Origin of the sequence: Kitasatospora sp. NPDC094015 (assembly GCF_040304075.1) — a bacterium.
Lineage (GTDB): Bacteria > Actinomycetota > Actinomycetes > Streptomycetales > Streptomycetaceae > Kitasatospora.
In genome coordinates this window covers 1-51040 of record NZ_JBEOUL010000041.1, presented here as the reverse complement: position 1 = coordinate 51040, position 51040 = coordinate 1, and the positions used below count along the sequence as shown (strand labels likewise).

The window sequence follows — 51040 nt, the reverse complement described above, 5'->3', positions numbered from 1 at the left end:
GTCAGCCACACGGTGGCGCCGCGCTCGCAGCTGGCGGCCGAGGAGGCCGCCACTGCGGGGCCCCCGGCGGCCAGGGTGTCGGCTGTCGTCACGGTTCGATCTCCAGTACGTAGGCGGTGTGGTGGTTCGGGTTCAGAGGTGGATGCCGCACTCGGTCTTGCCCGAGCCGGCCCAGCGGCCGGCCCGGCCCTGCTCGCCCTCGCCGGGCTTGGCGGTGCAGGACAGCGGCGAGCAGCCGATCGAGGTGTAGCCCTCCCACAGCAGCGGGTTGAGCAGCACGCCGTTGGCGGCGACGTAGGCGTCCACGTCGTCCTGGGTCCAGCGGGCGATCGGGGCGATCTTCACCTTGCGGCGCTTCGGGTCCCAGGAGACCACCGGGGTGTTCGCCCGGCTCGGGGACTCGTCGCGGCGAAGTCCCGTGGCCCAGGCGTCGTACCCGCCGAGGCCGCGGTTGAGCGGCTCGACCTTGCGCAGCGAGCAGCACAGGTCCGGGTCGCGGTCGTGCAACCGCGGCCCGTACTCGGCGTCCTGCTCGGCCACGGTCAGCTTCGGGGTGAGGGTGATGACGTTGACCGGCATCACCGCCGCCACCGCGTCCCGGGTGCCGATGGTCTCGGCGAAGTGGTAGCCGGTGTCCAGGAACACCACGTCCACGCCGGGGAGGACCGAGGAGGCGAGGTGGGCGACGACCGCGTCCTCCATCGAGGAGGTGACGCAGAACCGCTTGCCGAAGTTCTCGGCGGCCCAGCGCAGCACGTCCTGGGCGGACGCCTCCTCCAGGTCGCGGCCGGCCGCGGTGGCCAGCGCCTCCAGGTCAGTCGCGGTGCTCATCCTGGTTCCCCCCGTTCGACGGTGACAGCAGGCCGAGGAACTTCAGCTGGAAGGCCCGGCGGCAGCTGTGGCACTCCCAGGCGCCGTGGCCGGCCTCGGAGGGGCGCAGGTCCTCGTCCCCGCAGTACGGGCAGAAGAACGGTGCGGCTCGCTCGCTCATGACAGTGCCTCCTCGTCGGCCCGGGCGGTCCACTGCGCGAACCGCTCGCCCTCCTTGCGCTCGGCCTGGAAGCGGGTCAGCACGCGCTCCACGTAGTCGGGCAGGCCGTCCTTGGTGACCTTCAGGCCGCGGACCTTGCGGCCGAAGCCCGCCTCCAGGCCCAGCGCGCCGCCCAGGTGCACCTGGTAGCCCTCGACCTGGTTGCCGTCCTCGTCGGTGACCAGCTGGCCCTTGAGACCGATGTCCGCCACCTGGATGCGGGCGCAGGCGTTCGGGCAGCCGTTGATGTTGATGGTCAGCGGCTCGCTGAACTCCGGCAGGCGCTGCTCCAGTTCGTCGATCAGGGTGCGGCCGCGCTCCTTGGTCTCGACGATGGCGAGCTTGCAGTACTCGATCCCGGTGCAGGCCATCGTGCCGCGCCGGAACGGGGACGGGGTGACCCGCAGGTCGAGCGCCTCCAGCCCGGCCACCAGCGAGTCGACCTGGTCCTCGGCGATGTCCAGGACCAGCATCTTCTGCTCGGCGGTGGTGCGCAGCCGGTCGCTGCCGTGGGCCGCCGCCAGGTCGGCGACCTTCCCGAGCAGGGCGCCGTCGACCCGGCCGACCCGCGGCGCGAAGCCGACGTAGAACCGGCCGTCCCGCTGCCGGTGCACGCCGACGTGGTCGCGCCAGGTGCCGCTGGGCTCCTTCGGCGCGGGGCCGTCGATCAGCTCGTACTTGAGGTACTCGTCCTGCAGCACCTGGCGGAACTTCTCCACGCCCCAGTCGGCGACCAGGAACTTCAACCGGGCCCGGTTGCGCAGCCGCCGGTAGCCGTAGTCACGGAAGATGCCGATGACGCCGCCGTAGACGTCGGCGACCTCCTCCAGCGGGACCCAGGCGCCCAGCCGCACGCCCAGCTTGGGGTTGGTGGACAGGCCGCCGCCGACCCAGAGGTCGAAGCCGGGGCCGTGCTCGGGGTGGACCACGCCCACGAAGGCCACGTCGTTGATCTCGTGCGCCACGTCCAGCAGCGGCGAGCCGGAGACCGCGGACTTGAACTTGCGCGGCAGGTTGGAGAACTCCGGGTTGCCGATGAAGCGGCGCTGGATCTCCTCGATGGCGGGGGTGCCGTCGATGATCTCGTCCTCGGCGATGCCGGCCACCGGCGAGCCGAGGATCACCCGGGGGGTGTCGCCGCACGCCTCCGTGGTGGACAGGCCGACGCCCTCCAGCTTCTGCCAGATCGCGGGCATGTCCTCGATCCGGATCCAGTGGTACTGGATGTTCTGGCGGTCGGTCAGGTCGGCGGTGCCGCGGCCGTAGGTCTCGGAGACCTCGGCGATCGCCTTGAGCTGGGCCACCGTCAGGCGCCCGCCGTCGATCCGCACCCGCAGCATGAAGAACTCGGCGTCCAGCTCGTGCGGGTCCAGGATCGCGGTCTTGCCGCCGTCGATGCCCTCCTTGCGCTGGGTGTACAGGCCCCACCAGCGCATCCGGCCGCGCAGGTCGGCCGGGTCGATCGAGTCGAAGCCGCGGTGCGCGTAGATCGTCTCAATGCGCGTCCGCACGTTGAGACCGTCGTCGTCCTTCTTGAACTGCTCGTTGGCGTTCAGCGGGGTGAAGTGCCCCATGCCCCACTGGCCCTCGCCGCGGTGGCGGGTCACCTTGCGGGCGGCGGCGGGACGGCGCGCGGGGGCGCCGTCGACCTGGGGCTCGACCGGTTCGGGAGTGGGGGCCATGGTGTCGTCCTCAATCGGGCTGGCGTGGTTCGGGGGCCTCGGCGACCCGGGCACGTCCTGCTCCGACCTGCGGTTTCGCCGTGGGTGTCGGACGGTGATCCGCGGGATCGTGAGGAGCAGTGACCTGTGCCCGAGGGCGCTCGCGCAGCCGCCGGGGGCGGTGCGGGCGGTGTGGCGCCGGGTGCGGTGGTGGCAGCGGGGTTGGGCTCAGGTCACCGGACAGATGGCGCTGGACACGCGAAGGAGATCGACGTGCAGTCGACCTACTAGGGTGGCTCCGGCGCTAGGCATGGCAAGAGATTCGCACGGCGCACGACCCCCGGTCCACCAACGTCCGCATTATGGACGCAAAGGTTTCGGAGTGTGAGATGCCGATCGGATCGCCGGCACCCGCCCCGTCCCGGCCCCGATCCCGCCCCCGGACCCGCCCCGACCCGGTGGGGCCGCGTTCCCGAGCTGTTCACCGACCGTCCCCGGCCCCCGCGCGTGCGTGCGCGCGGATCGGGTGGCGCGGGCCGATACCGTAGGGACGTGCAAGCAGCAGGCAGTACCTCGCAGGACACCCAGGGCCCGGCCGCCGAGCGCCCCGCGCGCCGCCGCGGCGGGCGCCGCCGCGCGGCCAAGCAGAACACCTGGCGCCGCACGATCTGGGGCCTGCTGAAGGACACCACCAACACCTGCGTCGAGTACCGGGTGACCGGACTGGCCGCCGAGGCCGCGTTCTTCACCCTGCTGTCCATCCCGCCGCTGCTGCTCTGCCTCGCCGGCACCCTCGGCTACCTGGACGACATCCTCGGGGCCGGCACCATCGACCGGCTGAAGCGAGACATCGTCTCGGCATCCGGGACGGTGCTCTCGCCGAGCTCGGTCGACCAGATCGTCCAGCCGCTGCTCAAGAGCGTCTTCGACACCGGCCGGCCGGACCTCATCTCGATCGGCTTCCTGCTCTCGCTCTGGTCCGGCTCGCGGGCGCTCTACATCTTCATCGACACCATCACCGTGATGTACGGCCTCGACGGCAAGCGCGGCATCGTCAAGACCCGGCTGGTGTCGCTCGGCCTCTACCTCGGGGCCCTGGCGATCGGCTCCCTGGTGCTGCCGCTGCTGGTGGCCGGCCCCGGCCTGGTGGTGCACGCCCTGCCGGACTCGGCCGGGGTGGTCAGCGCACTGTACTGGCCGAGCGCGATCCTGCTGCTGGTGGTCTTCCTGACCACGCTCTACCACGTCGCCGTGCCGGTCAGCACGCCCTGGCGCGAGGACATCCCGGGCGCCCTGGTCGCCCTGGTGGTGCTCGTGTTCTGCAGCGTGCTGCTGCGGCTCTACCTGATCAGCTCGGTGGAGGGCCACTCCGTCTACGGCTCGCTCGCCGCCCCGGTCGCCGTCCTGCTGTGGATCGGCGTGGTCGCGCTCGCCGTGCTCATCGGCGCCGCGATGAACGCCGCCATAGACCGGCGCTGGCCCACCGTGGAGACCGCCGACGCCCGCGCCGAGAACGAGCGCGCCAGCGAGGAGCGGGCCGCCAGCCTGGTCCGCGAGGTCGCCGCCCGCCGGGCCACCGAGCGGGCCGTACGGGCCCGCGAACTCGGCCTCGGCGACGGCATCGACGAGGACCTCGACGACGACGAGGACGACGGCCTGCCCCCGGCCGAGTACCCCGAGCGCTGGGCCGAGATGCTCCCGCCGCACAACGTCCGCGGCCGGATCGGCGCCGGCGGCACCCAGCGGCGGCGCCGCGAACCCCCGCCGCCGCCCGACACCGACCGCCCGGACTGGCCGCAGGAACCCCCCACCTACCCGGCCCCCGGCTCCTGGGACGGCCACTGACGCCGCCGGGCGACAAAATCGGTGGCGGGCCGCCGGCCGGCCCCGCTACCGTCTCCTGGTCCGGACCGGCCCACCGTGGCCGGGCCCGCCAGCTGCGGAACACATCAGGAAACAGGAGGTGAGGACCGTGATGACGATCGTCGCGGTGAGCGCCGTGCGCGCTCAGAAGCCCACCGTTCCCACCTCCGTGGTCTCCGGCTGACCTCTACCGCTGTTCCACCGCGCACCCGTCGGGGTGCGTGCCGCGCCGTGCGCGGACACAGCCGGGGCCGCACCCTCGAAAGGGTTCCCCGAGTTGAATCCCCCCTCCGCCGCCCACCTGCTCGCCGGCCTCGGCTGGACCGACGACCGGGCCGCCGAGTTCGCCCCCCTCGCCGAGGCGGGCCTCACCCCCGCGCGGATCGCCCGGGTCGACCGCGGACGCTGCGACGTCCTGCTCGCCGACCCCGACACCGGGGAGCTGCGCACCGTGCGCACCGACTCCCGGCCGGTCACCGGCCCCGACCCGGTGGACGGCCCGTGCACCGGCGACTGGGCCGCCGTCGACCTCGCGGCCGCCCCGCTGCCCACCGTCGACGCCCTGCTGCACCGCACCACCGCCGTCGTCCGCAAGGCGTCCGGCGGCCGCTCGGACGGACAGGTGCTCGCCGCCAACGTCGACACCGTGCTGATCGCCGTCTCGCTCGCGCTCGACCCCGACCTCGGCCGGATCGAACGCTTCCTGGCCCTGGCCTGGGAGTCCGGCGCCGAACCGGTGGTCGTCCTCACCAAGGCCGACCTGGTGGACGACGCCGACCACATCCGCTCCGACGTCGAACGGATCGCCCCCGGCGTCCCCGTGCTCGTGGTCAGCGCCACCACCGGCCAGGACATCGACGTGCTGCGGGCCTGCCTGCCCGGCTCCAGTGCGCTGATCGGCCAGTCCGGCGCCGGCAAGTCCACCCTCACCAACGCGCTCGCCGGCCGGGACGCGATGACCGTCCGGCAGACCCGCGACAGCGACGGCAAGGGCCGGCACACCACCACCACCCGCGAGCTGATCACGCTGCCCGGCGGCGGACTGGTCATCGACACCCCCGGCCTGCGCGAGGTCGGCCTCTACGGCGGCGACGGCCTCGGCCGGGCCTTCGCCGAGATCGAGGAACTCGCCGAGCGGTGCCGCTTCGACGACTGCGGCCACCACACCGAGCCGGGCTGCGCCGTGCAGGCCGCGCTGGCGGACGGCACGCTGCCGCACCGCCGGATGGAGAGCTACCTCAAGCTCCAGAAGGAGAGCGCCTGGATCGCCCGGCGCTCCGACGCGCGGCTGCGCAAGGAGCAGCTGCAGAAGTGGAAGACGCTCAGCAGGTCCATGCGCGGGCCGAACAGCCCCACCCGGTACCGCTGACCGGCCCGGGCCCGGCCGGGCGTACCCGGTCGGGCCCGGGCCTCACCCCGGCAGGTCGCCGGCCCGGATCACCCGGGCGTACCAGCGGGCGCTGTCCTTGGGGGTGCGGCGCTGGCTCGCGAAGTCGACGTGCACGATGCCGAAGCGCTTGCTGTAGCCGTACGCCCACTCGAAGTTGTCCAGCAGCGACCACAGGAAGTAGCCCCGCACCGGGGCCCCGTCGGTCACCGCCCGGCGCACCGCCGCCAGGTGCCCGTGCAGGTAGGCGACCCGCTCAGGGTCGTGCACCGCGCCGCTGGGGTCGGTGTAGTCCTCGTACGCCGCGCCGTTCTCGGTGACCAGCAGCGGCACGCCGGGCAGGTCGTCGCGCAGCCGGGTGAGCAGCTCGTACAGCCCGTCCGCGTCGACCGGCCAGCCCATCGCGGTGCGGCTGCCCTCGGCCGGCAGGAACCGCACGCCCCGGTCGGCGGGCCAGGGCGAGAGCGCGCCGGCGTGGCCGTCCTGCCGGGGCGCCGGGGCGGCCGGGTCGTCGGCCCCCACCACCGTCGGGGTGTAGTAGTTGATGCCCAGCGAGTCGATCGGACGGGAGATCTCGGCCAGGTCGCCGTCGCGCACGAAGGACCAGTCGGTCAGCTCCCGGGTGTCCGCCAGCACGTCGGCCGGGTAGCGGCCGTGGAAGACCGGGTCCAGGAAGATCCGGTTGGCCAGCCCGTCGATCCGGCGGGCCGCGTCCAGGTCGGCCGGGGCGTCGGACAGCGGGCGCACGGCGGCCAGGTTGAGGGTGAGCGAGACCTCCGCGCCGGCCGGCAGCGCCGAGCGCAGCGCCGCGGTGCCCAGCCCGTGCGCCAGCAGCAGGTGGTGGTGGGCGGTGAGCGCCGCCACCGGGTCGGTGCGGCCCGGGGCGTGCACCCCGCTGCCGTACCCGAGGAAGGCGCTGCACCAGGGCTCGTTCAGGGTGGTCCAGGTGCCGATCCGGTCGCCGAGCGCCTCGGCGGCGATCGCCGCGTACTCGGCGAACCGGTGGGCGGTGTCCCGGTCGGTCCAGCCGCCGCGGTCCTCCAGCTCCTGCGGCAGGTCCCAGTGGTAGAGGGTGGCGACCGGGGCGATGCCGTGCGCCAGCAGCTCGTCCACCAGCCGGTCGTAGAAGTCCAGGCCGGCCCGGTTGGCGGGCCCCCGGCCGCCGGGCCGCACCCGCGGCCAGGACAGCGAGAACCGGTAGGCGCCGAGGCCGAGTTCGGCCATCAGCGCGACGTCCTCGCGGTAGCGGTGGTATTGGTCGGCGGCGATGTCCCCGGTGTCGCCGTTGCGGACCGCGCCCGGGGTGCGGCTGAAGGTGTCCCAGATGGACGCGGTCCGCCCGTCCAGGGCCGCCGCACCCTCGATCTGGTACGCCGCGGTGGCCGCGCCCCAGACGAAGTCGGCGGGGAATCCGGCGCGGACGGGGGTGGGCAGCGCTTCGACGGTCATCTCGCCTTCCAGGGTGGTGGGTCGGTCGGTCATCCCTTGACGGCTCCCTGCATGATGCCGCCGACGATCTGGCGGCCGAGCAGCGCGAACACCACCAGCACCGGCAGGGTGCCCAGCAGGGTGCCGGCCATGACGACGGACTGGTCGGGCACGTAGCCCTGGCCGAGGGACTTCAGGGCCACCTGCACGGTGGGGTTCTGCGAGCTCAGCGCCACGATCGGCCAGAAGAAGTCGTTCCAGGTGGCCATGAAGGTCAGCATGCCGAGCACGGCCATGCCGGGCCGGGCGACCGGCAGCACGATCGACCGGAAGATCCGCAGCGCCGAGGCGCCGTCCATCCGGCCGGCCTCGATCAGCTCGTCCGGCAGGGCCTGGAGCAGGAACTGCCGCATGAAGAACACCCCGAAGGCGGAGACCAGCGAGGGCAGGATCACGGCCGGCAGCTTGTTCTGCAGGTCGAGCCGGACGATCACCATGAACAGCGGGATCACCCCGAGCTGCGGCGGGATCATCATGGTGCCGACGGTGAGGGCGAGCAGCAGCCCGCGCCCGCGGAAGCGCAGCTTGGCGAAGGCGAAGCCGGCCAGCGTCGAGGAGAGCACCACCCCGGCCGTCACCACGGAGGAGACCAGCAGCGAGTTGAGCAGCGCGCTGCCGATGGCCGCCTGCTGGAGCGCCTCGCCGATGTTGTGGAACAGGTTGGGGCCGGGGGTCAGCGCCGGGGTCGCGGCGCTGAGCTCGGCGTTGGACCGGCTGGCGGCGACCAGGGTCCAGTAGAACGGGAAGACGGCCAGCAGCGTGGCGAGGGCCAGCACCGCGTAGGCCAGCGGCCCGCCCTGGAGCGGGGAACGCCTGGCGAGCTTCATCACGATCACCGGTCCGTACGGTTGCGCCGGGCGGCGACGGCCGCGTTGACCAGGGCCAGCACCACGATCAGCAGGAACATCACCCAGGCCACGGCCGCGGCCCGGCCCAGGTGGAAGAAGGACCAGCCCTGCTCGTACATGTACAGGCCGAGGGTCTGGTACTGGTGGGAGATGCCGCCGCCCGAGTTGCCCTCGTACAGCAGCGGCTCGCCGAACAGCTGGGTGGCGCCGATGGTGGAGACCACCACGGTGAACACGATGGTCGGCCGCAGGCCGGGCACCGTGACGTGGCGGAACTGCTGCCAGCGGGAGGCGCCGTCCACCGCCGCGGACTCGTAGAGCTCGCCGGGGATGGCCTGCATGCCGGCCAGGTAGATCAGTGCGTTGTAGCCGGTCCAGCGCCAGGTGACGATCGCCGAGACGCCGAACTGCGAGGCCCAGGTGCTCGCCTGCCAGTCCACCGGGCTCAGCCCGACGGTGCCCAGCACCCAGTTGATCAGGCCGTAGTCGCGGCCGAACAGCTGGGCGAAGACCAGGGTCGCGGCGGCCACCGAGGTGGCGTACGGCATCAGCATCGTGACCCGGAAGAAGGTCCGGCCGCGCAGTCGGTAGTTGAGCAGGTGTGCCAGGCCCAGCGCCATCAGCAGCTGCGGGACGGTGGACAGCACGCCGATGGTGAAGGTGTTGCGCAGCGCGTTCCAGAAGAACGGGTCCTCGAACAGCCGGGTGTAGTTCTTCAGCCCGAGCCAGTCCATCCGGTCCGCGGTCTGCAACTCGACCCGGTGCAGCGAGACGTAGGCGGTGTAGAGCAGCGGGAACAGCCCGAAGGCCGCGAACAGCGCGAAGAACGGGGCGACGAACCCGTACGGGGCCAGCCGGCCGGTGCGGCCGGTGCGGCGGGGCCGGGCGGTGGGCGGCCCGGGTGGGCGGCGGCCCTTCCCGGCCGCCACGGCCGGGGGAGCGGAGGTGGCCATGGTGGTGATTCCTTCGACGGGGCTCCCGGCCCGCGGCGAGCGGCGAGCGGCGGCCGGCGGCCGGTGGGCCGGGAGCGGGGTGACCGGGGTCGGGTCAGCTGCCGTTGGCCTTCTTGACGTTGTCCAGGGCGTGCTGCCAGGCGGTGTCCGGCGCGGTGTTGGTGCGCTCCACCTCGCCCAGCGCGTCGGTGAACGCCTTGCCGATCACCCCGTCGTCGGTGCCGAGCACCTGGGCGGGCATGTTGGCCGCGGACTCGCTGAAGATCTCGCCGATCGGCGCGTTGTTGAAGTACGGATCGACGGTGGTCCTGATCGCGGCCTGCGCGCCGGTGCTGGACGGGAAGGAGCCCTGCTTGGTGAAGAGCGTCGCCTGCTGCTCCTTGGCGGTCAGCCACTTGATCAGCTCGGCCGCCTCCTTGGGGTGCTTGGCACTCTTCGGGACGGTCAGGTACGAGCCGCCCCAGTTGCCGGTCCGGCCGGGGCCGGGGGCGATGTCCCAGGTGCCCGAACCGGCGTCCCCGGCCTGGCCCTTGATGTAGCCGATCATCCAGGCCGGGCAGCTCAGGGTGGCGAACTTGCCGGTGCTGAACGCCTTGTTCCACTCCGGCGTCCACTGCGGGAGCTTCGCGGACAGGCCGTCGGCGACCAGCCGGTTGGCGTCCGTCCAGGCCGTCTTGACGGCCGGGCTGCTGTCGAAGACCGGCTTGCCGCTCTCGTCCGCGTACCGGACCTTCTGCTGGCCGACCTCGGCGGTGAACATGCCGGCCGCGCTGTCGGTCCAGGCGTTGCCGGCGGTGGCCTTGGCGGCGTACTGCTTGCCGAGGTCGAGGTAGCCCTGCCAGGTGGACCACTTGGCGGCCAGCTCGGTGCGGTCGGTGGGCAGGCCGGCGGCCTTGAACAGGTCGGTGCGGTAGCAGATCGCCTCCGGGCCGATGTCGGTGCCGGCGCCCAGCACCCGGCCGTCGGAGGTCTTCACGGCGGCGCCCTTCCACGGCACCAGCTCGTCGTTGACCCCGCCGAGGCCGAGCGTCCTCAGGTCGGTGAACTTGTCGGCCTGCTTCTGCACCACGCTCGCCACCCGGCCGACCTCCAGGCCTTGGACGTCGGCGAGACCGCCGCCGCCCGCCAGCTTGGTCTGCAGGGCCTGCCAGTACTGCCCCTCGTCCTGGGTGTCGCTCTGCTTGATGGTGATGTTGGGGTGGAGCTTGGAGTACTCCTCGTACAGGCCGCTCTCCTTGAAGCCGAAGGTGCCGAACAGGTCCACCGTCAGGGTCACCTGGCCGCCCGCCGCCGTGCCCTCGGAACCCGAGCCGCCGGAGCCGGAGCCGCAGCCGGTGAGCAGCAGGGTGGCGGCCAGGGCGGTCGATCCGAGGGCGGCGGCGGTCGTACGGGTTCTGAACGGGCGCATGGGGGTGCCTCCTGGCGCAGCAGGTCGTGGGTGGTGGTGGCGCGGGGTGGGGCGGGATGCGATGGACGCTGAGAGCGCTCTCAGGTGATGCCAGGAGAGTGCCCGGCGACGCTCGGGTCCGTCAAGTGTACGAAACCTGAACGTAATCTCCGGAGTTGACGCAAGTGAGCGTTCAGAGGGTGAATCCGCGGATTGCGTCCGGAGCGTTGACACCCACTCCCGGGGCCTCTAGCGTCCGCAGCGCTGAGAGCGCTCTCACCCACCACCGCTCCCCACCCGAGGTGGATCCATGAAGCTCAGATCCGTGCGCCGCCCGGCCGCCGCCGTGACGGCGCTCGCCCTCGCCGCCGCGGCCGCGCTGGCCGCGACCGTCGGCGCCGGCAGCGCCGCGGCCGCGACCGTCCCGGTCGGACTCGGCGGCTACAGCGACAGCCGGCCCGCCGGCACCATCGGCCCCGTCAACTCCGACGGCGCCCCGGTCACCCCCAAGGTCACCGCGCGGATGGCCGGCAAGGCCGTGCCGACGAACGACTGGTGGTCCTCGCTGGTCTTCCAGCGCTACGCCGGCAACCCGTACTCGGAGAACATGTACGGCCACCCGCTCACCTACAAGGCGACGGCCGGCGGGCTGGAGGTCGGCTACCCCACCACGCCGACCATCACCCCCGACGGGCGCCAGTACGACTACACCCACACCCGTGACCTCACCCTGGGCGTGGCCGGCCTCAACTCCCCGGACACCAAGGTGGACGGGTGGAGCGACTGGACCGTCACCCCGTACTGGGCGGACGGCACGCACACCTTCAGCGCCACCTTCGGCCACGGCCTGCCCTACGTGTACGCGCACGCCACCGGGGGAGCGGCCCAGATCACCACCGCCGGCACCCCGACCGTCTTCGCCGACCAGGGCAACGTCCTCGGCATCACCGTCGCCGGCCACAACTACGGCCTGTTCGCGCCCAGCGGCACCGACTGGAACGTCGACGGCACCACCCTGAGCGCCGCGCTCGGCGCCAAGGACTACTACTCGGTGGCCGTCCTGCCCGCCCAGGGCGACCTGGCGCTGTTCCGCACCTACGCGTACAGCTTCGTCACCGACACCACCGCGACCTGGAGCTACCAGCCGGCTGCCGGGACCCTCACCACCGGCTACGCGGTGACCACCACCCCGCAGGAGGGCGCGCAGACCGGCACGCTGCTGGCGCTCTACCCGCACCAGTGGCGGGCCAGCGGCGACCAGCTGACCGCGCTGACCTACGTCTCGCCGCGCGGGCAGATGAAGGTCAGGGCCGGCACCGGCTTCACCACCGTGCAGAGCGTGAACGGCGTGCTGCCCTCGCTCCCGGACGTCGGCGGCTACGACCGCGCCGCCCTCGCCGCGCTGGTCCGCGAACAGGCCGACGCGGCCGACCCGTTCGCCGGCGCCACCGACACCTACTGGACCGGCAAGGCGCTCGGACGCCTCGCCCAACTCGTTCCCATCGCGGACCAGTTGGGCGACACCGCGACCCGCGACAAGCTGCTCGGGCTGATCAAGGGCAAGCTGCAGACCTGGTTCAAGGGCACCGGCTCACCCGGCTTCGCCTACGACCAGGTGTGGAAGACGCTGATCGGGTACCCCGCCTCGTACGGCACCGACGGCGAGCTCAACGACCACCACTTCCACTACGGCTACTTCGTCCAGGCCGCGGCCACCGTCGCGCGCTACGACAGCGCCTGGGCCGCGGACAGCGCCTGGGGCGGGATGGTCAAGGTGCTCGCGAAGGACGCCGCCAACGCGGACCGCGCCGACACCCGCTTCCCGCTGCTGCGCAACTTCGACATCTACGCCGGCCACGGCTGGGCCTCCGGCCATGCGGGCTTCGCCGCCGGCAACAACGAGGAGTCCTCCTCGGAGTCGCTCAACTTCAGCTCCGGGCTCATCCTCTACGGCTCCGCCACCGGTGACACCGCGCTGCGCGACCTCGGCGTCTACCTGTACACCACCGAGGCGAACGCGGTCGAGCAGTACTGGTTCGACGCCGACCACAGCACCTTCCCGGCCGCCTTCGGGCACGACACGGTCGGCATGGTCTGGGGCAGCGGCGCCGCGTACTCGACCTGGTGGACCGCCGCACCCGGCATGATCCACGGGATCAACGTCCTCCCGGTCACCGGCGGTTCGCTCTACCTGGCCCGCCGACAGGACGAGATCACCGCCAACCTGGCCGAACTGAAGGCCGACAACGGCGGGTCGCTCACCGACTGGCGGGACCTGCTCTGGGAGTTCCAGGCACTGGCCGACCCGGCCGGCGCGAAGGCCGCCTGGGACGCCGGCAACGGCGGCTACACCCCGGAGGAGGGCGAGTCCAAGGCGCACACCTACCACTGGATCTACGGCCTGGCGGCGCTCGGCACGCTGGACCCGGCCACCACCGCCGACAGCCCGACGGCGGCCGTCTTCACCAAGGGCGGCACCCGCACCCACCTGGCCCACAACTACACCACGGCCGCGCGCACCGTGCGCTTCTCGGACGGCTACGCGCTGACCGTCCCGGCCCGGTCGACCGCCAGCGAGCGCGGCTCCTTCACGGACGGCGGGAGTGGTGGGCCGTCGCCGTCGCCGTCGGCCTCGCCCTCGTCGTCCACCTCGGGATCGCCGTCGCCTTCGCCGTCCGGGTCCGCCTCGCCGTCGCCGTCCGGGTCGCCGTCGGTGCCCGCCGGCGGGGGCAACACCTTCTACCTCCAGCCGGCCGGGACGCTCACCACCGGCTACGGCGGTTCGGCCGCGGCGGACCAGCTGCCCTCGGCGGGCGGCGGCAACCACGACGGCACGCCGTACCAGGCCAAGGCGTACGAGATCCGCAACCTCAGCGGGACGCTCAAGCCCGGCGCCGCCACCGACTTCGACCTCTACCTGGACGCCGGCAGCGCCGTCGGGCTCGGCCAGCAGGTCCGGGTCTCCTACGACCTGACCGGGGACGGGAGCTTCGACCGGGTGGAGACCTACCGGTACTTCGCCACCGACCCGATGACCGGCTGGGAACGCTACTCGGGGGCGGCCGCCGGCCTCGCGTCCGCCACCGGCACGCTCGGCAACCTCGACCACGGCACCGTTCGGGTGGAGGTCTGGTCGGCGATCGGCAACGCCCCGTCGCAGCTGCGGGTCGGCGCCACCCAGGCGCAGGGCAGCGTCTCGGTGCTGCGGATCCCGTTCGCCTGACGCTGCTCGGGGCCCGTCGGCCCGGACTCGTCTCGTGGGACCCGTCGGCCGGGCAGCCACTGCGGCTGCCCGGCCGACGGGCTACGGCACGACCACCCGGAACCGTTCCAGCACCACCTCGGTGGCGTCGTCCACGGTGAACTCCCGGTCCTCCAGCACCTCCAGCAGCTCCGGGCTGCGCCAGAACCGCTCGTGGACGGCCCGCCACTCGGCGAGCGTCCGGTAGCCCTCGCCCTCGTCCAGCGCGTGCTGCAGGTCGGTCTCGCCGAGCGGGACCACCCGCACCTCGGTCACCTCGATCACGGCCACCGGCAGATCGCCGGAGTCCACCACCGCCTGCCGCTGGCCGGGCGTCGGCAGCGGCTCGCCCAGCTTGCGGTACTCGGCCAGCAGTCCGGTGGTGCTGGTCTTCGCGCCGCTCAGCACGGCGGCCACCAGCGTGTCCCGCAGCGGGCCGGGGAAGGCGAACTCGGCCTTCGGCAGGCCTGTGTATCGATCATCGATCATGGTGCGACGGTAGGCCGTCCCGCCCGTCGCCGCCGCCGAATTTCCGCTGCTGCGCTGGGGTGCTGCTGCGACGGTCAGCCCGTCTCGGTGCGGTTGGAGAGCCGTTCGTGGCGCTGGCGGGCGGCCTGGGGGGTGCCGAGGCCGAGGCCGAAGGCGATCTCCTGCCAGGTGAAACCGCGGCCGCGGGCCATCGTGATCAGCCCCTCCTCCAGTTCGTCGAGCTCGGCGCGGGCCTGCGGCAGCAGGGTGAGGGCGGCGACGATGTCGGCGCGGTCGACCTCGGGCTCGCCCTCCTCGCGCAGGGCGGTGCCGCTGAGCAGCAGCGAGACCAGCCGGGCCGCCTCGTGCGGTGCCGGCAGGTGCGCATTGGTCTGGCGGGCGCGTTGCGGCGCGGTGGCGGCGTGGCGCTCGGCGATCCGGAACAGGGCGGCCGCGGTGCGGTGGGCCCGGACCCGGTGGGCATCCGGAACGGTGAACGGGTCAGCGGTGGCCGGGCCAGCGGTGAACGGGTCGGTGGCGGGCGTTCGGTCGGAGGTCATGGTGCAACCCTCCGCCGGCGCGCGCTCTGTTGTCAACGAAATATGTTGAACGAAATGTTCATCCCTGCTGCCCGCCGCCGCCTCACTTCGCGGAGTCGCGCTCCACCAGGCGGGTCGGGATGATCACCGAGGTCGGCGCCCCGCCCCGGCCGACCGCAGGGCCGCCGTCCCCCGACAGCTGCCGCAGCAGCAGTCGGGCCATCAGCCGTCCCATCTCCTCGATGTCCTGCCGGACGGTGGTCAGTGGCGGTTCGGTCCACGCGGCGATCGACTCCACATCGTCGAAGCCGACCACCGCGACGTCCTGCGGCACCCGCCGCCCGGCCTCGCGCAGTACCCGCAGGGCGCCGGAGGCCATCGAGTCCGAGGCCGCGAACACCGCGTCCAGATCGGGTCGGCGCGCCAGCAGTGCGGCCATCGCCCGCCCTCCGCCGTCCGGCGTGAAGTCACCCTCCGCGATCAGCTCGGGATCACCGTCGGGGAGCAGGTCGCGGTAGCCGTCCAAGCGGTCGATCGAGGAGGTCTGGTCGAGCGGCCCGGTGATGGTGGCGATCCGCCGGCGGCCGAGCCCGCGCAGGTGCTGGACGGCGAGCCGGGCGCCGCCCCGGTTGTCGCTGTCGACGTAGACCAGCTCGCGGTCCGACTCCGCCCCGGCCCAGCCCGGACGACCGCCGACCACGAACGGCAGACCGACCCGGCGGGCGATCTGGGGGAGCGGGTCGGAGTGGTGGAGCGAGAACAGCAGCACACCGTCCACGTGGCCACCGGCCAGATAGCGGCCCACCCGGTCGTAGTCGCGCTGCTCCTCGATCATCAGCAGCACCATCTGGTTGTCGGCGGCCGACAGCTCCCGGCCGATGCCGCGCAGGTGCTGGGCGAAGAACGGGTCGGAGAAGATCCGGCTCTCCGGCTCGGCGACCACCACGGCGACGGCCTGGTTGCGCCGGGTGACCAGGGTGCGGGCGGCGAGGTTGGGCACGTAGCCGAGCTCGTCCACCGCCCGGCGGACCTTCTCCTGCAGTTCCTCGCGGACGCCCGCCCCGCCGTTGACGACCCGGGAGGCGGTCGCCCGGGAGACCCCGGCGCGCTCCGCCACCGATTCCAGGGTGGGGCGGGGGTCCAGGTGCGGGCGCGGGAGGGTGCTCCCGGCGCTGCCGGCCGGCGGCTGGTGGTCCGACCGTTCGGTCACGGCGCGCTCCTCTCGTCAACTGTTGCCCGTTGAGCCTAGCGGGTCGGGGCAGGGCTCTGAGAGCGCTCCCAGAAGGTGCCGGGGCCGGGTCGAGCCGGGCACCGCACGACCGTGTCCGATTTCCGCCAGTCCGGGGTCCGGCGATGCCGCAGACTGGAGAGCGTGATCGACGACGAGACCAGGTACCGGGCGGTGGACAGCCGGGATGCGCGGTTCGACGGGGTGTTCTTCACCGCCGTCCGGACCACCGGCATCTACTGCCGGCCGAGCTGCCCGGCAGTCACCCCGAAGCGGGTGAACTGCTCCTTCTACCCGACGGCCGCCGCCGCCCAGGGCGCCGGCTACCGCGCCTGCCGCCGCTGCCGGCCGGACTCCGTGCCCGGCTCCCCGGAGTGGAACCACCGCGCGGACCTGGTCGGACGCGCGATGCGCCTGATCGGCGACGGCGTGGTGGACCGCGAAGGGGTCGCCGGGCTCGCCACCCGCCTCGGCTACAGCGCCCGCCAGCTCCAGCGCCAGCTCATCGCGGAACTCGGCGCCGGCCCGATCGCGCTCGCCCGCGCGCAGCGCGCCCAGACCGCCCGCCTGCTCCTCCAGACCACCGAACTCCCGGTCACCGAAGTGGCGTTCGCGGCCGGATTTGCATCCGTCCGGCAGTTCAACGACACCGTGCGCGAGGTCTACGACCGGACCCCGAGCGGGCTGCGCACCGAGATCTCGGCGGGCCGCCGCGGCAGCGGCCGCCCGGGCACCATCAGCCTGCGGCTCGCCTACCGCGGCGCGCTGGACAGCGACCACCTGATCGACTTCCTCGCGCTGCGCGCCGTCCCCGGGGTCGAGGAGGTTGTCCCCGCGACCGCCCCCGGCATCCGCACCTACCGCCGCACCCTCGCGCTGCCGTACGGGCAGGGCATCGCCGAGGTGGACGGGCTCGGGCTCGCCGACCCGCCCACCCGGGGCTGGCTGGACTGCCGGCTGATCCTCGCCGATCTGCGCGACCTCACCACCGCCGTGCACCGGCTCCGGGCGCTGTTCGACCTCGACGCCGACCCGGACACCGTGGACGCCCAGCTCGCCGCCGATCCGGCGCTCGGCGCGCTGATCGGGGCCCGCCCCGGCATCCGCTCGCCCGGCCACGTCGACCCGCACGAACTGGCGGTCCGGGCCGTGCTCGGCCAGCAGGTCACCGTCACGGCGGCCCGGACGCTGGCAGGCCGGCTGGCCGAGCGCTACGGCGTGCCGCTGGCCGAGCCGAGCGGCGGACTGATCCTGCTCTTCCCCACTGCGGGCGCGCTCGCCGAGGCCGCTCCCGAACACCTCGCGATGCCGGAGTCCCGGCGGCGGGCGCTGCGCGGACTGTGCGCGGCCCTGGCCGAGGGCACCGTCCGGCTGGACGGCGGGGTGGACCGCGAGCAGGCGGCCGCCGAACTGCTCGCCCTGCCGGGCATCGGCCCCTGGACGGTCGGCTACCTGCGGATGCGGGCGCTGGCCGACCCCGACGTCTTCCTGCCGACCGACGCCGGGGTCCGGCACGGGCTGCAACGCCTCGGACTGCCCGGCGACCCGAAATCGGCCGAGCGGGCGGCAGTCGCCTGGGCGCCCTGGCGCTCGTACGCCGTGCACCGGCTCTGGGTGGCGGCCTCGTCACCGGCGGGCGCTGCGACCGGGAGCGGCCGGCTTCCGAACGGCCACAGCCCGAACGGCCACAGCGTGAACGGCCACAGCGTGAACAGCACAACTGAGGAGACGAAGGCATGACGACCGCGTTCACGACCATGGAGAGCCCGCTCGGCCGGCTGCTGCTGAGCGGCGTGTACCAGGACGGCGGGCCGGTGGCGCTCACCGCCGTCACCGCGCCCGGCCAGAAGGGGGCGATCGGGGAGCCGGCCGACGGCTGGATGCTGGACCCGGAGGCGCTGGCGCCCGCCGTGGAGCAGCTGACCGGCTACTTCGCGGGCGAGCTGACCAGCTTCGACCTGCCGCTCGCGCCGATCGGCAGCGAGTTCCGGCAGCGGATCTGGGCCGCCCTGGACGACATCCCGTACGGCGCCACGGTCAGCTACGGGCAGCTCGCCGATGCGGCCGGGCAGTCGCCCCGCGCGGTACGGGCGGTGGGCGGTGCGGTCGGCGCGAACCCGCTGCTGGTGATCCGGCCCTGCCACCGGGTGCTCGGCGCGAACGGGGCGCTGACCGGCTTCGCCGCCGGGACGGACAACAAGCGGCTGCTGCTGGAGCTGGAGCGGGGTTCGACGCTGTTCTGAGGGGCGGCCGGCTCTCCGGGTCTCCGAGGGGCGGACGCCCTTCCGAGGGCGGCGGTCGGCCGGTCAGGGGCGGGTCTCGCCGCCCGGGCCGGCAGCGAGGGAGCGGGCGAGCTGCTCCAATCCCGGCAGGGCGAGCATGACCGCCTCCCGGTCGGCGGGGGACAGGCTCTCCAGGGCGTCCGCCAGCCGGCGCTCGTGGGCCTGGCGCCAGTCGTTCAGCTGCTGGTGACCCGCCTCGGTCAGGGCGATCCGTGCCGTCCGACGGTCACCGGGGTCGGCCTGGCGGTCGACGAATCCGGCGTCGAGCAGCTTACCGATCAGCCCGCTGACGGTGTTCGGGGCCAGCCGCTGGCGCTCCGCCAGCTCGCCTACCCGCAGCGGCGCGGCCGCGAGGGTCTGGAGCAGCTCCACCTGGGCCATCGGCAGCGACTCCCACGGGTAGTCGGTGCGGATGCTGCTGCGCAGGGCGCGGCGGAGTCGGGTGATCACGTCCGTCAGCCGCTGGGCGCGTGCGAGCCGGGCCGTCTCCTCGATGACGGAGGGCTCGGACTGCGACGGGAGCGAGGTGGGCTGCTGCGGCATGGCGGACAGCGTAACCCCTTCCCGAGGCTTGCTCGGCCGCTGACCAGCTCCGCAGCAGGGTGGCTCGGGCACCGACCGGTGCGGTGGCGGACCGGGCGGGACGTCGAGCGACTCCCTCGGTGAGTGGGTCTGTCGTGGATTCACGCTGCTGGCGAGCACATCTGTTGACGAGAGCCTCGGTCGGCGACCGCCTCCGGCATCGAACAGGTCACAGAGCGATAGATTCTGCCAACGAGTATGTCTGGGGCAGATATATTCGCCTCGTGCCAACACCAGCCCGTTCCCGCCTGCTCGACAGCCCGCTGCTCGCCGAGCGTCCCCGCCCGAGGGCCGTCGCCGCCTGGCCGCACGCGCACTGGCTTGCGGTCGGCACGGTCTGCCTGGGAGCCTTCCTCGGCCAGCTCACCGCGAGCATCACCGCGCTGGTCTTCCCCGCGCTCCAGGAGGGGTTCCACGCGAGCCTGGCCGCCGTCGAGTGGGCCGCGCTCGGGTACCTGCTGGTGCTGGTCGCGCTGCTGGCGCCGGTCGGCCGCCTGTCCGACCGGGTCGGTCGGAAGACGGTCTACCTCGGCGGCTTCGCGGTGTTCTCGCTCGCCTCGCTCGGGGCGGGGCTCGCCGACAGTCTGGCCGTCCTGGTGGCCTGCCGGGTGGTCCAGGCGGTCGGCGGCGCGATGCTGCAGGCCAACAGCGTCGCCCTGGTCGCCCGCGGGGTGCCCGTCGCCGCGATGCGGACGGCGCTCGGCATCCAGGCCGCCGCACAGGCCCTCGGTCTGGCGCTCGGCCCGACCCTGGGCGGGCTGCTGGTCACCCACGCCTCCTGGCGATGGGCCTTCTGGATCAACGTCCCGGTCGGCCTGCTGGGCATCGTGGCCGGCTGGTACCTGCTGCCCCGCACCCGTCCCGCCGGACCGGAGCCCGCCACCAGCGCGCCCGGCACCGCCGTTCTGCCGGGCGGCGCCCGAGGGGCGGAGGAGGGCCGCTTCGACCTGCCGGGCCTGCTGCTGCTGGCCGGCGCCTCCACCTGCCTGCTGCTCGCCCTGTCGACCGCGTCCGGGCTGCCGCTGCCGGGCTGGGCGGTGCTCGTCCTGCTCGCCGCCTCGGCCCTGCTCGCGCTCGCGCTGGTGCGGCAGGAGCAGCGGGCCGACCGTCCGATCATCGCCCCCGGACTGGTCAACACCCCGGGGATCCGGGCCGGGTTGGTGCTCGCCCTGATCGGGTACCTGCTGCTGTTCTGCCCGTTGGTGCTGGGCCCGGTGCTGCTCGCGGGGGCCGGTGTGCCGGTGGCCACCGCGGGTCTGGTGATCACCGCGCTGCCGGGTGCCTTCGCGGTCGCCGCCACCTTCGGCGGGGTGCTGCTGCCGCGCGGCAGCACCGATGCCGCCCGCTGCCGCTGGGGCGCCCTGGTCGCGGCCGCCGGCCTGCTCGCCTCGGCGCTGCTCCCGGCCGAGCCGGCGACCGCCGTGCCCGCGCTGCTGGTGGTCGGCTTCGGGCTGGGCCTGCTGCTGCCCGCCAACAACGCGCTGGTGATGCGGGCGATCCCCGCCGAGAGCTCGGCGGTCGGCGGCGGCATGCTGAACACGGTCCGCAGCCTGGGGACGGCGCTGGGCACCGCGCTGCCGGTGCTCGGCGTCCATCTGGCGGGCCGGGAGACCGGTGGTCGGGCCGTCCTGTTCCTGCTCGCGGCGGTCGGTCTGCTGGCCGCCGCGCTCGCCGGCGCCGCCGCCCGGACCGCTCGCCCCTGAGACGCGGGTCCGAGCCCCGGAATGCCGACGGGGTGCGCCGGGCGGGACCGTCCGGCCCCGTCCCACGCACCCCGTCCCACACACCCTGTCGCAGCCACCGACCCCGTCGGTGCCGGCTCACTTGAGCGGCTTCGCGCCCCGTTCCGCGAGCATGTCCGTGATCAGGGCGATCTCGGCCTGCTGCCCGTTGATCATGGTCTGGGCGAGCCGCTTCTCCGCCGGGTTGTTGCTGGCGGCCACGTAGGCCTGGGCCATCTCGACCCCGCCCTTGTGGTGCTCGATCATCAGCTGCAGGTACCAGACCTCGGCCTCCCGGCCGCTGAGGCCGCGCAGCCGGTCCAGCTCGGTGTTGGTCGCCATGCCGGGCATCAGCGAGCCGTCGTGGGCCTCGTAGGTGTGGCCCATCCACGCCATCGGCTTCGCCGAGGAGGTCTGGGTCAGCCCCCACTGGTCGAGCCAGCCCATCAGCATCCCGCGCTGGTTGGCCTGGGTGTTGATGATGTCGAAGGCGAGGGTGCGCACGGCCTGGTCACCGGTCACGTCCCGGACGATGAACGACATGTCCACCGCCTGCTGGTGGTGGGCCGCCATGTCCCGGGCGAAGCCCGCCTCCGGAGAGTCGGTGGCCGGCACGGCGGCCGTCGCGACCGTTCCGGAGGCGCTCGGACCCCCGGCCAGCAGCGCCGGCAGGCCGAGCCCGAGGGCGACCACGGCGGCCAGCGCGGCCGGCCACCACAGTCGCCGCCGGCGCGGGGCCGGGGCCGGCCCGCCGTGCAGTTCCTCGGTGCCGGGCTCCTCGGTCCGGGTCACTGCATGGCCCCGCTGCTGCAGGAGGCGCCGGGCTCCTGGGTCTGCGGGCCCTGCACGTACTTGGTGAAGAACTGCTCGACCCGAGGGTCGGTCGCGCTGTCCACGACCAGCTGGGTGCCCCAGGCGTTCAGGGTGATGGTGCCCTTCTCGTCCGGGTACGGGCTCATCAGCGAGTACGGGGTGACCTTGACCTTCTCGGACAGCGTCTTGATGTCGTCCGGGGTGGCCTTGGCGTTGTACGTCACCCAGACCGCGCCGTGCTCCAGCGAGTGGACGGCGTTCTCGTTCTGCACCGGCTTGTCGTAGACGTTGCCCATGCAGGTGAGCCAGACCGGGTTGTGGTCGCCGCCGACCGGCGGGGTCTGCGCGTAGGTGACCTTGGTGGTGACGTGGTTGCGGCTGAGGTTGTCGAAGGTCTGGACGCCCTCGATCGGCACGTTGGCGGCGTCCTGGCGCGCCTTGTCGGCGGCGGCCGCGGCGGCCTTCTTGTCGTCCTGCTTCTTCTTGGCGTCGAGCGCGATCCAGCCGCCGACGCCCACGATGCCGCCGATCAGCACGGTGGCGACGCCGATGGAGATGAACTTGTTGCGCCGGTCACGGCGCTCCTCGACGGCGCGCAGCTCGGCGATCCGGGCCCGGCGGTCGGCGGCCTGGTCGTCGCGGGAGCCGGAACGGCCCTTGCCGGAGCCCTGCTTGGACTGCTTGGAGGCGGAACCCATGGAGATGTCCTTGTCCCCGTCGTGCGTTCGGGCACGGCGGTGTGCGGGGTGGTGGGGTTGGCGGAGCCGCCGGGCCGACCGGGGTCGGCCGATGCCGGCGGTGGGTTCCGCTCAGGACCGGTGGACTTGCAGGGCGTGCAGGTCGGGCGCGTGGTCAGGTCCGCTGAGGACTCCGATCCCGGTGCCGCGGGGCAGCGCCTGGAGGGCGATCAGCCGGGCCGGGACCACGGTGGTGGGCTGCGGCGGGGCGTTCGGGAGCTGTGCCTCGGGTCCGCAGAACGGGTGGTCGGAGCAGCCGCTCCCCGGCACCGGGTGCCGTCCGTCCGCGGTGCACCAGGTCAGGGGCGTCGTCCCCGGCCGGTCGGCGGCCGCGGCCGGGCCGTGCTGGTGGCTGCCGGCGGTGGCGACCGGTCCGAGGACCGTGGTCGCCGCCGGGGCGGCGTGGTGGGTGCCGACCGCGCCGGCCCGGTCGGCGCAGGGCAGCAGCGCCATCAGGCCGATCAGCAGCAGGGACCACAGCACCACGGCCGGGCGCGAGACCGCGGCTGCGGCTCTGCCCGGCGGGGGCACGGTCGTTCCTGGCACGGTCATGCGCACATATTAATCAGCCGAACGAGTGAAGTGGCTCCCCTCTTCGGTCAGGATTCCCCGGCTGGTCGCAGGCTGATTGCCGCATCGTCCCCCCTGCTCCGGTCGTCCCGTGGGGCACTTGCGACAAGCCCGGACGGATCGGTGCACCAGCTGGCCGGAACCCCCTCCCAACGGGTGGCCGGTTGTCCCCGAATCCCGGACACCGTCGTTCTTCTTGGGGACAATGACGTCGGGCCGGCACGGGGCCGCTCGACAGACGGCACACACGGACGAGGAGCGGCCAGTTGAGCGACCAGGGTGCACGCGCGCAGCGGCGGTCCGACGACGGCTGGTGGCACGCGGTCTACCAGGGGCCGGCCGGTACGCTGCCGGACACCCCGGACGCGGTGCCCGGCGCGGGCAGCGTGGACGACTGGTTCGAGTCCGCCGCCGGCATGATCGGCGCCCAGCGCACCGCGGAGCCGGCCGCCCCGGCACGGGTGCCCGACACCCGGCCGGCCCCCGAGCCGCGCCCCGAAGCGCAGCCCGAGGCGCGACCGGAACCCCAGCACCCGGCCCACTCCTTGCTCAAGCCGGTACCGGAGCCCGAGCCCGAACCGGCCCCGCAGGCCGAACCGGCCCCCCGGCCCGTACCGGCGCCGGAGCCCGCGCCCGAGCCGGCCGACCGCACCGAGCCGTCGGAGCAGTCCGAGCAGTCGGTGCGCCCGGAGCCGACCGAGCGCCCCCGGCCCGCGGAGCCGGTCCAGCCGCTGCGCCGCCCCCGCCCCGAGCCCCCCGTCCCGCACGTCGGCGACCGCCCGCCCACCTACGGCCCCGAGCCGACCGCGCTGCCCGCCGCCGAACCGGCCACCCTCGCCACCCTGGTGCCGGACACCGCGCTCGACGGTGCGCAGTACGGCCCGTCCACCCTGCGCGCCGCCTCCGTGCGGGGCGACTCCGCCCGCTACCGGGGCGAACCGCGCCGGGACGCGCTGCTGGTCACCCGGTTCGGCGAGGGCGAGGACGGTCTGCTGCTGGCGGTGCTGGCCGCGCCGGGCCGCCGGGAGTCCGCCGAGGCGGGCGCCGGTTCCGCGGCGGAGGCCGCCCGCCGGCTGGCCGCCGCGATCGGCCGCAGCCGCAGCGAACTCGTCGCCGATCTGCGCGCCGGCGCCCGTGACCGGCTGCGCTACGGCCTCCAGCGGCTGACCGTCCTGGCGGCCGGACCGCTCACCACCGTGGTCGACGGTGCGGAACCGGGGGACGCCCCCGACGGGGCACCGGCCCAGGAGACCGACCTCGGCTCGCTGCACTGCCTGCTGGTCCCGCTCGACCCGGCGGCCGGCCACCGGGCCGCGTTCGGCACCGGCCCGGGCGCGCTGTACCTGCTGCGCTCCGGCCACTGGATCGACGCGTACGCCGCCCGCCTGCTGCACCACCCCGACGGCCAGCCGCCGCTGCCGGCCGCCCCGGCGGTGCCGCCGCGTCCGTTCCGCTTCCGTCTGGTGCCCGCGACGGCCGGGGACATCCTGCTGCTCTGCACCCCGGGGCTGGCCGAGCCGATCGCCCAGGAGCCGGCCGTCGCGCACTTCCTCTCCAACCACTGGGCCCACCCGCACCCGCCGGGCACCGTGGACTTCCTCCGCCAGGTCCAGGTCCGCGCCAAGGGTTACGCCGACGACCGCACCGCGATCGCGCTCTGGACCGAGTAGCGGCTCAGGCGGGTGGCCCGCCGCAGCCCAGCAGGGCGTCCGTCACCGCGGCCACCTGGGCGAGCGCCTCGCCGCGCCGGGCTCCCGGCAGGCCGATCGCGACCGGTACCGCGAAGCCGTCCAGCAGCGCCCGGATCCGGGTCGCCAGGTCGGGGGCGGCGGCGGCCGCGACGGGCGTGAACTCGCCGGCCGCGGTGCCCTGCTCGATCAGCCCCACCAGCTCGGCGTGCCACGGCACTTCGATCTCCTGCTGGCCCTGCCGGATCTCGTCGCTGGCCGGGGAGCGCCCCCACACCTCCACCCAGAGGATCCAGCGCGGGTCGCCGGGGCCCTCGGGCAGGTAGAGCTCCGCGTAGGCGGCGAGCTTCTCCCGGGCCGGGGTCCCGGGGCGGGCGAGCGCGGCCCGGCGGCGTTCGCCGAGTTGCTCCTCGCTCCAGCGCAGCGTCTCCAGCAGCAGCTGGTCCTTGCTGCCGAAGTAGTAGAGCAGGTGGCCGGCGCTCATCCGGAGCTGCTTGCCGAGACCGGCCATGGTCAGCTTGGCCAGCCCGTGTTCGGCGATCGCTGCCCGGGCCGTCGCGAAGACCTCCTCGCGCGGCGCCGCGGCACGGCGCGCCCGTGGCTGGGACATCCGCTGCTCCTCCCGGCTGCTCGGCACGAGGCCTCACGATACGGGGTGGCGGGCGCCGTCCCGGCCGGTCGGGGCCGCCGCCGTCGCGGTGACCCCGACCGGCCGCCGGGCTCAGCCGAGCGTGGCCGCGTACGAGGTCTCCGCCCCGAAGCCCCAACCGGGGGTGGCGTCCCACGGGTTGTCGAGCACGTCGTCGGTGGCGTAGGCGTAGCCGGCGCCGCGGTCGAAGGCGGTGTCGAGCACGGTCCGCATCGCGGTGGCGTCCGGGGTGGCGTGCACCAGGTGCCAGAACGCGGTGCCGCTCGGGTCGAGGCTCGCCCCGGAGTAGTAGCCGACGGTGTAGTTGAAGACGTTGCCGCCGAGCCAGCCGGCGCCGGTGTAGGAGGCGTAGGTGCCCTCGAAGGTGACGAAGGTGTCGGCGGTGCGGTGGCCGGGCTCCAGGTAGCAGTCCGCCACGGCGGTGCCCGGGTTGTCGACCACCAGGTCCTCGGCCCGGTGGTCGAGTGCGTGGACGCGCTCCTGCACGTACGCGCGCAGGGCGGCGTAGTAGTCGCGGAGGGCGTTGTCGGTGCCGCAGTCGCGGCCGGACTGGTCGAAGAAGATGCCGTCGACGTGGAGCTTGTGGTCGGCGGTCGCCAGGTAGTTGTCGACGGTGGTCTCCACGTCGGCGAGCGGGCGCGCGCCGCGCGCGGTGTCGACGTAGCCGAGCACCTTGGTGTGGCCGCCGCCGGCGACGGCGGTGGCCCGCAGTGCGTCCGCCCGGGCCTGCCAGGGGGCGTCGAACGGGTCGTAGCCGCTGTTCGGGTTCAGGATGACGATCGACGGCGCGGGCGTGGCGGACTGCGCGTCGGTGAGCATCGCGTCGCCGGGGTGGACGTAGGCCGGGACCGCGATCTCCAGGCCTCGGGTACCGGTGGCGGCGGCCGCCCCGGAGGTGCCCGCGGTGAGCGCGAGCGCGGCGCAGGCCAGCACCACCGGCAGGCTCTTGGTCAACTTCTGCATCGTACGCATCAGGAATCCCCCATGATCACTCGAACGTGATCGCATTGTCGCACCAGCAGGTGTCCGGGTGGGGGGCGCCTGACGGGATCTCAGCCGACGGTCGGCAGGGTCGGGCCGAGCAGCAGCGCGGCCGCGGCGGGCACGTCCGGCACGGTGTGGTCGGGGGCCGGATGCTCGGCCCGCCAGGGGAGCGAGGGGGAGATCCAGATCGTGCCGACCCCGGCGGCCTGGGCACCCAGGATGTCGGTGGCCGGGTTGTTGCCGACCATCCACGCCCCGGCCGCCAGGTCGTGGCCGCAGCGCCGCGCCGCGACCCGGAAGATCTCCGGGTCGGGCTTGCGGGCGCCCGCCTCCTCCGAGATGCAGACCGCGTCGACCGCGTCCACCAGCCCGGTCCGGGCGAGCTTGGCGCCCTGGATCGCGGTGTAGCCGTTGGTCAGCACGACCACCGTCCAGCCGGCCGCCCGCAGCTTCCCGAGCGCCTCCACCGCGCCCGGGAGGCAGTAGACCTGGTCGGCCAGCCCGTCGACGTACTCGGCCCACAGGGAGCGCCCGCTGCGGGTGAGGCCGTAGGTGGCGGCGAGGCCGGTGAAGGTCTCCGGCTTCGGTGCCAGCAGGACCGGCGCGACGGCGGCGGGCGGCAGCCCCTGCGCCGTGCAGAACTCCGCCGTCCAGTCCGGGGTGGGGCACCGCCGCTCGACGAGGGTGTGGTCCAGGTCGACGAGTACGAGGCGCGGCATGCCGCCAGCGTAGCCACGGCCCGCACACCGCCCGGGGAGCCCGCGCCCCGGCGCGCCGGGCGGCGCGGGGTCGTGACGGTGCGCCGGGCGCGGACGGCCGGGGTCAGCCGGTCGGGTCGGCGCCCGCCCGGACGGGGGGCGTGCGCCGTGCCCAGGGAGCGGCCCGTTCGAGCTGTCCGGCGAGGCGGAACAGCAGGTCCTCGCGTCCGTACCCGGCCGCGAACTGGAGGCCGATCGGCAGTCCGGTGGCCGGATCGACGGCGAGCGGCACCGACATGGCGGGGGTTCCGGCCACGTTGAAGACCGCGGTGAACGGGGACCGCCGGAACAGGTGCTCCAGCCAGCCCAGGCCGTCCGCCTCCTCGGCGCCGTGCCCGTAGGTGCCTATCGTCACCGGGAGTTCGGGCAAGGTGGGGGTCAGCAGCACGTCGTGGCGCTCGAAGTAGGCGCCGATCGACCGGGCGACCCGGTTGCGGACGTCGAGGGCCCGCACGAACTCCGCACCACCGACCCGGCGCCCCCAGTGGTAGCTCGCCAGGATCTCCGGCTCGAGGGTGGTCAGGTCGACGGGGCGGCCGGACGCCTCGGCGAAGGAGTCGATCCAGGTCACCAGGTTGGCCGTCCACAGCCGGGCGTTGGCGAGGACGAACTCCTCCCAGCTCACCCCGAGGTCCACGGTGGTGGGTTCGACCCGGTGGCCGAGCGACTCCAGCAGGCGGGCGGCGTCCAGGGTCGCCTCCCGCACGGCCGGCTCCACCGCGCGGCCGTTCCACGGGGTGGTGAGCAGGCCGACCCGCAGCGGTCGGGGCTCGCGGCCGACCTCCTCGGCGTACGGGCGTCGCGGCGGTGCGGCGGCGTAGGGGTCGCCGGTCTCCGGGCCCTGGATCAGGTCGAGGAGCGTCGCGCTGTCGCGCACCGTCCGGCTGAGCGCGCCGTGCACGGCCAGGCCGTTGAACACCTCGTCGGCGTCCGGGCCCATGGAGACCCGGCCGCGGGTGGCCTTGAGCCCGAACAGCCCGGTGCTGGCGGCGGGGACCCGGATCGAGCCGGCCGCGTCCGTGGCGTGCGCGAGGGGGGTGATCCCGGCGGCGACGGCCGCGGCCGATCCGCCGCTGGAGCCGCCCGCGGTCCGGTCCAGGTCCCAGGGGTTGCGGGTCGCTCCGTACAGGGCGGGCTCCGTGGTGGTGCTGTAGGCGAACTCGGGGGAGGCGGTACGGCCCAGCGTGACCAGGCCGGCCCGCCGGAAGCGCCGCATCAGGAAGGAGTCCGCCGCCGCCACGTTCCCGGCGGCGAGGCGGCTGCCCAGCTCGACCCGCTTGCCCCGCATGGCCACGGCCAGGTCCTTGATCAGGAACGGGACCCCGGCCAGCGGTGTGCTGCCCGGGGTCGGGGTGTCCTCGGCCGGCCAGCTCTCCACCACGGCGTTGATGCGCGGGTTGACGGCGGCGATCGCCTCCTGGGCGGCGGTGGCGAGTTCCGCGGCGCCGACCTCGCCCCGGGCGACCAGGTCGGCCAGCCCCACGGCGTCGTACCGGGTGTATTCGTGCAACTCCATGCTCAACCCTCGTGGTTCCGATCGGTCCCGTGTGATACCGATCGGTATCGTTCGGGGTCGGTCGGTAACGTAGCATGGGCGGAGATCGGCTGGCGACGGCGACCGAAGCGAGGCGGAGATGGCGGGCAGCCCCCCGAGACCGGGCCGGGACACGCGCGTGGCCCGGCTGCCCCCGCGCGAGCGCATCCTGGACGCCGCCGAGGAACTGTTCCTGCGCGAGGGCATCAGGGCGGTCGGGGTCCAGGCCATCGCCGAGCGGGCGAGCACCACGAAAATGGCCCTGTACCGGCACTTCGCCACCAAGGACGCCCTGATCGAGGAGTGGCTGCGCATCGTCGCGGCCGGCTACTCCAGCGCCTTCGACCGGGCGCAGGCCGAGCACCCCGATGACGGCCGGGCCCAGGTCCTCTCCGTGGCGCGGTTCGTCGCCGACGGGCTACCGGACATCGCGCAGCGCGGCTGCCCCTTCGTCAACTCCATCGCCGGCCTCCCCGACCGGGACCTGCCGGCCCGCCGGCTGATCGAGGAGCACAAGGCCACCCAGCTGCGCCGGCTCACCGGCATGTGCGAGCGGGCCGGCGTGCGGGCACCGCAGGACGCCGCCGCGGAACTCACCTTCCTGCTGGAAGGCGCCCAGGTCAGCGCCCAGAACGGGAGCGTCGACCGGGTCGCGCAGCGGCTCCTCGCCGCGGTCGAAGGCGTCCTGGACCGGGGCGGCGCGGCCGGCGGACGCTGAGCAGGCCGGGTCGGCCGTCCTTGTGTGAGCCGCCGGAGTGCCGCCCGATCGTGGGGAGCGCCGCGCTCAGCGGGCCGGCACGTGCTGCTTGGGCCGGTCCAGCCGGGCGAGCAGCAGGTTGGGGTCCTGCGGCAGGTTGGTGAAGGCGGCGCTGGTGACCAGCACGCGCCGGCCGCGCACGGCGACCGCGGTGGGGTTGGACAGGCCGTCCGCCCGGGTGAGCACGATCGAGTGCGAGCCGCCGGGCGTCACCAGGGCCACCTGGTCGAGGCTGTTGAGCGCGGCGAGCACGCTGTCGCCGTGACCGACGAACGCGAAGTCGTCCACGCCGGTGAGACCTTCGGCCCGCACCTCGACCGGGCCGGCCGAGCCGTCCGCGCAGATCGGGATCCGCAGCAGGGTGGCCCGGTCGAAGTTGCTCACCCAGACCGCGTCCTGGTGGATCTTCAGACCGTTGGCGCCGATGAACCCCGTCCGCTCCAGCCGGGGCCCGCTCGCCCAGACCGTCACGGGGCCGCCGTCGAGCGGGATGCGGTGCACCACGCCGAGCCGGGAGTCGGCGGAGTAGAGCACCCGGGCGTGCTCGTCGAGCGCGAGGCCGTTGGCCAGCCCGTCGGCGGGGAGGGTGGCGATCCGCTGCGGGGTGCCGCCGGCGGGCAGCCGCCAGATGCCGGTCAGTTCGGCGGTCCCGGTCGAGTAGCTGACGTAGAGCGTCCCGTCGTGGTCGCGGACGATCCCGGTGACCGCGGGGTTCCCCAGGACCGGGGTGCTGCTCACCCCCGGGTCGGGCAGCGTCGCCAGGACGTTCACCCCGCCGCTCGGGCCGACCCGGACCACCTGCCGGTTGCCGGTGAAGGTGAGGTCGGCGGAGCCGTCCGGCTCCAGGGCGATGTTCTCCGGCAACTGCCCCGCGGCCAGGTCGAAGTGGACCAGGACATGCGGGTCGGACAGCGGCGGCGCGACCGCGGCCGTCGGGGTGGCGGCGAGCAGGGTCAGCGCGAGGGCGGCCGCGCCGACGGCGCCGCCGAGACGGGGGAGCCGGGAGGTGTGGGGGGTGTGCGGGGCACGGGAGGCGATGGCGTGCTGCGGCAAGGTCGCTCCTTCTGGTTCACCTGGCGGGGTGTTCCAGCAGAGCACGGCGAGCGGCCCGGCCCGGGTGGCCGCTGTCAGGGACGCGGCAGGTACGCCCGGCCGGAGCAACGGCGGCGGGGCTGCGAGGGCCGCCGACGCGTTCTCCGTTCCTCCAGTTCCGGCCCGAGCACCCCGGTGTCTCCGTCCTGACGGATGATCTTGCGGTCGCTCCGCGGACCTCGCCTGATGGCGGATCGACCTGGGCGGGCCTGCATCGTGCGGGCATACGAAGAGGCAAGGCGGGCGCGGGCGTTCGCGATCACCTGGGTGGGGCGGGCGTTGTTGCTGCTGCTCTCCGTCGTCGGTCCTGGCGGTGCTGGCGGCGCCCGCGTGCGAGGCCGTGCCGGACGTCGACCGAGTGCCGGCCGGGCGCCGGGCCCGGTACCGGCGTGGCGACCACCGGCCGGAGCGGGTCAGCCCAGTCGGCTCCGGGCGCCACCGGGGCGCAGCTGCCCACGGCGGGTGCGGGCCGGCCCGCTCGGGCGCCGGTCCGGCCGCCGGGCGGGCTCGCGCTGCGCGCGGGCACCGAGCGCGGTCCGCATCGCGCGGACGGCCAGCAGCATGGCCACGGCGGCGAGTTCGGGCGACTCCAGGATGCCGCGCGCGGCCGCGGCGGCCTGGCAGGGCGCGCACCACACGGTGCTGGCCCGGGTACCGTCCGGGTGCACCAGGCCGTCCGGCGGCAGGTAGCGGCCTGCGCAGGCCTGGCAGACGAAGACGAGCCTCATCCGTGGATCACTCCTGCTCCGCCGCACCGGCCGCACGGCGACCAGTACCGGTGCTCCCGGTGGACCTGCTGGCCGTTGGCGTCGGTCTCCACCGTGTGCTGCACCTTCTCGGTCCCCCGGGCGTTCGCGCAGCCGGGGCAGATCTGTGGTTCGGACATGCTGTTACCTCCTGGGCACCGACAGTAGCGCCCGGGGCGGGTGGGGCGGGCGGGATCCGGTGAGGATCAGCCGGACGGGGACGGGTCGGGCCGGCCGGCGTGCGGCGTCACGGGCTCGGGTAGTGGGTGACCTCGATCAACCGGCAGGTCGGCAGGCCCGTGAGTGCAGCGGCGCCGTGGGCCTGCTGCGTCGACACCTGCCCCGCGGCCAGCCCCGTGACGGTGACGGCGCCCTCGCCCGCGGAGACGCCGGCGGCGGTCAGGAACTCGACCCGGACCGAGTAATTGACCTTCACCGCAGCGTGGTTGGTGATCGTCAGCTCGGCGGACGGCAGGTGCTGGGCGGGATCGGTGGTGCAGGCGGTGATCTCGACGTCGCTCGGCTCGGCGGTGCGGGTGGCACCGGTGCTCGAGCGGGTGGCGGTGGGCGTGGGGCTGGTGCTGCGGGTGGTCGGCGTCGGTGCGGCGGCCGGGGTGCCGGTGCTCGTGGCGCCGCCCGGGCTGGTGCCGGTGGCCGAGGAACCGCAGGCGGCGAGGCCGAGCACGGCGGTGACGGCAGCGGTGGTCAGGAAGGCGGCACGCGTGCGCAAGAGTCCCCCAGGACATCGGAGATGAGGTGGGGGACGCTACCCCTGCCCGCCCGGCGCCGCGCCGCACGTGACCGCCCCGTGACTCCGGGGTGACCGGATCGGCGCCGCCCGTCCGGCTTGTCGGAGGGGCCGCTTAGCCTGCTGCGCGAGCGGTACCGGGAGTGCCGGGGCAGTGGCGAGGGAGCGTGTGGGGATGAGCGTGGACTTCTTCTGGCGACGGGTGACAGGTCGGTCGTTGGACGAGCTGACTCCGGGGGAACTGCTGGCGTTGGTGCCGCACTGGTTCGACGCCGAGTTCCCGTCGCTTCGTGCGGCCGGCACGGTGATGGCCGTGGAACGCCACGGCGATCTGATGCACTTCGCCCTGCTGGAAGGGGGCGTGGCCGCGGTTCCCGGTGCCCGGATCCGTGCTGCTCAGCTGCCGGTTCTCGGAGGCGAGCGCCGCACCGGCGGTGAGGAAGTCTCCGAGCACGGGTTCGTCTTCGAGAGGGAGCTGCGGGTGCTCCGTCCCGAGGAGGTACGGGACGCGTCGGCCTTCCTTCAGCAGCTCTCGGTCGACGAGGTGGTCACGGACCTGGATGCCGAACTGGCGGAGGAGGTCGACTCCCTGGGCTTCGCCACACCGTGGAGCCAGGCATGGGCGGCATCGCTGATCGCCGACCTGGAAGCGCTGAAGACGTTCTTCGCCGCGGCCGCAACTGCGGGCGACGCGATGGTCAAGTTCGAATCGGAGTGAGCCGGCCACCGGTCGGGCCGGGTCGGGCGGGAACGTCACCTGCTGGGCGGGGTCGTTCACGGAGAGGAGTTCGCAGCCGTGCAGGAGCCGGTCAGCGCCGGATCATCGACATCAGTTGGCGGTGGGTCTCGGCATCGGCGGCCACCACGAGGCCGCGGCCCGCAGGGCCGATCGGCTCGCCGTCGATCCCGGTGACGGTGCAGCCGGCCGCCCGGCACAGGGCGATGCCCGCGGCGAAGTGGACGCTCCCCGACAGGTCGCCGCCGTCGGTGACGTAGGCGGCCCGCTTGCCGGCGGCGACCCAGGCCAGCGCCAGCGTCGTGGACACCACCCGGGGGCGGAACCGGGCCACGAAGTCGGGGTGCGCCAGCAGGTCGACGGCCCGGAAGCCGGGTGCGCCGGGGAAGGGCGGGTCGAGGTTGACGTCGACCAGCCCGGTGCCGCCCGTGGGGACGAGCGGTTCCCGGTCCTCGCCCCGCTGCACCCAGGCGTGCGTGCCGTCGGTGACGAAAACCTCGCCGGCCTCGCCGCCGAACGGATCGGCCACCGCCGCCGCGCCACCGTGCAGCGCCACGTTGACGGCCACCAGCCGGCTGCCGACCGCGTAGTTCAGCGTCCCGCACAACGGGTCGACCAGCCACCGGCGTTCGGCCCCTACCGCGCCTTGCCGTCCGCCCTCCTCACCCAGGACGGCATCCCCGGGCCGGGCGGCCCGGAGCACCTCGAGGATGGCCCGCTCGGCCGCCAGGTCCGCGGTGGTGGCGAAGTCCCCGCCCCCCTTGTCGACCCGCTCCAACCGCCGCCCGAACAGCTCACGCACCACATCCGCACCGGCTCGCGCAGCCGCGACCGCGACACCGGCATCATCGAGCCCCGCCCACGAGTTGATCACCCCCGGAGGCTACCGCCCGCCCGACCCGACGCCCCCGGCGAGGCGGCGCCTTGTTGCCCCGAAGGCTCAGCCCGCCTGGTACTCCCAGACCTTGATCCCTTTGGAGCGCCACGGCTCGGGGATCTCGTCGGCCCCCGACAGGTGTTGCATCCAGTCGAGCTGACCGGCGAAGTAGTCCCAGTACGGCGTCCCGCCGTCCAGCCCCTTGTCGAAGGTCAGGATGGGGCCGTCGGTCCCGCGTTTGCCGTGCCCGTAGAGCATCACGCGGATCGCATCGTCGATCCGCTCCATCGCGAAGCTGCACGGGAAGTCGTACAGGTAGATGCGGAGGTCGCCGCCGTCCCGCGCCGCGGTCCGGGCGAGCGGCCGGAGCACCTCCCGCTCGTACCGGGCCGGGTCCTCCATCGCGGCCTCGGCCGGCTCCAGACGGTAGCGGTCGCGGCGGGACTGGCCGTACGGGTCCATGATGAAGATCCTGATGGGGACCTCATGGCTCTTCGCGATGAAGACCGGCAGCATGTCGTCGCTGCTGTAGAAGTTGCGGGTCAGGCCGAACATGGTGATCTGCTCGCGGGCGGCGCTCAGGCGGCCTACCAGGTCGGACTTGGACTCGATGTTGGTGAGCGGGAAGAGGTCGACAAGACCGGCCTGCTCCAGGTGTCCCGGCATGGCCCCACTGTAGTCAGGGCCGAATCCCGGACGGTCCGGTCCCGTACACCCGGCACAGGTAATTGAGCTGACGATCCGTCGGGCAATTTCAGCCGGGCTCCCGGGTCAGCCGGTGGCTGTGTCGTCGCCGCGGGGGCATCCGGCCGGGCTCGGCCCCTCCAGGTCTCAGCGAACCACCGGAGCGCCCGCTCGCCAGTCGGTGAGCCGCTTGCGGATGCTGGCCACCATCGGCAGGTCGTCGGTCTGCTCCGGCGTGAACCACGCGACCTCCGTGGACTCGTCGGACACCGCGATGCGGCCGCCGACCGGCCGGCCGAGCAGGCAGATGGAGAACTCCTGGCGGACCTCGCCGTCGTCGTAGGCGAAGACGTGGCCGGGGCTGGTGTACGTTCCGACGATGCCGGTGATGTCCACCTGGATGCCCGTCTCCTCCAGCGTCTCGCGGACTCCGCAGTCGGCCAGGGACTCGCCGATCTCCATCTTCCCGCCGGGCAGCGCCCACATCCCGTTGTCCGTCCGCCGCTGGAGCAGGACCCGGCCGTCGTCGCCGACCACCACCACGGACGCTGCGGGTACCAGGCTGTTGGCCTTCGGGGCGTTCGGATCGTCCTCGTAGTCACGCCTCGGCATGCTGTACCTCCATCGTCCAGACGTCGCGGCCCTTGCCCCACAGATCCTCCACGTGCCCGGCGAACCTGTCGAACATGCCGTCGTCCTGGGCTCGGCGCAGATGCATCATCGGGGCGTCGTGGCCGATCCGGCCGGGGAGGAGCGGCGTGACGATCATGTCCTGGTCGAAGCAGAACACGGACAGGGAGACGTGTCCGGTCTCGTAGCGGGCTTCGACGGTCGTGTCCCTGAGCTTGGCCAGCTCCGACAGCGTCACCTCGATGCGGGTCGACAGCGTGAGCGGGACGTCCTCCTCGATCTCGCGCCGGCGGGTGATCGGACTCGCCGGGTCACCGAGGACGAATCGGATCCGGCAGCCCGCGTCGGCCTTCCGCCGCAGCAGCGCGCCGAGGTTGGCGTGTTCGAGCCACAGGAAGTAGTTGGTGTAGCCGGCGAAGGAGATCTCACGTTCGGCCTTCGAGATCAGCTGGCGCCACAGGGAGGCCGGGGCGGCCGACCGGTAGGGGTAGACCTGGACGATCTCCCGGTCGGGCCCGGTCTTGACCATCGTCCGCACGGTCGGCCACAAGGCCGCCTCCTCCACGGCGAGCACCCGGCTCGCGGCCGATCGGTGGCGGGCGTGCGGGAGGCGGGTCGGGTCGGCGACCCAGCGGCCGACGGTCTTGGGGTCCACCCCGCAGGCCCGTGCGAGCTGGGACTCCGTCATGTTCGCACGGGCCAGCGCCTGCCTGAGGGCGTCGTTCATGAGGGCACCTCTCGGATCCGCGGGGACGAGTCAAGGTGTACCAGCGGGACGTCTCAAACGTCCTCGAAACGGCGTGGGACGTCCTGGCGTTACGACCGACGATCAGGGTGTGACTGAGACTCGGCCTGATGGTCTGATCCCGATCTCCGAGATCGTGGACGCGTGCGCGAAGTGCGGCTCCATCGCTCCTCCACTCCATCCCGGGCCCGTGAACCGGATCGCGCCGGGCGTCGTGCGCGACACCCTGCTGTGCACCGGTCACCTGGAGCTGGACCGGTGAGCGAGGCCGGTCGTTACGAGGTGATCCAGTTGCCGGCCGACGGCAGGGGTCGCGAGCTGTGGGCGGTGCTGGACCGGGTGGCCGGGCTGTGGGCGGAGAGCGAGGAGGGCGAGGTGCTGACCTTCGGGATCCGGGAGACCGCGCAGGGCCATGCGGCGCGGTTGCGGTACCTCGGTGAGACGGCGGTGCTCGGTGCCTGAGCCGCAGCCGGAGGACTCCGGGTACTGCGTGGTCTGCGGTGGGTACGGTCGGGGGCGCTTCGTGCAGGTGCTGAACAGCCACTCGGACTCGATCCGCGAGCACCGGGGGTGTCCGGGGCCCGCGGCTGCTCGTGAATCGGACGTGCGGGGCGGGGCCGAGTAACGGCCGGAGCCGAGTCGGGTGGGCGCCTGGGGCGGCCGGTGACTCGGCTCCGGGGGGTGGGTGCTGCGTTACGGCTTGGGCTGCTGCTGGGTGATGCAGTGGATGCCGCCGCCGTTGGCGAAGATCTCGCGGGCGTCGACCAGTTCGATCACGCGGCCCGGGTAGGCCTTGCCGAGGATGGCGGCGGCCTCCTGGTCGCGGGGGTCGTCGAAGGCGCACAGGACGACCACGCCGTTGCCGACGTAGTGGTTGATGTAGGAGTAGTCGACCGGCTCGTCGTCCTCGTCGGTCAGGACGGTGGGCGCCGGGAGTTCGATGACCTCCAGGGTGCGGCCCCGGGCGTCGGTGGCGCCGCGCAGGCCGTCCACGATCTGCCGGCAGACCTCGTGGTCCGGGTGGGCGGGGTCGGGCTGGACGTGGGCGACCACGACGCCGGGCCGGACGAAGGAGGCGACGATGTCGATGTGGCCGCGGGTGCCGAACTCGTCGTAGTCGCGGGTGAGTCCGCGCGGCACCCAGATGGCCTTGGTGGTGCCGAGGTGGGCGTGCAGCTCGGCCTCGACCTCCTCGCGGGTCCAGTCGGAGTTGCGGCCCTCGCCGAGCTGGACGGTGTCGGTGACGAGCACGGTGCCCTCGCCGTCGACGTGGATGCCGCCGCCCTCGTTGATCAGGCGGGAGGCGAAGCGCTGCACCCCGGTCAGCTCGCTGATGTGCTCGGCGATGTGCTGGTCGTTGTCCCAGCGGGCCCAGGACTGCGCGCCCCAGCCGTTGAAGATCCAGTCGGCGGCGGCCAGCGAGCCCTTGCCGTCGATCAGGAAGGTGGGCCCGATGTCCCGCATCCAGGCGTCGTCCAGCGGCCGTTCGACGATCTCGACCTCGGCCGCGACGTACTCCCGGGCCGCCGCGCTCTCGCCGGTGTTGACGATCAGGGTGACCGGCTCGTACCGGACGATGGTGTTGGCGACCTCGGCCCAGGCCTGCCGGGCGCTGTGCAGGTGGTCGGCGTTGTCGAAGGTCTGGTTGTCGGTGGGGAAGGCCATCCAGGTGCGGTCGTGCGGGTGCCATTCGGCGGGCATCCGGTAGCCGAGCGAGGCGGGAGTGGTCATGGGAAGCAGGTCCTAAGAGGTGGGGGAGGGGTTCAGAGGAAGTACAGGCGGCTGAGCGAGACGCTGTCGGCCGGCTCGGACCGCAGCGGGGAGCCGTCCAGCGAGACCAGGCCGGTGTCGGCCTCGACCTGGACGTGGCCGATCCGGTCGTTGCGGATCATGTTGCGCGGTCCGATGCCGCGGGTGTTCCGCACCCCCACTCGCCTTCTGCGGGTGGGGAGTTGGTCGGCGGCGACGTCCAGGTACGAGCCGTCGGCGGCGGCCTGGGCGACGAAGGCGACCGAGATGTCGGCGGCGGTGGCGCCGTGGGCGCCGAACTGCGGACCGAGGACGAGGGGTTCGCAGCGGTCGGTGGAGGCGTTGGGGTCGCCGACCACGCCGTAGGCGGGGAAGCCCGCCTTGAGGATGAGCTGCGGTTTGGCACCGAAGTGGTCGGCCCGCCAGAGCACGATGTCCGCGAGCTTGCCCACCTCGAGGGAGCCGACCTCGTGGGCGAGGCCGTGGGCGATGGCGGGGTTGATGGTGAGCTTGGCGATGTAGCGCAGCACGCGCTCGTTGTCGTCGCCGCCCTCGGTGGTCCCGAACCCGCCGTCGAGGGGCCCGAGTTCGGTCTTCATCTTGCCGGCCATGGCGAAGGTGCGGCGGACGGTCTCGCCGGCGCGACCCATGCCCTGGGCGTCGGAGGAGGTGATCCCGATGACGCCGAGGTCGTGCAGCACGTCCTCGGCGCCCATGGTGCCGGCGCGGATGCGGTCGCGGGCCATGGCGGCGTCGCCGGGCAGGTCGACCTTGAGGTCGTGGGCCGAGACGATCATGCCGAAGTGCTCGCCGAGGGCGTCGCGCCCGAACGGCAGGGTGGGGTTGGTGGAGGAGCCGATGACGTTCTCGACCCCGGCCATCTTCAGCACGTTGGGGACGTGCCCGCCGCCGCAGCCCTCGATGTGGAAGGCGTGGATGGTGCGGCCCTCCAGCACGGCGAGGGTGTCCTCGACGGACAGGCACTCGTTGAGGCCGTCGGTGTGCAGGGCGACCTGGACGTCGTACTCCTCGGCCACCCGCAGCGCGGTGTCCAGCGCCCGGGTGTGTGCACCCATGTCCTCGTGCACCTTGAAACCGGAGGCGCCGCCCTCGGCCAGCGCCTCGATCAGCGGCGCCGGGTCGGAGGAGGAACCGCGGCCCAGGAAGCCGATGTTGACCGGCCAGGCGTCGAAGGCGTTGAAGGCGTGGCGCAGCGCCCAGGGCGAGTTGACGCCGACGCCCCAGACCGGTCCGAACTCCTGGCCGATGATGGTGGTGACGCCGGAGGCGAGCGAGGCCTCCATGATCCGCGGGGAGAGCAGGTGGACGTGGGTGTCGACGGCGCCCGCGGTGGCGATCATGCCCTCGCCGGAGACGATGGTGGTGCCGGTGGAGACCACCACGTCGACGCCGTCCATGGTGTCCGGGTTGCCGGCCCGGCCGGTCGAGACGATCCGGCCGTCGCGGATGCCGATCGAGGTCTTGCGGATGCCGAGGACGGCGTCGATCACCACCACGTTGCTGATCACCACGTCGCAGGTCTCGCGCACGGCGGTCGCCTTGAGGTGCAGCCCGTCGCGGGCGGTCTTGCCGAAGCCGGCCAGGAACTCGTTGCCGGGCTCCTGGGAGTCCGACTCCACCCGGATGATCAGCCCGGAGTCGCCGAGCCGGATCCGGTCGCCGGTGCGGGCACCGTGCACGGCGATGTAGTCGTGGGGGGTGATGGCACTCATGCGCCGACCTCCGGGGTGTGGGACGCGGGGCGGACGAGGGCGGGGCGCGCGGTCACGACTCGACCTCCGACTCGTCGAAGTTGACCAGGTAGCCGGTCGCGCGGGCCTTCTCCAGCGCCGCCTCCTTGGCCCCGGGCGCGTCCAGCGGCCCGTCCACCAGGCCGGCGAACCCGATCGCGACCCGGGCGCCGCCGATCGGGACCAGCCCGACCTCGACGGTGGCGCCGGGGTCGAAGCGGACCGAGGAGCCGGCGGGGACGGCGAGGTGGGTGCCGTAGGCGGCGGCCCGGTCGAACGCGAGCCGCGGGTTGACCTCGAAGAAGTGGAAGTGCGAGGTCACCGAGATCGGCACCTCGGAGGTGTTGTGCACGGGCACCAGCACGGTCTCCTCGACCGGGTCGTAGCCCGCGCCGGAGCCGATCAGTGCGGCGCCGGGTGCCTCCTCGCCGAGCGAGCCCCGCCCCTGGAACGGGTCGTTCACCACGGCGAGCCGGGTGCCGTCGTCGAACACCGCCTCCACCTGGATCACGGTGACCACGTCCGGCACGCCGGGCAGCACGTCCTCGGCGCCGAGCACCGTGCGGCCGGCCTCGATCGCCTCGGCCAGGCGACGGCCGTCGCGGGCCGCCTCGCAGACGGTGTCCGCGATCAGGGCGGTGGCCTCGGGCACGTTCAGCTTCACGCCGCGGGCGCGGCGGGCGCGGGCCAGTTCGGCCGCTGTGAAGATCAGCAGCCGGTCCCGTTCGGTGGGGGTCAGTCGCACGGTTCCTCGCTCGCGGGTGCCGGTGGATGGATCAGGTTAGAACGACGTTCAAACATCCGGGGCCCATTGAACCCGGGCCCGGGCGTCATGTCCAGCGTTGCTCCTGGCGGACCGCTGCGCGTGCCGGGCGCGCCGCCGGGGCCTCATCTCGCGCCGATTTCCCGCCGGCGGGCCATCGGCCCGGTGGCGGACGGTGGTGGGTGGTGGCGGACGGTGGTGAGCCGTAGTGAGCCGTAGTGGGCCGTGCTGGTGACGGCGAGGGCGCGGCCCGTCCCGCGGGGCGGGCCGTACGCCGGGGTGCAGGCCGGGGTGCGGGCGGTGCCGCGGGGGTGCCCGGAGGATCACGCGCCGGGTATCCCGGAGTGCGCCGAGCGCGCCGCCGAGGAGATGCGCTTCCAGGACGCGGGCCCGGCGGGCGGCAGGCGTCCCGTGCGCCGGGTGGATGCCGCGTGCGCCGGTCGATCCTTCGTGCGACCGTAGAACTGACCGATCGTCATACTCCTTACGGGCCCTGCCTGCTCGGGACCGAACAGGTCATCGACGCCGCAAACCTCGACCCGCGCACCGGATGGATCACTTGAGCGCCCCTGAGCCCCGCTTCACCCCAGGTGGCCGGGGATGCACTGTTGCCATGCCCCGCGAGTGGGAAGGAGGATGGTCAGCACGCGGACGTCGCCGCCGGGGGACTCGGCGCGGCCGCCGGAAGAAGGGCGGGGGCGTACGTGATGGACGGACAGGCAAGGTTTCCGCGGCAGCGCTCGGCCGGCGGCCCGGCCTCCCACTACAGCAGGCTTCCCGCGGGCACCGGCCCGGCGCAGTACGGGGGGCCGCCACGCGGTGGCGCGCCGGCTCCGCAGCCCGGCCCCTCGGGGGATGCCCTCGACCCCCCGCCGGCCGACCACCTGGCGGACCACGCGCCCGGGCCCCCGGCCGGGCTCCCGACCGGCCCCCCGGCCCAGCGGCCCGCCGGGCCCGATACCCGGCGCCGCGTCCCGACGCCGGTCGAGCGGACGGTCGACCAGGTGATCGACCGGACGTTCGAGCAGGCGGCCGGGCACACCGTCGAGCAGACGGTCGAGCAGGCGGTCGAGAGGCCGGTCGAGCACGAGACCGGGCAGGCGGCCGGCCCCGCCGGCAGCCGGCCGGCCGGGCACCCCGGCGACCCGGCCCACGACGACGAGCGCACGGTGCACCACCGGCTGCACGCTGCGTTCGCGCCGGCCGACCTGGGCGCCGTCGGGGCGGTCCGGCACCGGCTGCGCGCGGCACTGAGCCGCTGGGGCGTGCCCGAGCTGGCCGACACCGCCGAGCTGCTCACCTCGGAGCTGGTCACCAATGCCCTGGTGCACACCGGCAAGGGTGCAGTGCTGGACGCGGTGCTCACCGCGGAGCAGCGCCTGCGGATCGAGGTGCTGGACGGCACCACCAGGCTGCCCGGGCGCCGCCCGCCGACCGAGTGGGCCACCTCGGGGCGCGGTCTGCTGCTGGTCGAGGCGCTGGCCGACGACTGGGGCGTGCAGCTGCGCGGGGACGGCAAGGTCACCTGGTTCGAGCTCGGCACGGCCTGACCGGCGGCCCGACCACTCGACGGCTCCGGTAGGCCCGGCCCCGTCCCTCCGGGCGTGAGCGATCCGGGCCCGACCGGCGGCGCGCTTCGACCGCCGCGGGCGTGGGCGGACGGCCGCGGCACGCCGGGAACTCACTCGGATCGTCCACGATTGTCCCCCGGATGGTTCGTCGGCATTGCCGCCTTGCCGAACATACGAGAGGCTGGTGAGAATGTGTGTCCGGTGCGGCGGGGAGAATGGAGCCTCGACCGGTCACTCGAGACACATCAGTCCCACGGCAGGCACACCAGTCCCACGTCTGTCCTACAGAACCCACGGCTAACGCAGTCCGACCGGACCGCATGCCCCGGCAGCGGCAGGAGAAGCATGGCCACAGAGCCCGAGGCGCCTGGGCCGGTACGCCGTGTCCCGCCGGCCCAGGCCACCAGGAGCATCGCCGCGGCCCAGCCGCTGCGCACCGCCCCCGGCGTCGCCCAGGCCCGACTGGGAACAGCGGTGTCCCGGGGCCTGCCCACCCGTACCGGGGACTCCACGCCGGACTGGCTGGAGCCGGCCATGGCGGCCAACGGCATCGGCTCGTTCGACTGGGACATCCGGCACGACGTGCTGGAGGCCGACCCGCGGGCGTGCGCGATCCTGGGCCTGGCCCCCGACCGGATCGACCGCAGCGCCGCCGCCTTCCTCGCGATGCTGCACCCGGAGGACGCGCCGGTGGTCCGCCGCCGGGTGGAGCGGGCCGTCACCGAGCTCGGCCAGTGCGGCGCCTACTACCGCACCCTCTTCCCCAGCGGCGAGCTGCACGCCGTCCGGTTCCGCGGCCGGGTGCTCGCGGACGCCTTCGGCCGCCCGTCCCGGATGGTCGGCTTCGTCTGGGACGCCACCGTCGAGCTGAACAAGCGCGAGCGGGCCGGCGAGCTGGCCGCGCTGCGCGAGGAGCGCTCGCGCTTCATCAAGGAGGCCGCCCGGGCGCTCGCCGAGGCGGTCACCGTCCGTGACGTGGCCAGGGTCTTCACCGAGCTGCCGCTGCCCGGCCTCCCGCCGGACGGTCTGGTGCTGGCCGCGATGGAGGCCGGCCGGCTGGCCATCCTGGGCGCCAGCGGCTACCGGGACGAGGACGTCGCGCTGCACGACCGCTCGCCGCTCGCCCCCGCGCACCCGATCGCCGAGGCCGTCCGCAACCGCGCACCGGTCTTCATCGCCAGCGGCGCCGAGTACCAGGAGCGCTACCCGGACGCCTGGGAGTGGGCGCGCGGCACCGGCCGCAGTGCCTGGGTCTTCCTGCCGCTGGTGGCCAGCGGCCGGGCGATCGGGGTCTGCGTGGTCAGCTTCGACGACGACCGCGAGCTGGACACCGACGAGCGGACCCTGCTCTCCACCCTGGGCGGCCTGGTCGCCCAGTCGCTCGCCCGGGCCCGGCTGCACGACGCCGAGCACGAGCTCGCCGCCGGCCTGCAGCGGGTGATGCTGCCGCGCACCGTCCCGGCCGTCCCCGGGGTCACCACGGCCGTGCGGTACCTGGCGGCCGGCTCCGGCCTGCAGATCGGCGGCGACTGGTACGACGTGGTCCCGCTGCCCGGTGGCCACGTGGGCCTGGTGATCGGCGACGTCCAGGGGCACGACGTGCACGCCGCCGGCATCATGGGCCAGCTGCGGATCGCGCTGCGCGCGTACGCCGCGGAGGGCCACCCGCCCGCCGCGGTGATGGCCCGCGCCTCGCGCTTCCTCGCCGACCTGGACACCGACCACTTCGCCACCTGCACCTACGCCGAGGTCAACGTCGACTACGGCGTGGTCTACGCGGTGCGGGCCGGGCACCTCGACCCGGTGGTGCGCCGGGCGGACGGCTCCGCGCACCTGGTCCCGGTGGCCGGCGGCCTGCCGCTCGGCATCTCGCCGGACGAGGAGTACCGGGTGACCAGGTTCAGCCTGGACCCGGGCGAGACCGTGGTGCTGTGCACCGACGGCCTGGTCGAGGCCCGCGGGATGGACCTGGACACCGGGTTCGAGCGGCTCTGCCGGGCGATCTCCGGCCGGCTGCCGGGCATCGACGAGGCCGCCCGCGAGCCGCTGGAGGACCTGGCCGACCGGATCGCCGCGCAGGCCGCCGACTCCAGCGAGCGCGAGGACGACATAGCGCTGCTGCTGCTCCGCTGGGACGGCCCGGCCGGCGGTCTGGCGGCCCAGCAGCTGCGCCGCCGGATCGGCCAGGCCGACCTGGCCCGGATCGCCGAACTGCGCGGCGAGCTGCGGGACGCGCTGCGCCGCTGGGGCGTGCCGGACCTGATCGACACCGCCGAACTGCTCTCCTCCGAGCTGGTCACCAACGCGATCCGGCACACCGACCGGGACGCGATGTTCACCGCCCGGCTCTACCGGGAGCAGGGCGGCGGCGCCAGGCTGCGGGTCGAGGTGGAGGACGAGTCGGACCTGTGGCCGACCCGCCGCACACCGGGCGAACAGGCCTCCTCCGGCCGCGGTCTGATGCTGGTCGAGGCGCTGGCCGACGGCTGGGGCGTGGAGCCGCGCGGGTCCGGGAAGCGGATGTGGTTCGAGCTGTCGGCGGAGGCCGGCGGGGCGGACCGGCTCCCGGCCTGAGGCTCGGACCACCGGCCCCGGGTCCTACCCGCGCACGGACACGGACACGGACACGGACACGGCCGGCGCCGCGCCAGGGGGGCTGATCGCCACCCCCGTGGCGCGGCGCCGGTGCGACCGGCCCCGGATCAGCCGAACTGCTGCTCCAGGTCCTTCAGTTTCTGCTCCAGCGAGTCCAGCCGGGGGATGGCCATGGTGTCCTCCTCCGGCGTCAGGTCAACGCTGCGCCGGGCCGGCCGGGCGGGCAGCCCGGTCTGCGCCGGGCGCCCTTCGGCCGGGCCGGCCGCGGTGGCCGGCTCCTGGCCCTCGGGCGGGGCTATGGCAGGCTCCGAGCCGGCCTCCAACTGGTGCTCCAACTGCCGCTCCAGCTGCCGGGGCGGCGCCGCGCGCGGACGCCACACCCCGCCGCCGGTCCGGCCGATGGCCCGGATCTCGGCCCGTTCGCGCCGCTGCGCCATCCGCCGCTGCTCGCGGTTGACGGAGGCCTGCCGCTTGTCGTCGCGGACCTCCTCGACCGCCTCGTCCAGCGTGCGGACGCCTTCGAGCAGCATCAACGACCAGGCGGCGTAGGTCTCCAGCGGCGCGCGCAGCCAGCGCACGATCCGGATCTGCGGCAGCGGACGGGGCACCAGGCCCTGCTCGCGCAGCGCCGCCACCCTGGTCTGCTTCAGCGCCCGGTCGAAGAGCACCGCGGCCGACAGCGACATCCCGGCGAAGAACTGCGGCGCTCCGGCGTGGCCGAACCCGCGGGGGGCGTGCACCCAGTTGAACCAGGCCGAGGCACCGGCGAACAGCCAGACCAGCAGCCGGGAGCCGAGCGCCGCGTCACCGTGGCTGGCCTCGCGGACGGCGAGCACCGAGCAGAACATCGCCGCGCCGTCCAGCCCGAACGGCACCAGGTACTCCCAGCCGCCCGAGAGGTTGAGGTTCTGCACCCCGAAGCCGACCAGGCCGTGGAAGGAGAGCGCCGCCGCGACGGCGGCGCAGCAGAACAGCAGCACGTACGAGGCGCCGCCGTACATCGACTCCTTGCGCCGCCGGCGCTCCTCGCTGCGCTCCCAGGAATCCGAGCCGCCGGCCGCCGCGGCCGCGGCGGATCGGGTGCGGGCGACGGCCACCAGGGTGGCGGTGACCACCAGGGCGGCCACCCCGGCGACGGCCCAGCCCAGCGGTATGTCCGACAGTCTCATGACCTGAACCAGCCTCGCTTTCCAGCCTAGTGATGAGCGGGGACCATCATGGCGGAGAAATGCAAGCGGAATTGCTGGTTTGGGGGCAATACACCGGGGAGAGCGAAATTCCGAACGAGAGATCGAAATATCGTCAGATATTCGCTGTGCGGGGACAGCCGAAACAGGCTTCCTCCGGCCGGACCGTGTAGAACAGGCAGCAACCCACCCGGGGGCGGGTGCGCAGCGGCTCGGCGCCGGGGCGCTCCAGCAGCTCGAAGCCGGCCCCACCGACGAACGGCGGCCGGGGCGTTCCGGGCAGCAGGCGGGTGAGGTCGGCGACCGCGCGCTCCTCCTCGCCGAGCAGGCCGGCCAGGTACCAGAGCCCCTCCACCACCTCGTCGGTGGCCAGCCCCCACAGGGTGCGCGGACCGCGCCGGACCAGCGGGCGGAAGGCGGCCAGGACCGGGGTGAGGTGCTCGGCCAGCGCGGCCAGCAGCGCGTCGTCCAGGGCGGCGGCGTCCGGCACCACCTCGGCGTCCGGGCGGCCGGCCAGCGGGTCGTCCGGCAGGCAGCTGAACTCCGCCGGCCGCAGCGCGAGTTCGCCGCCGGTGTGGCGGACCGAGACCCGCCCGACCGGCAGTGCGGGCACCCGGCGCTCCAGGAACCAGGGCAGCGTGAACGCCAGCGCCACCGGCCAGGCGTAGCGGTGCAGGCAGAGCCCGGCGGCCACGTCCGGGCGGGGCGTGACGCCGTGGCGCAGCGCCGTCTCCCGGCTCTGGCGGGCGACCGCTTCGGCGAGCACCCGGGGGTGGTCGACCAGGTCGGCCGAGCGGATCCGGTCGGAGCCCGGCGCCGGATCGCGGACGGCCTCCGGTTGCGGGGCCGAGCAGTGGATCCGCAGGGCCGGGAAGGCGGCGGAGAGTCGGCGGTAGCTCGCCAGCAGGGGGGCTTCGGCATCGGGCGCGGGGGGCCGGAGGTCGGCGCTGCTCGGGGTCACGGTCATCGGTGGCCCATCGGGTCGACCGGAGCGCCCTGGGGTGCCCGGGAACGGCAAGGCGGCGAACCTGGCCGGGGCGCTGCTCACCCCAGCCAGGTAAGGCTCACCTTAGCTGATTCCGTCGGGCACCTGGTCGTCGATGCGTCCGTCCGGGGGAGCGCCCGGCGCGGACAGCGCACGCAACCGGCGCGCGAGCCAGACCGGTACCCCGCCGAGCGCCTGGACCAGCCGGGACGCCTCCGCGCGCAGCCGGACCGCCTCCGCCGGGGCGGACACGTCGGCCAGTGCCGCCAGCGCCGGCGCCACCCCGACCGTGAAGCCGAGCTCCTCGCGCAGCCGCAGCGAGGCCCGGAAGCCCTCCTGGGCCCGCTCGCGGTCGCCCGCGGAGAGCGCCAGCGAGGCCAGGTGCTGCCAGGTGTACGAGCGCAGCAGGTCGTCGCCGTGCTCGGTGGCCCCGTCGTGCGCCCGGCGGTAGGCGATCCAGGCCGCGCCCGGGTCGTGCAGCAGGTTCTCGGCGACCAGTCCGCGCCGGAAGTCCAGCAGCGGCCGGCCGGCCGCGGCCGGCGGCAGCATCGCCGAGGTCCGGCCGAGCGCGGCCTGTGCCTCGTCCAGCCGGTCGCGCGGGCCGAGCACGCTGGCCACGTAGGCGAGGAACCCGCGGGCGCAGGAGGCGGCCGCGCGCTGGGCGGTGCCGTCCACCCGGGCCTCCGCCAGGCGCAGCGCGTCCTCGGCCGGCTCCCAGTGGTCAGCGGTGAACAGGCACTGTTCGATGAGCAGTTCGGCGCGGTTCAGGGCCGCGACGGGGTTCTCCGTGGCGCTGGGCCGGAGCAGTTCGGCGGCCTCCTGCCAGCATCCGCGCGACCGCAGACGCCAGACCGCCTCCGCCGTCCCCCCCAGGGCCGTTCCGTGCTCCGACAACGCCACCTCCTTGTGTGCGCCATCCAGCGAGCGGGACTGCTGTGGCGGCAATTCAACACGGGGGTGAGCTTGTGCACCAGATCACGAGCGCGACTGATTCCGGAATCCGGCAGTCCGTCAGGGAGCGCGAGCGGCCCGGCCCCGCGGCGCTCGCGGGGGCCGGGCCGGGGCTCAGGAGGTCCAGCCGGTCTCCATCAGCGCCTCGGCCGCACCGTTGGCGGCCTGCGGTATGCCGGCCGCGTCCAGGGTGAACAGCGCCACCAGCAGCTGCTCCCCGCGGACCGTCGCCTGCCGCGAGTACCCGGCGGTGGTGAACATCGCGGCGGCCACCTGCTCGGCGTGCAGCGTCTCCAGCCACAGGCACTCGACCGCCTTGACGTCGGCGGCCTCGGCCCAGGTGTCCACCCGGGCCACCAGATGACCGCCCAACAGGGTCACTGCGTCGCGATCCTGACTGTCCGTCAGTTCCAGATCGTCGAAGCCGAGCCACTGCAGGTAGCGGGCCGCGGTGAGCACCGCGTCCTGCGAGGTGTGCACCGGCTGCGGACGGAACGGCGGGCGCAGCAGCCGGTGCCGGTGGCCGCCCGGCGCGCCGGTGGGCTCCACCGGGCCGGAGGGCACCGCCGTGGTGTACGGGCGGGCGCTCGGTGGCCGGCCGCCCTGCGGCGCTCCCGGCGCCGGCGCCCCGGGCAGGCCGGTGCTCTGCAGCCGCGGCGCCCGGTCGACCGGAAGCCGCACCGTGGCACCGCAGTTGCAGGTGAACTCGGGCTGCGGCCACTGGTCGCTGCGCCCGCAGTGCGGGCAGCGCATGCTCAGCCAGGAGTCCTCCCAGGAGCGGAACCGCACCTGCACCGGCACCCCACCACGCAGCAGCGGGACCCGCAGCTGGGCGCCGCACGGGCAGGGCAGGCTGGGCGGCTCGTACAGGTGCTCGCGGCGGCAGGCCGGGCAGCGGATCGCGCTCGCGCCGGACGGCGGGCCGGATCCGAACCGGGCCGGCTCGCTGAAGTCGTCGGGCAGCGGCACTGCGGCCATGGCGGGCACCCCGTTCCGTCGGCTGGGCGGCTACCTCCCCATCCTCGCCCACCCGCGCAGGTGTTGGTACGGAATGTGGCAATCCTCCGGGACAGTTCAGGGGCGGGATCACGCCGTGGTCGCAGACCGCGCGCCGTCGTACGCCCGCCACGGGGGATGCGCGGGCGGCGCCGCCGGTCGGGTCGGGCCGGCGCCGGTCAGGCCGGGGCGCCGGTCCAGCGGGCCAGATCGGCCGGGGTGTCCAGGTCCTCCGGGGTCGCCACGTCGCCGCACTCGACCAGGCGCAGGTCCCCGGGATGCGCGGCGAGCAGCGCCCGAGCGCCGGCATCGCCGACCGCGCCGGCCACCGCCTCGGCGAAGTAGCGCGCGCCGATCAGCACCGGGTGACCGCGCCGGCCCGCGTACCCGGCGGCGGCCAGCTCGGCGCCGTCGGCGTGCGCGGCGAGCAGCCGGGCCACGGCGGCCGGGGTGACGCCCGGGGTGTCCACCAGCAGGACCAGCACCGCGGCGGTGCCGGGCGGCAGCGCGGTCAGGCCGACCCGCAGCGAGGAGCCCATGCCGGATTCCCAGTCGGGATTGTCGACCAGCAGGCAGTCACCGGCGTCGACGCCCGCGCGGACCTCCGCCCGGGCCGCGCCGAGCACCGCCACCGTCCGCTCGCAGCCGCCCGCCCGGGCCACCGCCAGCGCGTGCTCGATCAGCGGCCGCCCCCGGTAGCGGATCAGCGCCTTGGGCCGGCCGCCGAGCCGCCGGCCGCCGCCCGCGGCCAGCACCAGGGCGGTCACCGGGGCGGTCGCCGGGGCCTTCGCCGGCGGGGAAGCCGGCGGGGAAGCCGGGGCCGGGTCGGGCGCGGACGGGCGGGGAGGGGTGTGCCGGTCTGCCATGACCCCCAGTCTGTCCCCGCCGTCCTCGCTGGTCAGCTCGCGGGAGTTGGATGATCGTACGAGGTGGCGGCGCGGGGCGGCCGTGGGGCCCGGCTCTTCCGCCGCTGGATCTTCCGCGCCCGGGCCCCTGTACTGGGCTGATGGCACCACGTACAGAGCACGGGCACGGCGCACCGGACCCGCTGGTCGACCGCTTCGGGCGGGTCCACACCGACCTGCGGGTCTCCCTCACGGACCGCTGCAACCTGCGCTGCACCTACTGCATGCCGGCCGAGGGCCTGAACTGGCTGCCCAAGGCCGAGGTGCTCACCGACGACGAGATCGTCCGGTTGGTCGCGGTCGCGGTCGGCCGGCTCGGCATCCGCAGCATCCGCCTCACCGGCGGCGAACCGCTGCTGCGGCGCGGCCTGCCCGGCCTGATGGCCCGGCTCGCCGCGCTCGGGCCCGACCTGTCGCTGACCACCAACGGCATCGGGCTGGCCCGCACGGCGGCCGAGCTGAAGGCGGCCGGGCTGCGCCGGGTCAACGTCAGCCTCGACACCCTGCGGCCCGAGCGGTACGCGGCGATCACCCGGCGGGACCGGATCGCCGACGTGCTCGCGGGACTGGCCGCGGCCCGGGCGGCCGGGCTGGACCCGGTGAAGATCAACGCCGTCCCGGTCCGCGGGGTCAACGACGACGAGATCCTCGACCTGGTCGAGTTCGCCGCCGGGCACGGCTACCGGATGCGGTTCATCGAGTCGATGCCGCTGGACGCGCAGGGCGCCTGGGACCGGTCCACCATGGTCACCGCCGACGAGATGCTGGAGATCCTCGGCCGCCGCTGGACGCTGGTGCCGGTCGGCCGGCACGGCAACGCCCCCGCGGAGGAGTGGCGGATCGCCGGGACCGACACCGTGATCGGCGTGATCGCCTCGGTCACCCGGCCGTTCTGCGGCGGCTGCGACCGGGTCCGGCTGACCGCCGACGGGCAGCTGCGCAACTGCCTGTTCGCGACCGAGGAGTCCGACCTGCGGGCGCTGCTGCGCGGCGGGGCGGACGACGCAGCGGTCGAATCGGCCTGGCGCAGCACCATCGCCCGCAAGGGGCCGGGGCACGCGATCAACTCGGCCGGCTTCGTCCGCCCCGAGCGGCCGATGTCCGCGATCGGCGGCTGACCGGACGCCACGGCCCGGCCCCGCGCCCGGTCTCGGGGCTCGAGGGCGCGGGCCAGGGGGAGCGGCCGGCGCGTGCCCGCAGGGCGTCCGGTGGCGGCCCGCCGGGCGTGCGACACCGCACGCCCCCGCGGAGCGACTTGACCCGGTATGAGCAGCACTGGTGTTCTGGTGCGCTGTCAGCCTCACACCACCGGGGGAGAACTCCGTGCGCGCCCGCCGTACCGCCCTGTCCGCCGCCACCGCGCTGCTCCTCCCCGCGCTGGCGCTCACCGCCTGCACCGGCCACCCCGGCCCGTCCTCCGGCCCGGCCTCCGGGGGCGGGCGCGGCACCAGCCCGCTGCTCAACCCGGACGGCACCAAGCCCGGCCTCGCCGCGATCACCTCGGACCAGGACCGCAGCGCGGCCCGCACCCTGATCGCCCAGGTCAGGACGGCCGAGCCGGGCCCCAAGACCGGCTACGACCGGGACCAGTTCGGGCCGCCGTGGACGGACAACGTGGACGGCGTCCCGCTCGGCCACAACAGCTGCTCCACCCGCGACGACCTGCTCGGCCGGGACGGCACCAAGGTCGAGCACAAGGACGGCTCCCCCTGCGTGGTCACCGGGATGACCATCTACGACCCGTACACCGGCAAGCTGGTGCAGTTCACCAAGCAGCAGGCGAGCAAGATCCAGATCGACCACGTGATGCCGCTCTCCTACGACTGGCAGCAGGGTGCCTCGGCCTGGGACAAGGCCAAGCGGGTGCAGATAGCCAACGACCCGCTCAACCTGATCCCGGCGGACGGCTCGCAGAACGCCTCCAAGGGCGACTCGGGGCCCGCCACCTGGCTGCCCGTCAACACCGAGATCCGCTGCTCGTACGTGGTGCGGTTCGCCCAGGTCTCGCTGAAGTACCAGCTGCCGGTGACCGCGGCGGACAAGAAGGCCATGCTGGCGCAGTGCGGCGGCTGAGCTTGGGATTTATCCTCGCCAAGCTTGGTGTTCCTTGATCGAATCGGCGCGTTTCACTGTCTTGCCGACGTCGTGGCGGGTGGCCCGG

At 74.0% G+C, this 51040-nt stretch carries 50 protein-coding genes; 15 read left to right on the top strand and 35 right to left on the bottom strand.

The window, feature by feature from the left end:
* Positions 1 to 132 precede the first annotated feature (132 nt).
* From ABT014_RS31205 to ABT014_RS31190, 4 genes are all read right to left on the bottom strand, one after another.
* On the bottom strand, positions 133 to 831 hold the full coding sequence (locus tag ABT014_RS31205) for a phosphoadenylyl-sulfate reductase (protein WP_350642684.1): 699 nt from the start codon (positions 829 to 831) through the stop codon (positions 133 to 135).
* A complete protein-coding gene (locus ABT014_RS31200; RefSeq protein ID WP_350642682.1) occupies positions 815 to 991 on the bottom strand; it encodes a hypothetical protein in 177 nt (58 codons plus the stop codon). The genes ABT014_RS31205 and ABT014_RS31200 overlap by 17 nt, the downstream gene beginning before the upstream one ends.
* Positions 988 to 2712 (bottom strand): nitrite/sulfite reductase, encoded by a 1725-nt coding sequence (locus tag ABT014_RS31195; protein ID WP_350642680.1) that lies wholly within the window; start codon positions 2710 to 2712, stop codon positions 988 to 990. The genes ABT014_RS31200 and ABT014_RS31195 overlap by 4 nt, the downstream gene beginning before the upstream one ends.
* A gap of 207 nt (positions 2713 to 2919) precedes the next feature.
* Positions 2920 to 3003 carry a putative leader peptide gene (locus tag ABT014_RS31190; RefSeq protein ID WP_317634116.1) on the bottom strand — a complete coding sequence of 28 codons (84 nt, stop codon included), beginning with the start codon at positions 3001 to 3003 and terminating at the stop codon, positions 2920 to 2922.
* A gap of 240 nt (positions 3004 to 3243) precedes the next feature.
* Here ABT014_RS31190 and ABT014_RS31185 point away from each other — a divergent pair, with 240 nt between their 5' ends.
* Both ABT014_RS31185 and rsgA read left to right on the top strand, forming a co-directional pair.
* Positions 3244 to 4536 (top strand): YihY/virulence factor BrkB family protein, encoded by a 1293-nt coding sequence (locus tag ABT014_RS31185; protein ID WP_350642679.1) that lies wholly within the window; start codon positions 3244 to 3246, stop codon positions 4534 to 4536.
* 295 nt (positions 4537 to 4831) lie between these two features.
* Complete coding sequence (rsgA, locus tag ABT014_RS31180) at positions 4832 to 5923, top strand: ribosome small subunit-dependent GTPase A (RefSeq protein WP_350642677.1); 1092 nt, start codon at positions 4832 to 4834, stop codon at positions 5921 to 5923.
* Between the two features lie 42 nt (positions 5924 to 5965).
* On the opposite strand, the gene ABT014_RS31175 is transcribed toward rsgA, so the two are convergent.
* From ABT014_RS31175 to ABT014_RS31160, 4 genes are all read right to left on the bottom strand, one after another.
* Positions 5966 to 7390, bottom strand: coding sequence for a GH1 family beta-glucosidase (locus ABT014_RS31175; protein ID WP_350642690.1), 1425 nt, complete (start codon positions 7388 to 7390; stop codon positions 5966 to 5968).
* Positions 7391 to 7419: 29 nt separating this feature from the next.
* Positions 7420 to 8256, bottom strand: a complete 837-nt coding sequence (locus tag ABT014_RS31170) for a carbohydrate ABC transporter permease (protein ID WP_350642689.1) — start codon at positions 8254 to 8256, stop codon at positions 7420 to 7422.
* A gap of 5 nt (positions 8257 to 8261) precedes the next feature.
* Positions 8262 to 9230, bottom strand: coding sequence for a carbohydrate ABC transporter permease (locus ABT014_RS31165; RefSeq protein ID WP_350642675.1), 969 nt, complete (start codon positions 9228 to 9230; stop codon positions 8262 to 8264).
* A gap of 94 nt (positions 9231 to 9324) precedes the next feature.
* Complete coding sequence (locus ABT014_RS31160; protein ID WP_350642674.1) at positions 9325 to 10638, bottom strand: ABC transporter substrate-binding protein; 1314 nt, start codon at positions 10636 to 10638, stop codon at positions 9325 to 9327.
* 289 nt (positions 10639 to 10927) lie between these two features.
* On the opposite strand from ABT014_RS31160, the gene ABT014_RS31155 reads away from it, so the two are divergent.
* Entirely contained in the window at positions 10928 to 13840 is a 2913-nt protein-coding gene (locus ABT014_RS31155) for a glycosyl hydrolase (protein ID WP_350642673.1), read from the top strand.
* Positions 13841 to 13921: 81 nt separating this feature from the next.
* Here ABT014_RS31155 and ABT014_RS31150 read toward each other — a convergent pair whose 3' ends face one another.
* From ABT014_RS31150 to ABT014_RS31140, 3 genes are all read right to left on the bottom strand, one after another.
* Positions 13922 to 14347, bottom strand: coding sequence for an ASCH domain-containing protein (locus ABT014_RS31150; RefSeq protein ID WP_350642672.1), 426 nt, complete (start codon positions 14345 to 14347; stop codon positions 13922 to 13924).
* 74 nt (positions 14348 to 14421) lie between these two features.
* The gene (locus ABT014_RS31145) at positions 14422 to 14886 is read right to left on the bottom strand and encodes a DNA-binding protein (protein ID WP_350642671.1); all 465 of its coding nucleotides are present in this window, start codon (positions 14884 to 14886) and stop codon (positions 14422 to 14424) included.
* A gap of 82 nt (positions 14887 to 14968) precedes the next feature.
* The gene (locus tag ABT014_RS31140) at positions 14969 to 16009 is read right to left on the bottom strand and encodes a LacI family DNA-binding transcriptional regulator (RefSeq protein ID WP_350642687.1); all 1041 of its coding nucleotides are present in this window, start codon (positions 16007 to 16009) and stop codon (positions 14969 to 14971) included.
* A 228-nt stretch (positions 16010 to 16237) separates the two neighbouring features.
* Between ABT014_RS31140 and ABT014_RS31135 the strand changes: the two genes are divergently transcribed.
* Together ABT014_RS31135 and ABT014_RS31130 are read left to right on the top strand one after the other, a co-directional pair.
* A complete protein-coding gene (locus ABT014_RS31135) occupies positions 16238 to 17833 on the top strand; it encodes a DNA-3-methyladenine glycosylase 2 family protein (RefSeq protein ID WP_350642669.1) in 1596 nt (531 codons plus the stop codon).
* On the top strand, positions 17830 to 18336 hold the full coding sequence (locus ABT014_RS31130; protein WP_350642668.1) for a methylated-DNA--[protein]-cysteine S-methyltransferase: 507 nt from the start codon (positions 17830 to 17832) through the stop codon (positions 18334 to 18336). Before ABT014_RS31135 ends, ABT014_RS31130 begins: the two co-directional genes overlap by 4 nt.
* Positions 18337 to 18399: 63 nt before the next feature.
* On the opposite strand, the gene ABT014_RS31125 is transcribed toward ABT014_RS31130, so the two are convergent.
* Entirely contained in the window at positions 18400 to 18918 is a 519-nt protein-coding gene (locus tag ABT014_RS31125) for a MarR family winged helix-turn-helix transcriptional regulator (protein WP_350642667.1), read from the bottom strand.
* 263 nt (positions 18919 to 19181) lie between these two features.
* Here ABT014_RS31125 and ABT014_RS31120 point away from each other — a divergent pair, with 263 nt between their 5' ends.
* Complete coding sequence (locus ABT014_RS31120; protein ID WP_350642666.1) at positions 19182 to 20660, top strand: MFS transporter; 1479 nt, start codon at positions 19182 to 19184, stop codon at positions 20658 to 20660.
* A gap of 117 nt (positions 20661 to 20777) precedes the next feature.
* Here ABT014_RS31120 and ABT014_RS31115 read toward each other — a convergent pair whose 3' ends face one another.
* The 3 genes from ABT014_RS31115 to ABT014_RS31105 all read right to left on the bottom strand — a co-directional run bounded on the left by ABT014_RS31115 (position 20778) and on the right by ABT014_RS31105 (position 22780).
* Positions 20778 to 21470, bottom strand: coding sequence for a DUF305 domain-containing protein (locus ABT014_RS31115; protein ID WP_350642665.1), 693 nt, complete (start codon positions 21468 to 21470; stop codon positions 20778 to 20780).
* Positions 21467 to 22189, bottom strand: a complete 723-nt coding sequence (locus tag ABT014_RS31110; protein ID WP_350642663.1) for a thioredoxin-like domain-containing protein — start codon at positions 22187 to 22189, stop codon at positions 21467 to 21469. Before ABT014_RS31110 ends, ABT014_RS31115 begins: the two co-directional genes overlap by 4 nt.
* A gap of 111 nt (positions 22190 to 22300) precedes the next feature.
* Positions 22301 to 22780: a hypothetical protein gene (locus tag ABT014_RS31105; protein ID WP_350642661.1), complete on the bottom strand. Its 480-nt coding sequence runs from the start codon at positions 22778 to 22780 to the stop codon at positions 22301 to 22303.
* A 284-nt stretch (positions 22781 to 23064) separates the two neighbouring features.
* Between ABT014_RS31105 and ABT014_RS31100 the strand changes: the two genes are divergently transcribed.
* Entirely contained in the window at positions 23065 to 24468 is a 1404-nt protein-coding gene (locus tag ABT014_RS31100; protein ID WP_350642659.1) for a protein phosphatase 2C domain-containing protein, read from the top strand.
* 4 nt (positions 24469 to 24472) lie between these two features.
* On the opposite strand, the gene ABT014_RS31095 is transcribed toward ABT014_RS31100, so the two are convergent.
* From ABT014_RS31095 to ABT014_RS31080, 4 genes are all read right to left on the bottom strand, one after another.
* On the bottom strand, positions 24473 to 25096 hold the full coding sequence (locus tag ABT014_RS31095) for a TetR/AcrR family transcriptional regulator (protein WP_350642657.1): 624 nt from the start codon (positions 25094 to 25096) through the stop codon (positions 24473 to 24475).
* A gap of 111 nt (positions 25097 to 25207) precedes the next feature.
* Entirely contained in the window at positions 25208 to 26089 is an 882-nt protein-coding gene (locus ABT014_RS31090) for a spherulation-specific family 4 protein (protein ID WP_502895132.1), read from the bottom strand.
* 98 nt (positions 26090 to 26187) lie between these two features.
* Positions 26188 to 26838 (bottom strand): HAD family hydrolase, encoded by a 651-nt coding sequence (locus ABT014_RS31085; protein ID WP_350642656.1) that lies wholly within the window; start codon positions 26836 to 26838, stop codon positions 26188 to 26190.
* Between the two features lie 103 nt (positions 26839 to 26941).
* Positions 26942 to 28393, bottom strand: a complete 1452-nt coding sequence (locus tag ABT014_RS31080; protein WP_350642654.1) for an amidase — start codon at positions 28391 to 28393, stop codon at positions 26942 to 26944.
* Between the two features lie 118 nt (positions 28394 to 28511).
* On the opposite strand from ABT014_RS31080, the gene ABT014_RS31075 reads away from it, so the two are divergent.
* A complete protein-coding gene (locus tag ABT014_RS31075) occupies positions 28512 to 29129 on the top strand; it encodes a TetR/AcrR family transcriptional regulator (RefSeq protein ID WP_350642653.1) in 618 nt (205 codons plus the stop codon).
* Between the two features lie 66 nt (positions 29130 to 29195).
* Here ABT014_RS31075 and ABT014_RS31070 read toward each other — a convergent pair whose 3' ends face one another.
* From ABT014_RS31070 to ABT014_RS31055, 4 genes are all read right to left on the bottom strand, one after another.
* On the bottom strand, positions 29196 to 30221 hold the full coding sequence (locus ABT014_RS31070; protein ID WP_350642652.1) for an SMP-30/gluconolactonase/LRE family protein: 1026 nt from the start codon (positions 30219 to 30221) through the stop codon (positions 29196 to 29198).
* Between the two features lie 452 nt (positions 30222 to 30673).
* Complete coding sequence (locus ABT014_RS31065; RefSeq protein WP_350642651.1) at positions 30674 to 30988, bottom strand: hypothetical protein; 315 nt, start codon at positions 30986 to 30988, stop codon at positions 30674 to 30676.
* Complete coding sequence (locus ABT014_RS31060) at positions 30985 to 31146, bottom strand: hypothetical protein (RefSeq protein ID WP_350642650.1); 162 nt, start codon at positions 31144 to 31146, stop codon at positions 30985 to 30987. The genes ABT014_RS31065 and ABT014_RS31060 overlap by 4 nt, the downstream gene beginning before the upstream one ends.
* 107 nt (positions 31147 to 31253) lie before the next feature.
* Complete coding sequence (locus ABT014_RS31055) at positions 31254 to 31736, bottom strand: hypothetical protein (protein WP_350642649.1); 483 nt, start codon at positions 31734 to 31736, stop codon at positions 31254 to 31256.
* A gap of 193 nt (positions 31737 to 31929) precedes the next feature.
* Between ABT014_RS31055 and ABT014_RS31050 the strand changes: the two genes are divergently transcribed.
* Positions 31930 to 32472, top strand: coding sequence for a DUF1877 family protein (locus ABT014_RS31050; protein ID WP_350642648.1), 543 nt, complete (start codon positions 31930 to 31932; stop codon positions 32470 to 32472).
* A gap of 91 nt (positions 32473 to 32563) precedes the next feature.
* On the opposite strand, the gene ABT014_RS31045 is transcribed toward ABT014_RS31050, so the two are convergent.
* The 4 genes from ABT014_RS31045 to ABT014_RS31030 all read right to left on the bottom strand — a co-directional run bounded on the left by ABT014_RS31045 (position 32564) and on the right by ABT014_RS31030 (position 35408).
* Complete coding sequence (locus tag ABT014_RS31045; protein ID WP_350642646.1) at positions 32564 to 33364, bottom strand: inositol monophosphatase family protein; 801 nt, start codon at positions 33362 to 33364, stop codon at positions 32564 to 32566.
* A gap of 66 nt (positions 33365 to 33430) precedes the next feature.
* A complete protein-coding gene (locus tag ABT014_RS31040) occupies positions 33431 to 34033 on the bottom strand; it encodes a hypothetical protein (RefSeq protein WP_350642644.1) in 603 nt (200 codons plus the stop codon).
* Between the two features lie 165 nt (positions 34034 to 34198).
* A complete protein-coding gene (locus ABT014_RS31035) occupies positions 34199 to 34663 on the bottom strand; it encodes an NUDIX domain-containing protein (RefSeq protein WP_350642642.1) in 465 nt (154 codons plus the stop codon).
* Positions 34650 to 35408 carry a DUF5919 domain-containing protein gene (locus ABT014_RS31030; protein WP_350642641.1) on the bottom strand — a complete coding sequence of 253 codons (759 nt, stop codon included), beginning with the start codon at positions 35406 to 35408 and terminating at the stop codon, positions 34650 to 34652. Before ABT014_RS31030 ends, ABT014_RS31035 begins: the two co-directional genes overlap by 14 nt.
* A 109-nt stretch (positions 35409 to 35517) precedes the next feature.
* On the opposite strand from ABT014_RS31030, the gene ABT014_RS31025 reads away from it, so the two are divergent.
* The gene (locus tag ABT014_RS31025; RefSeq protein WP_350642639.1) at positions 35518 to 35688 is read left to right on the top strand and encodes a hypothetical protein; all 171 of its coding nucleotides are present in this window, start codon (positions 35518 to 35520) and stop codon (positions 35686 to 35688) included.
* Positions 35685 to 35888 carry a hypothetical protein gene (locus tag ABT014_RS31020; protein WP_350642637.1) on the top strand — a complete coding sequence of 68 codons (204 nt, stop codon included), beginning with the start codon at positions 35685 to 35687 and terminating at the stop codon, positions 35886 to 35888. Before ABT014_RS31025 ends, ABT014_RS31020 begins: the two co-directional genes overlap by 4 nt.
* Positions 35889 to 36119: 231 nt before the next feature.
* On the opposite strand, the gene ABT014_RS31015 is transcribed toward ABT014_RS31020, so the two are convergent.
* The 3 genes from ABT014_RS31015 to ABT014_RS31005 are packed head-to-tail and all read right to left on the bottom strand — an operon-like array spanning position 36120 to position 39671.
* Positions 36120 to 37157 (bottom strand): agmatine deiminase family protein, encoded by a 1038-nt coding sequence (locus tag ABT014_RS31015; RefSeq protein WP_350642635.1) that lies wholly within the window; start codon positions 37155 to 37157, stop codon positions 36120 to 36122.
* 32 nt (positions 37158 to 37189) lie between these two features.
* Positions 37190 to 38908 carry an urease subunit alpha gene (locus ABT014_RS31010; protein WP_350642633.1) on the bottom strand — a complete coding sequence of 573 codons (1719 nt, stop codon included), beginning with the start codon at positions 38906 to 38908 and terminating at the stop codon, positions 37190 to 37192.
* A 52-nt stretch (positions 38909 to 38960) separates the two neighbouring features.
* Positions 38961 to 39671, bottom strand: a complete 711-nt coding sequence (locus tag ABT014_RS31005; RefSeq protein ID WP_350642631.1) for an urease subunit gamma — start codon at positions 39669 to 39671, stop codon at positions 38961 to 38963.
* A 1022-nt stretch (positions 39672 to 40693) separates the two neighbouring features.
* On the opposite strand from ABT014_RS31005, the gene ABT014_RS31000 reads away from it, so the two are divergent.
* Together ABT014_RS31000 and ABT014_RS30995 are read left to right on the top strand one after the other, a co-directional pair.
* Positions 40694 to 41239 carry an ATP-binding protein gene (locus tag ABT014_RS31000; RefSeq protein ID WP_350642629.1) on the top strand — a complete coding sequence of 182 codons (546 nt, stop codon included), beginning with the start codon at positions 40694 to 40696 and terminating at the stop codon, positions 41237 to 41239.
* A gap of 366 nt (positions 41240 to 41605) precedes the next feature.
* Entirely contained in the window at positions 41606 to 43834 is a 2229-nt protein-coding gene (locus ABT014_RS30995; protein ID WP_350642628.1) for a SpoIIE family protein phosphatase, read from the top strand.
* 128 nt (positions 43835 to 43962) lie between these two features.
* Here ABT014_RS30995 and ABT014_RS30990 read toward each other — a convergent pair whose 3' ends face one another.
* The 5 genes from ABT014_RS30990 to ABT014_RS30970 all read right to left on the bottom strand — a co-directional run bounded on the left by ABT014_RS30990 (position 43963) and on the right by ABT014_RS30970 (position 48840).
* Positions 43963 to 45024: a DUF2637 domain-containing protein gene (locus tag ABT014_RS30990; protein ID WP_350642626.1), complete on the bottom strand. Its 1062-nt coding sequence runs from the start codon at positions 45022 to 45024 to the stop codon at positions 43963 to 43965.
* A 133-nt stretch (positions 45025 to 45157) separates the two neighbouring features.
* Entirely contained in the window at positions 45158 to 46009 is an 852-nt protein-coding gene (locus ABT014_RS30985) for an iron-sulfur protein (protein ID WP_350642624.1), read from the bottom strand.
* Between the two features lie 102 nt (positions 46010 to 46111).
* Positions 46112 to 46921, bottom strand: coding sequence for a hypothetical protein (locus tag ABT014_RS30980; protein ID WP_350642622.1), 810 nt, complete (start codon positions 46919 to 46921; stop codon positions 46112 to 46114).
* Between the two features lie 171 nt (positions 46922 to 47092).
* Positions 47093 to 47956 carry a hypothetical protein gene (locus ABT014_RS30975; protein WP_350642621.1) on the bottom strand — a complete coding sequence of 288 codons (864 nt, stop codon included), beginning with the start codon at positions 47954 to 47956 and terminating at the stop codon, positions 47093 to 47095.
* A gap of 197 nt (positions 47957 to 48153) precedes the next feature.
* On the bottom strand, positions 48154 to 48840 hold the full coding sequence (locus ABT014_RS30970) for a nucleotidyltransferase family protein (RefSeq protein WP_350642619.1): 687 nt from the start codon (positions 48838 to 48840) through the stop codon (positions 48154 to 48156).
* Positions 48841 to 48980: 140 nt separating this feature from the next.
* On the opposite strand from ABT014_RS30970, the gene moaA reads away from it, so the two are divergent.
* Both moaA and ABT014_RS30960 read left to right on the top strand, forming a co-directional pair.
* A complete protein-coding gene (gene moaA, locus ABT014_RS30965) occupies positions 48981 to 49997 on the top strand; it encodes a GTP 3',8-cyclase MoaA (protein WP_350642617.1) in 1017 nt (338 codons plus the stop codon).
* A 205-nt stretch (positions 49998 to 50202) separates the two neighbouring features.
* A complete protein-coding gene (locus ABT014_RS30960; protein WP_350642615.1) occupies positions 50203 to 50952 on the top strand; it encodes an HNH endonuclease family protein in 750 nt (249 codons plus the stop codon).
* Positions 50953 to 51040: the final 88 nt, after the last annotated feature.

Bases quoted from the DNA above. Each gene is read 5' to 3' on its own strand.
- ABT014_RS31205 (WP_350642684.1), bottom strand. From the start codon at position 831: ATGAGCACCGCGACTGACCTGGAGGCGCTGGCCACCGCGGCCGGCCGC.
- ABT014_RS31200 (WP_350642682.1), bottom strand. From the start codon at position 991: ATGAGCGAGCGAGCCGCACCGTTCTTCTGCCCGTACTGCGGGGACGAG.
- ABT014_RS31195 (WP_350642680.1), bottom strand. From the start codon at position 2,712: ATGGCCCCCACTCCCGAACCGGTCGAGCCCCAGGTCGACGGCGCCCCC.
- ABT014_RS31190 (WP_317634116.1), bottom strand. From the start codon at position 3,003: ATGCCTAGCGCCGGAGCCACCCTAGTAGGTCGACTGCACGTCGATCTC.
- ABT014_RS31175 (WP_350642690.1), bottom strand. From the start codon at position 7,390: ATGACCGTCGAAGCGCTGCCCACCCCCGTCCGCGCCGGATTCCCCGCC.
- ABT014_RS31170 (WP_350642689.1), bottom strand. From the start codon at position 8,256: ATGAAGCTCGCCAGGCGTTCCCCGCTCCAGGGCGGGCCGCTGGCCTAC.
- ABT014_RS31165 (WP_350642675.1), bottom strand. From the start codon at position 9,230: ATGGCCACCTCCGCTCCCCCGGCCGTGGCGGCCGGGAAGGGCCGCCGC.
- ABT014_RS31160 (WP_350642674.1), bottom strand. From the start codon at position 10,638: ATGCGCCCGTTCAGAACCCGTACGACCGCCGCCGCCCTCGGATCGACC.
- ABT014_RS31155 (WP_350642673.1), top strand. From the start codon at position 10,928: ATGAAGCTCAGATCCGTGCGCCGCCCGGCCGCCGCCGTGACGGCGCTC.
- ABT014_RS31150 (WP_350642672.1), bottom strand. From the start codon at position 14,347: ATGATCGATGATCGATACACAGGCCTGCCGAAGGCCGAGTTCGCCTTC.
- ABT014_RS31145 (WP_350642671.1), bottom strand. From the start codon at position 14,886: ATGACCTCCGACCGAACGCCCGCCACCGACCCGTTCACCGCTGGCCCG.
- ABT014_RS31130 (WP_350642668.1), top strand. From the start codon at position 17,830: ATGACGACCGCGTTCACGACCATGGAGAGCCCGCTCGGCCGGCTGCTG.
- ABT014_RS31125 (WP_350642667.1), bottom strand. From the start codon at position 18,918: ATGCCGCAGCAGCCCACCTCGCTCCCGTCGCAGTCCGAGCCCTCCGTC.
- ABT014_RS31110 (WP_350642663.1), bottom strand. From the start codon at position 22,189: ATGGGTTCCGCCTCCAAGCAGTCCAAGCAGGGCTCCGGCAAGGGCCGT.
- ABT014_RS31105 (WP_350642661.1), bottom strand. From the start codon at position 22,780: ATGACCGTGCCAGGAACGACCGTGCCCCCGCCGGGCAGAGCCGCAGCC.
- ABT014_RS31095 (WP_350642657.1), bottom strand. From the start codon at position 25,096: ATGTCCCAGCCACGGGCGCGCCGTGCCGCGGCGCCGCGCGAGGAGGTC.
- ABT014_RS31085 (WP_350642656.1), bottom strand. From the start codon at position 26,838: ATGCCGCGCCTCGTACTCGTCGACCTGGACCACACCCTCGTCGAGCGG.
- ABT014_RS31080 (WP_350642654.1), bottom strand. From the start codon at position 28,393: ATGGAGTTGCACGAATACACCCGGTACGACGCCGTGGGGCTGGCCGAC.
- ABT014_RS31075 (WP_350642653.1), top strand. From the start codon at position 28,512: ATGGCGGGCAGCCCCCCGAGACCGGGCCGGGACACGCGCGTGGCCCGG.
- ABT014_RS31065 (WP_350642651.1), bottom strand. From the start codon at position 30,988: ATGAGGCTCGTCTTCGTCTGCCAGGCCTGCGCAGGCCGCTACCTGCCG.
- ABT014_RS31060 (WP_350642650.1), bottom strand. From the start codon at position 31,146: ATGTCCGAACCACAGATCTGCCCCGGCTGCGCGAACGCCCGGGGGACC.
- ABT014_RS31050 (WP_350642648.1), top strand. From the start codon at position 31,930: ATGAGCGTGGACTTCTTCTGGCGACGGGTGACAGGTCGGTCGTTGGAC.
- ABT014_RS31040 (WP_350642644.1), bottom strand. From the start codon at position 34,033: ATGCCGGGACACCTGGAGCAGGCCGGTCTTGTCGACCTCTTCCCGCTC.
- ABT014_RS31035 (WP_350642642.1), bottom strand. From the start codon at position 34,663: ATGCCGAGGCGTGACTACGAGGACGATCCGAACGCCCCGAAGGCCAAC.
- ABT014_RS31030 (WP_350642641.1), bottom strand. From the start codon at position 35,408: ATGAACGACGCCCTCAGGCAGGCGCTGGCCCGTGCGAACATGACGGAG.
- ABT014_RS31015 (WP_350642635.1), bottom strand. From the start codon at position 37,157: ATGACCACTCCCGCCTCGCTCGGCTACCGGATGCCCGCCGAATGGCAC.
- ABT014_RS31010 (WP_350642633.1), bottom strand. From the start codon at position 38,908: ATGAGTGCCATCACCCCCCACGACTACATCGCCGTGCACGGTGCCCGC.
- ABT014_RS30995 (WP_350642628.1), top strand. From the start codon at position 41,606: ATGGCCACAGAGCCCGAGGCGCCTGGGCCGGTACGCCGTGTCCCGCCG.
- ABT014_RS30990 (WP_350642626.1), bottom strand. From the start codon at position 45,024: ATGAGACTGTCGGACATACCGCTGGGCTGGGCCGTCGCCGGGGTGGCC.
- ABT014_RS30985 (WP_350642624.1), bottom strand. From the start codon at position 46,009: ATGACCGTGACCCCGAGCAGCGCCGACCTCCGGCCCCCCGCGCCCGAT.
- ABT014_RS30975 (WP_350642621.1), bottom strand. From the start codon at position 47,956: ATGGCCGCAGTGCCGCTGCCCGACGACTTCAGCGAGCCGGCCCGGTTC.
- ABT014_RS30970 (WP_350642619.1), bottom strand. From the start codon at position 48,840: ATGGCAGACCGGCACACCCCTCCCCGCCCGTCCGCGCCCGACCCGGCC.
- moaA (WP_350642617.1), top strand. From the start codon at position 48,981: ATGGCACCACGTACAGAGCACGGGCACGGCGCACCGGACCCGCTGGTC.